A 57,304-nucleotide genomic window follows, 5' to 3' on the forward strand; every position below is an offset into this window, starting at 1 on the left:
TCGCATCCTGTCAGTCGCCGCGCAGTCCGCTCCACCATCGAAAGCTCCTTCGCCGTGTCGATGGTGATGAGGTAGTCGGTGCGGGGCCTCCCTCCGGTTTTGCTGCGGATACAGCAAAAGTCGGCGTCCTCCTCGAAACCGTAATCTTCGATCCGCTTACCGATCCATTCATGGAAGCGCATCTTCAGGCCAAGCCACCCGTGCAGGGCCCTTGCGTCGAACATCTGGACCCCTTCGTGATCCTGAGGGGCGAGGTTTTTAACAGATTGGTGAAAAAGGTCTGCGTCGGGCTATAAGAGAAAAGCGGACAAACTCGGTCGTAGAGAACTGCTGCTGCCTTCCGGCACCTCAGGTGCCCGGCGGGGGACAAAACGCGCTCCTTGCCTGAGAATGGCGACATTTTCTCACCACGGTTAGCTATTCAGGCGTGGGCAGGTTCAGCCCCGGATACTCGATCAAGGCGACGATCTCGGCCCGCCGCTGGAGCAAGCTCTGGCTGCCGTAGGTGCCGAACGTGAAGCCTTGCTTCGCATGTCCGACAAGCTGGGCGACCTCGTTCTCTGGAACCCTCGCTCGCTCCAGATAACCGACCACGTTCTTGCGGAAAGAATGAAACGCCTTGGTGCGGCTGGTGTATCCAAGCGCGATCTTGAAGCGGGAGAACTCCTTTCCGGCGTCCCCGCCGGGTTTATTGCCGGGGCCTTCGCCCGTGAACTTCGGCCAGATGCGCGCGTCAGCCGCCTTGCCTTGCACGCGCTTTGCCAGCCATGCCAGCCGGGGATGCAGCGGAACCTTGCGTATGCCGTTGTCGGTCTTCGCGGCAGTAATGTCGATGAACGTGACGCCCTCTTCCTTCCTGATTTGGCCACAGGTGAGTGACACAATCTCGTCCAGCCGCATGCCGGTAAAAAGGGCTACGATCATAACTTCCGTCAGGTCGGCACGGGCGGGAGGGGGAGAGAACAGGCGCTCCAGTTCCTCGGGCTCCCACGCCACATAGGGGTTCTTGTTCTTGCCGACCTTCAGCGACCTGCGGTGGCCTTCGAAGGGGTTGCGGCCGGTGCAATGTTCCCGCGCCTCGGCCCACTTCCAAAGAGCGCTAAGCGTGGCCATGTGGCGATTGACCGTAGCATCCGACAGACCCTTGTCGCGGCCCCCGAAGGTCCGCTGAAGCTCCTTCCATGGCATGGCCGGGGTTTCCCCCTTGGCCTTACCCGTGCGCGCCCAGTTAGAGTCTAACTGTCGCAGGGCGTCGGCGAAGGTTGAAGCGTCGGCGCGGGTGACGTCCCGCAACGGTCGCTCCCCGAAAAAGCTGGCGAACAGGTCGAAGGTGGCGACCTTCTGCTGCTCCGTGTTGGTTTCCCTCCGCCCTGGCTCGATCTTCCAAAGCCGCAGATGCTCCGCAGCCAGTTCCTTGAAGGTCGCTTGTAGCTCCTTACGGGGCTTCACCCTCTGCCCCATGTGTTCGGCCTTGGCGTCGTTCAGCGCCCAGACCTTGGCCTGCTCCTCGGGAGTGAAATCTCGCTCCTCAGCTTCGTCAGCCATCAGGTCCAAAGTCAGGTCGATGCTTTCCGTGAAGCTGTCGAACGCCAGCGGGTCAGGGCTGGGCAAGTGGGCGGCAAACGCGCCCTCCCGCGCAAGGGTGCGGTAGGTGGCGTAAAGGTGGCGGAGGGTGGCCTGCGGTGCCCCTGAGGGTGAAGAGCGGGCCGCCCATGCGGTCTTAAGCGAGACCTCCCACGCGGTGGCCTCCAGCTTTGCGGCGCGCTTATCGGTGGCCGCCAAGGTGCGGTAGAGATGTTCCTTTCCGCCATGTGCGGCGCGCAGCGCCTGCGGCACCCGCACCCGCGCCTCCCACTTGTTATGCCGTGCCTTCAACGCTGCCATTTTCGCCCTCGTTCACCCCGTGTGGGGCAGGTTTGTGGGGCAGGTCTGTAGGGCAAAGAACGGCAGAAATGCAAGGGTTTCAGTGTTTCCGGGGGCTCTGGAGACCCTTGTCTCCGTCTCCTGTCTCCCCGACCAACCCCTGAAAATCCACGATCCAGCTCTGCCTAGCAGAAGCTCGGCTAATGCTGCGCTGATGTTATTGCGCGGCCCATAGAAAAAGGGCGGACCGTCAGACGGCCCGCCCTTTCGAAAACCTCGCTGAAGCGAAGATTATTCGGCGTTCGCGGCGTTGCCAGCGACGTTCGCAGCGTTCGCAGCGTTGTCGGCAGCGTTAGCGGCGTTGTCAGCAGCGTTAGCGGCGTTCTCGACAACGTTCTCAACAACAGCGTTCGAAGCGTTCGCGGTTTCGTTAGCCGGCTTCTCACCGCAAGCGGCGAGGGCCATCAGGCCGGCCGAAGCGAAAACAACAGCGATCTTCTTCATTGTGTACGGCTCCCATAGCATATTGCCGCGTCGGACAGCGCCCCACGCGAGCGACCCGCATTAACGTGTGCGCTGCACAAATCAATGCTTTTCTGCGTCGGTGAAGCGACAGAATCACGCGACAAGACGTTCTCTACTATATAAGTTCATTTAACTGCTAGCGTTTCTGGCGCGTTCGCGATTTCGAAAAGTGCAACTGCCCAGGCGGCGACATTCTGCTGCAACTGTGCCTTGTCGATCTTGTCGAGCGTGTCGTCGGACGTATGATGGATGTCGAAATAGCGGGTGCCGTCCTGCTGAAGGTCCACCACCGGAACGCCGGCTTTGACGAGCGGTTCGATGTCGGCTCCTCCGCCCGCCGCGGAACGGCTCGCGGCAATGCCGAGCGGAGCCAGGCCGGTAGAGAGGCGGCGGGCCAGGGCGTCGTGCCCCTCCGGCAGCTTGAAGTCGATGCGCCACACCCGATCCGCGCCGAAGTCCGATTCCATCGCCATGGCGTGCGGCTCCTTGCCATGTGCATCGAAATAGGCACGGGCTCCGTTGCCGCCGACTTCTTCCGCGCCAGCCATCAGCAGCCGGATCGTCCGGCGCGGGGCGCCGGCTTTTCCGACCAGCAAAGCGGCGGCCGTGATGATGCCGCAACCTGAAGCATCGTCGATCGCGCCTGTGCCCTGATCCCAGCTGTCCAGATGACAGGCGGCCACCACGACGCCAGCCTCCGGGTCACTGCCGGGTATTTCCGCCAGGACGTTGCCCGATGGCTGGTCCTTGAGCATCCTGGACAAGAGCGTCAAGCGCAGCCGCACGGGCTTGCCGCGCGCCAATATGCGGGCCAGCTGCTCTGCATCGGGAATGCTGAGCGCCGCAGCCGGTATCGGTCGCACGCCATCAGCCCACATCTGCACGCCGCTATGAGGCTGGCGATGATGGTCCGTGCCGATCGAGCGGATCAGGATCGCGCTGGCGCCCTTCCGCGAAGCGACGCTTGGGCCCTGGCGACGCGTGGCTCCGAAATAACCGTAGGATGACCCGTCCTGCGTGGCTTGCATGGCGTGATCGACAAAGGCGATCTTGCCCTTGAGACTGGCTTCGGGAGCCGCTTCCAGGCTTGCCAGCGTCGGGAAATAGACCAGTTCGCCCTCTATCCCGCTGGACGGGGTGGAAGCGCTGTTGCCCAAACCGGCGACGACCAGATTCTGAGGGAAGGGCGAAAGGATGCGCGCCTCTTCACGGCCGCGTTGCCAGACGGGCATCAAATAAGGTTCGGCGCGGACATTCGTGAAGCCGAGCGCCGTCAGCCGCGCGATGGCCCATTCCCGCGCGCGGGCCTCCTGCGGCGTACCGGCGGGACGGGGCCCCACTTCGGTCGAGAGCCCCTCGACAAACTGCCAGGCGACCTCATCCTTCAGGCCCGCATCACGAATCATGGCCACATCGGTCGGTGCGGCGCCAAGCGGCAGGGCGGGGGTGACAATGCTGCCTAAAAGGAGGGCGGCGAGCGTACCCGATCGGATTTTCTGCATAAGTGGAGGCTTACCGGGCCATCGTCCATTTGCCAACGCGCTTGGGCTTCGCTAACCCGGCCCGGATTTTCACGTTCGTTCTTTTCGGAGCTGCTTCAAGCCATGTCCGCCTCGTCCCAATATGCCTTCGTCATGAAGAACATGACCAAGAGCTTCCCCGGCGCCCAGAAGCCGGTTCTGAGCAACATCAACCTGCAATTCTATCGCGGCGCCAAGATTGGCATCGTGGGCCCCAACGGCGCGGGCAAGTCGACGCTCATGAAAATCATGGGCGGCATCGACAAGGATTTCACGGGCGAGGCCTGGCCGGGCGAGAATATCACGGTCGGCTATCTGCCGCAGGAACCGCAGCTCGATCCCTCCAAGAATGTGCTGGAGAACGTCAAGGACGGCGCGCGCGAGATAGCGGACAAGATGGACCGCTTTAACGAGATCAGCATGATCATGGCCGACCCGCCCGAGGACGTCGACTTCGACGCCTTGATGGAGGAAATGGGCACGCTGCAGGAGCAGATCGATGCAGTCGACGGCTGGACGCTCGACAACCAGCTTGAAATCGCGATGGAGGCGCTGCGTTGCCCGCCGTCTGATTGGCCGGTCGACAGCCTTTCCGGCGGTGAAAAGCGCCGCATCGCGCTGACCCGCCTGCTGATCCAGAAGCCGGATATCCTGCTGCTCGACGAACCGACCAACCATCTGGATGCCGAAAGCGTCGAATGGCTGGAAAATCATCTGAAGGAATATGCGGGCGCGGTGCTGATGATCACCCACGACCGCTACTTCCTGGACAATGTGGTCGGCTGGATCCTTGAACTCGATCGCGGCAAATATTTCCCTTACGAGGGCAATTACTCGACGTATCTTGAGAAGAAGTCCCAGCGTCTGGAGCAGGAATCCCGTGAGGAGTCCGGCCGACAGAAGGCGATCAAGGACGAGCTCGAATGGATCAGGGCAGGCGTCAAGGGGCGCCAGACCAAGTCCAAGGCACGTATCAAGAAGTTCGAGGAACTGGTCGCGGCCCAGGAAAACCGCACGCCCGGCAAGGCACAGATCGTCATCCAGGTGCCCGAGCGCCTTGGCGGCAAGGTGATCGAGGCGAAGAATATCAGCAAGGCCTATGGCGACAAGCTCCTGTTCGAAGACCTGTCCTTCATGCTGCCGCCGGGCGGCATCGTCGGCGTGATCGGTCCGAACGGCGCGGGCAAGTCGACGCTGTTCAAGATCATCACCGGCCAGGAACAGCCCGATTCGGGCGAGATCGACATCGGCTCGACCGTGCGCCTTGGCTATGTCGACCAGAGCCGCGATCATCTGGACCCGTCGAAAAATGTCTGGGAAGAAGTGTCCGACGGCCTCGATTATGTGAAGGTCAACGGCCATGACATGTCGACGCGGGCATATGTCGGCGCCTTCAACTTCAAGGGGCAGGATCAGCAGAAGAATGTCGGCAAGCTGTCAGGCGGTGAGCGCAACCGCGTCCACATCGCCAAGATGCTGAAGAAGGGCGGCAACGTGCTGCTGCTCGACGAACCGACCAACGACCTCGACGTCGAAACGCTGGCCGCGCTGGAAGAAGCAATCGAGAATTTCGCGGGCTGCGCCGTCGTCATCAGCCACGATCGCTTCTTCCTCGATCGTCTGGCGACGCATATCCTTGCCTTCGAAGGCGACAGCCATGTCGAATGGTTCGAGGGCAATTTCGAAATGTATGAAGAGGACAAGCGGCGGCGCCTCGGCGATGCAGCGGACCGCCCGACACGCCTGGCCTACAAGAAGCTGACGCGCTGAGACATGGTGCATCGCCGATGCGATGATGCACTTGCAAAATATGCAACTTCGGCCGCCCTCTTCGCACTTGCGAGATGACGAGGTGGTCCGCATATAGGGGAGGCCTTTCAGGCATCCTCTCCTAAAACTTTCAGGCCGATCCTTCGGGGTCGGCCTTTTTTTGTCGCGGAACAATGAGGCGATGAGTGCAACCCATCCCTGGTGCGCTACTCCTCCATTCCTCCCGGGGTTATCGAAGGACGCGGGAGTAGCTCTCCATCATGCCCTCGATAAGCCAAGCACGAGCGGCTGTTACGGCCGCAAATCAGCAGCTATGCCGCTTCTCAAAAGACAGCAGCCCTTCAGCCGCAGCATCCTGGCTGTCGATCCGCTCAACGCGGGCGGCCGGCGGGCCTTGATGAGCAAGCGCTACGAACTGCTCGACGGCCTCTCGCGAACCTTCCACCAGCGCTTCGACGCTGCCGTCGCTGCGGTTGCGGACCCAGCCGGTAAGCCCAAGACTGAGGGCGGTTGCGACCGTCCAGTTTCGATAGAAGACGCCCTGCACCCGACCTGTGATCATCAAGTGCCGAGCGGTGATCGCCATCAGTGCACCCGCTTGATCCAGGTCTGGCCATCGCGGCTTTCGACCTTAAAATTCTTGATCGAGCGGACGAGGTCGGAAAGGCGTTTGAACCCATAATTCCGTGTGTCGAAGCTGGAACGATTGCCCGCGAGCTGTCCTACCTCGCTCAACCGGGCGAACCCCTGGTCATCCCGCTTCACCGCATTATAGGCATCGATCAGCAGCTTGAGCAGTTCGGGCGCGACCTCCGTGCCAGAGCCATTTGGCTCATCCGCCTCCTGCTCCTCTTCTTCGGGCGGAAGTTCGTCTTCGCGATTGCTGCTAAGCGCCGCAAGGTCGATAAAGCGGGTACAGGCGCTGCGGAAGGCCTGTGCCGTCTTGTCCGATCCAAAGCCATAGACCGGAATACCCTCTTGCCGAATACGCGTGACAAGGGGCGTGAAATCACTGTCGCTCGACATGAGGCCGAAACCGGTGACACGGCCCGACGCCATCAGGTCCATGGCGTCGATCGTCATCTTCATGTCGGTCGCATTCTTCCCCTTGGTGAGGTCGAACTGCTGCTGTGTTTCGATGGCCTGGGTGACGGCCTGATTGGCCCAGCCCTTCAATGTGGGCTTGTTCCAATTGCCGTAAGCGCGGCGGATATTGACGGTGCCCAATTCCGCCAGAACGGTCAGCACCGGGTCGAAATGGTCAGCCGAAACATTGTCCGCGTCGATCAGCAGGGCGACATTGCCTCTGGAGATCGGCGAGGACATCAGTTCTCCAGCGCTGCCGGGGCGAATTCGCCACTTTGCTCATCAAGCAGATGAAGCTGCCCATCCGCGATTGCGAAGAAGGATCCGATCAGCTTGAGCTCGCCTGCGCGCTCCTTGGCGCGGACGCAGGGGAAGGTGCGCAAATTGGCGAGGCTGACCTTCACGCCTTCCTGCTCCATGGCGCGCTCGGCGTTCCGGCTGCGGTCATCGCCGAAGCGTTCGACGACCTTGTCGCGCGCATCGTCCAGCAGTTCGATCCAGCTATGGATGAAGCCGCCCTCGCCCGGAGGAGCGTCCTTCAGGTCTTGGCTGAGCGCGGCCTTGCAGCCGCCGCACTTGCCGTGACCCATCACGACGATCTCGCCGACCTTCAGCACCTGAACAGCGAACTCCAGTGCCGCCGACACGCCATGACGGCCGGGATTGGTTTCGAAAGGGGGCACCAGTGCTGCCACATTGCGGACAACGAAGATTTCGCCCGGGCTTGTGTCGAAAATCTGTGCGGGATCGACGCGGCTGTCGGAGCAGGCGATGACCATCACGCGCGGGCTCTGGCCTTCGCTAAGCTCGCCCCATCGCTCGCGCTGCTGCGTCCAACCAGTGTCACGGAAGCGGCGATAGCCGGCGAGCATATCGGCAAAGTCTGTCATGCGACGGTCTGTGCCGAACAATGTTGGGACTGGCAAGAGTGAAGATGGGTCGCTATTTGGGGCGCATGAACGAGATCGCTCCCATCCCCGCGCCCATCTCGGCGCAGGGTCAGTCCGCCGAACGTCCAGCGCGCACGCGCAAGCCCGACTGGATCCGCGTGAAGGCGCCGACCAGCCCTGGCTATCACGACACGCGCAGGCTGATGCGGGAAAAGGGCCTGGCGACGGTTTGCGAAGAGGCCGCTTGCCCGAATATCGGGGAATGCTGGACCAAGAAGCATGCGACGGTCATGATTTTGGGCGACGTGTGCACCCGTGCCTGCGCCTTCTGCAATGTGAAGACCGGCATGCCGCGCAAGGTCGATCCCAATGAGCCGCAGAATCTGGCCGACGCTTGCGCGGAGATGGGACTGGAGCATATCGTCATCACCTCGGTGGACCGCGACGACCTTCCCGATGGCGGCGCGTTGCAGTTCGTGAAGGTGATCGAGGCGCTGCGTCGGACGACGCCGGACACCACGATCGAGATTCTGACGCCCGACTTCCGCAACAAGCATGAGCGGGCGGTCGAGATGATTGTCGCGGCGCGTCCCGACGTCTACAACCATAATCTAGAAACCGTGCCGCGCCTTTACCCGACAATCCGTCCGGGTGCCCGCTATTATGCGTCGCTGCGTCTGCTGGAGACGGTGAAGAAACTCGATCCATCCATCTTCACCAAATCGGGCATTATGCTCGGCCTGGGTGAGGAGAGGCTGGAAGTGCATCAGGTCATGGATGATATGCGCTCGGCCGACATCGACTTCCTGACGATGGGGCAATATCTGCAGCCGACGCCCAAGCACGCCAAGGTGATGGAGTTCGTCACCCCCGCCGCATTCAACGCCTATGCGGCGATCGCGCGGGCCAAGGGCTTCCTGCAGGTCGCGTCCAGCCCGCTGACCCGCTCAAGCTATCATGCGGGCAAGGACTTTGCCGAGATGCGCGCCGCGCGTGAGGCGCAGCTTGCCAAGGTCGCGCGGTAAGCCGATGCCCAAGCATAGCGAAACAAGGCCGCTTCCCTATACGCCGGAACAGATGTTCGATCTGGTGTCGGACGTGGCCAGCTATCCCGAGTTCCTGCCGTGGGTCAGTGCGATCCGCGTGCGGGCCGACAGCAAGACTGAGATGGTTGCCGACATGATCGTCGGGTTCAAGGGCATCAAAGAGAGCTTCACCTCCCGCGTGCACAAGGAACGGCCCGACCATGTGCGGGTGGATTATCTCGATGGGCCGCTCAAATATCTCTGCAACGAATGGCGCTTCCGCAGCGACGGGAAAGGCGGTGTTCTGGTCGACTTCGAGGTGGAGTTCGAATTCAAGAACCGGCTGTTCGAAATGCTTGCCGGCCAGATGTTCGACAAGGCGCTGCGCAAGATGATCGGCGCGTTCGAAACGCGCGCGGCAGAGCTTTATGGCGCAGGCGAGTCGGGCAGCAGCAATTCAAGCGCGCATAGCGCCGCCTGAAGTCGAACGCCGCCCCGGCCCGTATCTTCGAAATGATGCATGTCGGCGACGGCGGCATCCGGGCCGACCCCGCGCTCCGCACGGGCGAAGACGACCGTACCAACCGGCTTCTGCTCCGACCCACCTCCCGGACCGGCGATCCCTGTGATCGCCACGGCGACATTGGCATGGCTCTTCTGAAGCGCACCCTGGGCCATCGCCCATGCGGTCGCAATGGAAACGGCGCCAAATGTCTCGATCACGTCCTGCGACACTTTCAGAAGCTCTGACTTCATGTCATTGGAATAGGTAACGAACCCCGCCTCGAAGACCTCGGACGACCCGGCGATTTCCGTGAGGGCTGCCGAAACTAGGCCGCCTGTGCAGCTTTCCGCGACGGCGATCGTGCGCCCGGCACGGCGGTTGGCGATGATGACGCGCTCAGCCAGTTCGACAAGTTGCGGAGGGAGGATGCAATCAGGCATGGCGTCAGAATAGCGCGGGGAAGGAGAGGGTGGCAACAGCCTGTGCAGCTATGCCCTCGCCGCGGCCGGCAAAGCCCAGCCGCTCGGTGGTGGTTGCCTTCACGCTCACCCGGTCAAGGGGCAGCTTGAGCATGTCCGCGATGCGAGCGCGGATCGCGTCACGATGCGGGCCGATCTTGGGTGCTTCGCAGATGACCGTAAGATCAATATGTTCTACCGACGCGTCCCGTTTTGAGACATGTTCCGCTGCATATTCCAGAAAGCGGGAAGACGCAGCGCCGCGCCATTGCGGATCGGATGGTGGGAAGTGGCTGCCGATATCGCCCTCCGCCAGCGCCCCCAGCAGCGCGTCGACAACCGCGTGAAGCGCCACATCGGCATCGCTGTGTCCGGACAGGCCGCGACCATGCGGTATCTGGACGCCGCCCAGCCAAAGCTCCTCGCCGGCGACGAGGCGATGCACGTCATAGCCCATGCCGACGCGGGTGCTGCGGGTACCCGCAAGGCGCTGCTCGGCACGGAGGAAATCTGCAGCATAGGTCAATTTCTCAAGCCTTTCATCGCCGTCAACCAGCCGAACCTCACCCCCATGGGCGCGTAGGATCTGGGCGTCGTCCGTTGCTTCCCTGTCGCTGCTCCAGGCCCGATGAGCCGCCAAAATGGCCTTGAAGCGGAAAGCCTGCGGTGTTTGGACGCGCATCAGCGGCGCGCGATCGACCACGTCTCCTGCCCTCTCTTCGTCCCGCCTGACCAGCGTATCGGCGACTGGAAGGGCAGGTATGGCGCCCGCTGCGCCCGACAATGCCTCGATCAGCCGGTCGATGACGGAAGATGGCAGGAACGGCCGGGCGGCATCGTGGATGAGAACATGATCAGCCCCGCCCGTTGAGGCAAGCCGTTCCAGCCCCGCACGCACCGAGCCGCGCCGGCTGTCTGCGCCTCCAACGATGGCGGCGAGGGAGCGGTCGCCGAGCACGGACCGCGCGGTCGCCTCCTGCCCCGGAGCCACGACAAGAATGATGGTGCTGATGAGCGGATGCGCCGCGACGGCGTCCATCGCATGGGCGAGGACCGCCTTGCCGCCGATCAGCCTATATTGCTTGGGCAAGCCGCCGCCTGCACGGTTTCCTTGGCCCGCTGCGACAATCAGGGCGGCTATTTTCTCACCAGCTTTCACCATGGCGGGCCTGTATCGCAGGGCGCAGGGCATCGCCAGCCCCTTGCTTGCCGCGAGCCCCGATTTCGTCTAAGGGCTGCCTGTTTTTTAGGCAGTATTGGTGATGACGACGCTTTCCCCCATTTCCGTCGGTCCGGTGACGATCGACATGCCCGTCATTCTGGCGCCCATGACGGGCGTGACGGATATGCCGTTCCGCACATTGGTGCGGCGTTACGGCTCTGGCCTCAACGTGACGGAAATGATCGCCACGGCGGCGATGATCCGCGAAACGCGCCAGTCGCTGCAAAAGGCGGCCTGGCACCCGGTCGAAGAACCCGTCTCGATGCAGCTTGCCGGCTGCTCTCCCACCGAAATGGCGGAGGCGGCGAAGCTCAATGCCGATCGTGGCGCGGCGATCATCGACATCAATATGGGTTGCCCGGTTAAGAAGGTCGTCAATGGCGACGCGGGCAGCGCCCTCATGCGAGACCTGCCGCTCGCCGCTTCGCTGATCGAAGCGACAGTGAAAGCGGTGGACGTACCCGTCACGGTCAAGATGCGGATGGGCTGGGATCATGCCAGCCTCAACGCTCCCGAATTGGCCCGGATCGCCGAGGATCTGGGCGCGAAGATGATCACGGTCCACGGGCGTACCCGCTGCCAGATGTATAAGGGCACGGCTGACTGGGCCTTTGTCAGAAGCGTGAAACAGGCTGTGTCGCTGCCCGTCATTGTCAATGGCGACATCTGCTCCATCGACGATGCCGAGACAGCGCTGGAGCAGAGCGGGGCCGACGGGGTGATGATCGGCCGTGGGGCCTATGGCCGACCTTGGCTGATCGGACAGGTAATGCACTGGTTCCGGACGGGGCAGCGGATTGCCGACCCGTCGCTCGAGGAGCAATATGGAGTGATAACAGAGCATTATCGAGCGATGCTCGATCATTATGATCGGCTTACCGGCGTCAACATGGCGCGCAAGCATATCGGCTGGTACACGAAGGGCCTGCCCGGTTCAGCCGAGTTCCGCAACAGCGTGAACCAGCAGCCCGATGGCGATGTGGTGCTCGACATGCTCGCCCGGTTCTACGAGCCGCTGATTGCGCAGGAAGGCCCGGTCGAAACACGTCAGGCGGCATGACAGGCACGATGACCAGCATCCCGCCGCTTCGCTTGCAGCCGGATGGCCCCTCACTTGCCGATCTGATGACCGCACTGCCTGTGGCGACGCTGGTGGTCCAGCCGGACAACCGGATCGCCGACGCCAATATCATGGCGGAATCGCTGCTCAACATGGCTCGTTCAGCCATTGTCGGCAGCGATGTGTCTCGCACGGTCCGAGTCGCGGAAGTGGGTTCCCGGTTCGATCTGTGGCACAGCAATAAGCCGATCGCTGCCTACGACCTTCGCGTGCATGCAGGGCGCACCGCCGAGATGGAAGTGGACCTGATGATCGCCCCCATCATCGATCATGAAGGATGGCGCGTGGTTTCAATCCACACGCAAAGCCATGCCCGCAAGATCGGCCACAGGGGCACGGCCGGGGGAGCTCGCTCGGCGATCGGCGCCGCCGCCATCCTGGCGCATGAAATCAAAAATCCGCTGTCGGGGATCAGGGGAGCTGCCCAGCTTATAGAATCGGGCAATAACGGGCGGGATGTCGCGCTGACCCAGCTCATCTGCAATGAGGTCGATCGGATTGCGGCGTTGATCGACCGTATGCAGGATTTCACCACCGACCGCACACTCGAATGTCATAGCGGCAATATCTACCCGCTGATCGATCGCGCCGCCCATATCGCGGCTGCCGGATTTGCAAAAGATATTCATATAACAAAGAGCTACGATCCGTCGCTGCCATTTGCCAACATCAATGACGATGCGCTGGTGCAGGTGATGATCAACCTGCTCAAAAATGCTTCGGAGGCGCTGGAGCATACGCCCAATCCCCGCATCCGTGTCGAAACGGCCTTCCGACATGGCGTTTCCGTGCTGGTGGGCGGTGGCAAGGGAAGCGCGGTCCTGCCGATCGAGATCCTGGTGATCGACAACGGGCCTGGCGTCCCGGAACAGATTCTCGATCATCTTTTCAATCCCTTCATCACGAGCCGCCGGGACGGGCAGGGCCTTGGGCTGGCACTGGTGGACAAGCTGGTCAGGGACATGAACGGCTTCGTTCAATATTCGCGCAATCAGGAGACGCAGGAATCGACCTTCCGCATCCTGCTACCGCTGGGGATCGGGTGATGGCCGCCAGTGGAGCGATCCTTGTCGTCGATGATGATCCGGCGATCTGCGTCGTCGTCGGAGAAGCGCTGCGCCGGCAGGGCCACCGCGTAAAGACGGCAGGCTCGATCCGCGAACGGTCCGCGCTGCTGGAAAGCTTTTCGCCCGACATATTGATAACCGACGTCATGCTGCCCGACGGCGATGGCCTGGACGGCATCGCGGACATCCTGCAGGGCAGGCCGTCCCTCAACATCATCATCCTTTCGGCGCAGAACACCCTCAACACCGCCATTCGTGCGACGGAGAAGGGGGCGTTCGAATATCTTCCCAAACCCTTCGACCTCAACGAACTGACCCGCGCCGTAACGGATGCGCTTGGTTCGAAGTCGGGGCCGGAGCAGGAGACGGGCGAGGGCGATCTGCCGCATGACGGCTTGCCGCTGGTGGGCCGCTCTCCAGCGATGCAGGAGGTTTACCGGACAATCGCACGCGTGCTGTCCAACGATCTCAGCATCCTAGTGCTCGGCGAATCCGGGACCGGCAAGGAATTGGTGGCCGAGGCGATCCACTCCTTGGGACAGAGGCGCACCAAGCCCTTCATTCCGATCAACATGGCGGCGATCCCGCGCGAGCTGATTGAGGCAGAACTGTTCGGTTATGAAAAGGGCGCGTTCACCGGCGCTCATGCCCGTACGGCAGGTAAATTTGAGCAGGCGCAGGGCGGTACGCTGTTCCTCGATGAGATTGGCGACATGCCGATGGAGGCGCAGACGCGCCTGTTGCGTGTGCTTCAGTCGGGCGAGGTGACGACCGTGGGCGGCTCCAAATCCGTCAAGGTTGACGTCCGCATCATCGCCGCGACCAACAAGGATCTATCGCGCCTGATCGAAGAAAACCGCTTCCGTCAGGACCTTTATTACCGGCTGAACGTGGTTCCCATCGCCCTTCCGGCGCTGCGCGAGCGGAGGGAAGATGTGATGCTGCTCGCTCGTCACTTCCTCGACCGGGCCGCACAGGATGGGCTGCCGCGCAAATCCCTGTCCGACGATGCCGCGCGGCTGCTGATGGCCTATCATTGGCCCGGCAATGTGCGCGAGCTCCAGAATATGATGCAGCGCCTTGCCGTGCTCAGCCGCGAGAATGTCATCACGGCGGAGCTCCTCCGCAGCAGTTTGCCGCTTGAAGCCGTGCCGGCGGACTACGCCCTGCCCGCGGACATGCTGGGGCAGGCTGTTCGGGAATGGGCGCGACGCCAGCTCGGCGTTGGTCTTTCCCAGACCAACAGGACCTTGCATGACGACCTACTGGCATTGGTAGAGCCGATCCTGTTCCAGGAGGTGCTCGCGAGCGTCGATGGTAATCAGATCCGCGCAGCCGCGTTGCTCGGCATAAACCGGAATACCTTGCGCAAGAAGCTGACCGATTATGGCCTCGACCCGCTTCAACTGAGGGTAGGGACTGACTGAGAGACGAAGTGCGCGCACCGGGCGACAAGCAGGGATGCCAGTGCAAATACTGTGTTTGATCGGGCACTCCAATGTTGTAACAATGCCACTATGAACGGCACGACCACGCATCCCCGGCGGAGCCGAAACTGGAAGAGGCATTTTCCGCCTTTCCTGCGTCGGCGTCTGGCGGCTGTCGTGGAGATCGTGACGTTGCTCCTGTTTCTCGGGACGGCGGGCCTCACCTACTTCCTGCTGACCGGGCAGGGACAGTCCTACACATTGCTGACGCCGCCTATCGTGGCCCTGCTGCTCGTCGGCAATCTGGTGCCGGCGATTGCATTGCTGGTGCTGCTGGGCCGTCGAGTTGCGAAACGCCGCGCAGCGCAGTCGGCGATCGGCAGCGACGGGCAGCTTCACGTCCGGCTCGTCGCGATTTTTTCGATCGTCGCCAGCGTGCCGATGTTGCTGGTGGTAATCTTCGCCTCGCTGCTCTTCCAATATGGCGTACAATTCTGGTTCTCCGACAGCGCGCGCGGCATGCTTCAGAATGCAAGCGATCTGGCGCGCGGATATTATGAGCAGAATTTGCGTGAGGTAGGCGACGAAACGGTCACCATGGCGAGCGACCTGCGCGACTACCTGACACAGTCCAAGGTATCGAGCCCGCGCTTCGCCGAGGGCTATATCTATCAGGTCGTGACCCGGAAGCTCAACCGGTCAGCCATTATCGAGGTCGGAAAGGACGGGGTTTTCCGAACCGCCGCGACGGTCGATCCGGACAGCCGCCCCGCTTCTGAGATGCTCTCGCCCGACGTGGTGCGGCGGCTTGCCGCGGGAGAGAATGTGGTCGTTGCGACCAAGCCCAACCAGATCGAGGCGGTCACGCTGCTCTACCCCGAAGCAAAGGTGTATCTCTACGCGACGCGGGATTCCGGATCGACCGCGTTCAGCAATGTCGAGCGGGCGCAGAAGGTGCTGTCCGACTATGACATCTTCGCCGCACAATCGCGCGCGCTGCAACTGCGCTTCAACGTGATGCTGTTCGTGGGATCGCTGGCGCTGGTGGGCGTGGCGGTCTATATCGCGCTGGCGGTCGCAGACTGGATGGTCCGGCCGGTCAATGAACTGGTGACGGCGGCGCGGCGGATCACGGCCGGCGACCTGTCCGCCCGCGTGACGAGCCCACAAACCCGCGACGAGATCGGCACATTGGCGTCTGCCTTCAACCGTATGACCCAGCGGCTTGAAGCGCAGACCGGCGCACTCGTGGCCGCGAACAGCCAGTTGGACGAGCGGCGGGCTTTCATCGAAGCGATCCTGTCAGGCGTGTCCGCCGGCGTGCTGTCGGTTGACCGCGATGGCATCATCCTGCTGCTCAACAGTTCGGCTGCGGCTATCCTGGTCGATGAGGGGGACGATCCGGTCGGCCGGCACCTTACGGAAGTGTCTCCGGAATTGGCGGCACTGGTCGCTTCGGACGAAGATGCTGCGATCGTCCAGGTCCGGGCGCATGGCGACGTGCGCACGCTGGCGGTGAAGGTGTCGGAAGACGCTTACAGCCGCATCCTCACCTTCGATGACATCACCCAACAGCTCTCTGATCAGCGGCGTGCGGCATGGTCCGACGTTGCCCGCCGCATCGCGCATGAGATCAAGAACCCCCTGACCCCGATTCAGCTGGCAGCCGAGCGACTGCAGCGCCGTTATGCCGAAGAGGTGACGAGCGATAAGGCGACCTTCACGCGGCTGACGGGGACGATCGTCCGGCAGGTCGGCGACTTGCGGCGGATCGTGGATGAATTCTCCTCCTTCGCGCGTATGCCAAAGCCCGTGTTCCGGCGTGAGAGGATAGACGATATCGCGCGGCACGCCCTGTTCCTGCACGAAGTCGCGCATCCGGAAATCCGCTTTGGCTTCCAGTCCGAGGACCCAGATGTGGAGATGGTCTGCGACCGTCGCCAGCTCGGCCAGGCCTTGACGAACATCGTCAAAAATGCGGTGGAAGCCATCGAACCAAAAGACGTTTCAGAAGGGCAGGAGGCCCGCGGGCATGTTTCCATGGCGGTCCGCTGCGATGATGGCTGCCTGATAATCGACGTGCAGGATGACGGGATCGGCCTGCCCCCGGAACGCGAGCGCATCCTGGAACCTTATATGACCACGCGGTCGAAGGGGACGGGCCTCGGCCTCGCTATCGTGAAGAAGATCGTCGAGGAACATATGGGGGAAATCCGCTTCAGCGATGCCGAAGGCGGAGGGGCGCGGGTGACGCTGCGCTTTCCCGTGGCAGCGCTCGACAAACTTGAAGAGGGGCAGGTGATTTCCTTGCCCAAGGGAAAAGTGACGGCCAATGGCGCTTGATATTCTGATAGTCGATGACGAAGAAGATATTCGCGATCTGGTTGCGGGTGTGCTGGAGGATGAGGGCTTTTCCGCCCGCACCGCCGCGAACAGCGACAGCGCGATCGAGGCGCTGGATTCCCGCCGGCCTTCGCTGGTGCTGCTGGACGTGTGGCTTCAGGGGTCAAAGCTTGACGGCCTTGAACTGCTGGACGAGATCAAGCGGCGCGACCCAACCATTCCCGTGCTGATGATCTCAGGCCATGGCAATATCGACACGGCCGTCGCCGCCATTCGCAAGGGTGCTGCGGATTTCATCGAGAAACCGTTCGAGGCCGACCGGCTGCTCCATCTGGTGTCGCGGGCGACCGAAACGGAGCGGCTGCGACGGGAGAATCAGGTACTGCGCGCGCGCTTCGGCCAGGATGACGAACTGACGGGCACGTCTGCGGCGATCAATGCGGTGCGCGCCACCATCAAGAAGGTGGCGGGCACGGGGAGCCGGGTCCTCATTTCAGGACCGGCGGGCGTTGGCAAGGAAGTCGCGGCGCGCATGCTTCATAGCTGGAGCGGCCGGGCAGACGCGCCCTTCATCATCGTCGCTGCGGCGCGCATGGACCCCGACCGTGTCGAGGAAGAATTGTTCGGCATGGAGGACCCCAGCGGCCTTGTTCGCCCCGGTTATCTCGAACAGGCACATGGTGGCACGCTCTATCTGGACGAGATCGCCGACATGCCGCTTACCACGCAAGGCAAGATATTGCGCGTGCTGACCGACCAAAGCTTCACCCGCGTCGGCGGCCAGCGTCAGGTCAAGGTCGATGTGAGGGTCATTTCCTCGACCGCGCTCGATCTGGCAGCCGAGATCGAGGAGCGGCGCTTCCGCGAGGATCTGTTCTACCGCCTCAACGTCGTGCCGCTCATCATCCCCCCGCTCTCCGAACGGCGCGACGACATTCCGCCGCTGGTCGAGCATTACCTCGCGCGTTTCGCCGCCGACCGCCGCGTCCCATCGCCGGAGATCGCCAGTGACGCGATGGCCGCCCTGCAGGCCAATGAGTGGCCGGGCAATGTCCGCCAGTTGCGGAACGTGATCGAGCGAACGATGATCCTGGCCCCTGGCGAGCGGATCGGCCGGATCGAGTTGGACATGCTGCCTGCCGAACTGACCAGCAACGGCGGTGGCGAAGGCATGGGCCAATCCGCGATCATGGGCGCGCCCCTGCGCGAAGCCCGGGAAAGCTTCGAGCGTGAATATTTGCGCATCCAGATCCGCCGCTTTTCGGGCAACATATCGCGAACCGCGACCTTCATCGGTATGGAGCGGTCGGCCCTGCACCGGAAGCTCAAGCTGCTCGGTATTACCGATGGGAAGGACAATTGAGACGGGCTTGGTTCATATGCCCCAAAGTGGGCATGGACGGCTCTTCGCAATTGCGGTAGATTTCTCTCGCTTCCGATAGGCGGGAGCAGGCAAGACACTCTGCTTAAGGGTGCGAGAGCGGGTAACGTCCCGCCAATAAAGGACTGGTGAAGACCATGGCCGACAAAGTGAACAACCTTCAAGACATCTTCCTGAATAGCCTGCGCAAGAGCAAGACGCCGGTGACCATGTTCCTGGTCAAGGGCGTGAAGCTGCAGGGCATCATCACCTGGTTCGACAATTTTTCTGTGCTGTTGCGGCGGGATGGTCAGTCGCAGTTGGTATATAAGCATGCGATTTCGACTGTCATGCCGGCGCAATCCATGGATCTGGCGGAGTTGCGCAAGGCGAGCGACGGCAACGGCAAATCGAAACTGCTTCAGGAAATCTTCCTGAGCGCTGTGCGTAAGTCCGGCAGCCCTGTCACCATGTTCTTGGTAAACGGCGTTATGCTGCAGGGCGAAATCGCGGCGTTCGACCTGTTCTGCATGCTGCTGGAACGGGACGGCATGGTCCAGCTGGTCTACAAACATGCAATCTCGACGGTGCAACCGCTGCATGCGCTTGACCTCAGCGGCGAAGGCGAGGGCGAAGATTGATCGTTTATTTCTTCTCCCGTCCTGCTTCTGTTGAGGCGGGACGGGCGCCGGCGCGTTAACGCTCCATGGCTGTATTCAACCGGGATTCCGCTGACGAGGTGTCGCGCGGTGCGCGTGCCGTCATCGTGCGCGCAGACATGCACGGGCCGGAACGGCGCGGCAGCGACGCGCGGCTCGACGAAGCGAAGGGGCTCGCGCTCGCGATCGGCATAGATGTGCGCGCGGCGCAGGCGTTCCGGGTGCGCGATCGCAAGCCGGCGACGCTGTTCGGCAGCGGGCAGGTGGACCAAATCGCGACCCTCGCCAAGGCGGAGGAAGCCGAACTGGTCATTGTCGACAATGCCCTCAGTCCGGTTCAGCAAAGCAATCTGGAAAAGGCGACCGAGACGAAGGTTATCGACAGGACCGGCTTGATCCTGGAAATATTTGGCGAGCGGGCAGCCACCAACGAAGGACGGCTACAGGTCGAGCTGGCGCACCTAGATTATCAGGCAGGGCGGCTGGTGCGCAGTTGGACCCACCTTGAGCGGCAGCGGGGCGGCTTCGGTTTTCTGGGCGGTCCCGGTGAAACCCAGATCGAGGCGGACCGGCGGATGATCCGTGACCGCATGGCGAAGATCCGCCGTGAATTGGATCAGGTCACCAAGACACGCGGCCTCCATCGTGCCCGACGGCAGCGCGCCCCTTGGCCGGTGATCGCGCTCGTCGGCTATACCAATGCCGGCAAATCCACGCTCTTCAATCGGCTGACAGGTGCAGAGGTGATGGCGGAGGACCTGCTGTTCGCCACGCTTGATCCTACCATGCGCCAGATCGCCCTGCCGGGACTGGACAAGGCAATCCTGTCGGACACGGTCGGCTTTGTTTCGGACCTGCCGACCCAGCTCATCGCGGCATTCCGCGCTACCCTGGAAGAGGTGCTCTCCGCCGACCTGATCCTTCATGTCCGGGATATCGCTCATCCCGATAGCGAAGCTCAGCGCGATGATGTGCTCGACGTATTGAGCGAACTCGGCGTCGCAGGAGAGGGGGCCGAGCAGGCCCCGGAGGGCGACGAGCCACCGCCCGTGATCGAGGTGTGGAACAAGCTCGACCTGCTCGATCAAGAAACGGAAGCGCTGGTGCGGGAAAGCGCCGCGCGCCGGGATGATGTGGTGATCCTGTCGGCGCTGACAGGTGAGGGATCAAACGCCTTGCAGCGGGTCGTCAGTGAGCGGCTGACCGCCGGCTCACAACTGCATGAATTGAGGGTGCCCCTGTCGGACGGCGCAGCGATGGCGTGGTTGCACGAGCATGGAGAGGTTGTCTCCAGCCGGCCAGATGGCAGCGACATGCTGGTCCAGGCGAGACTTTCCAGTTCCGCGCTGGCGCGCTTCGCCAAGCGGGCGGGGCGCTGATCAGCCCTTCTTTTCCTGCGCCTTTGCCTGCTGCCACAGCGCCTCTTTTTCTTCGAGAGAGAAGGTCGGAAAAGCATCCTGGCCGATCGCCTCCATGGCCCGAAAGCGCCGTTCGAACTTAGCGTTGGCGGCGCGCAAGGCGGCCTCGGCATCGACCTTCAGGTGGCGCGCCAAGTTCACAACGGCGAAGAGCAGATCGCCGATTTCTTCTTCCTTCTCCGCAAATGTCGCTGCGGCGTTCACCTCGGCAATCTCTTCCTCAATCTTGGCGATCGCGCCACTCGGGTCGGGCCAGTCGAAGCCCGTTCGCGCCGCACGCTTCTGAAGCTTCTCCGCCCTCAGCAGAGCGGGAAGGGCGCTTGCGACCCCGGCCAGTGCGCTGGTGTCGTTGTCCTTTTGCGCGCGTTCCGCGGCCTTGATCGCCTCCCACTGTGCCGGTCCGCCGGTCCGTTCGTCGCCGCCGAAAACATGTGGATGGCGGCGGATCATCTTCTCGGTGATCCCTTCGATGACGTGCTGCAATGCAAAATGCCCTGCCTGCTCAGCCATTCTACTGTGAAAGACGACCTGGAGCAGAAGGTCGCCAAGTTCATCCCGAAGGCCGGCCATGTCGCCGCGCTGAATAGCGTCCGCGACTTCATAGGCTTCCTCGATCGTATAGGGCGCAATGGTGGAGAAATCCTGCGCTATGTCCCAAGGGCAGCCATTCTCCGGATCGCGCAACATCGCCATGATGTTCGCAAGTGGCATGATGTCGGCAGGGCTGGCTTTGGCTGGCATAGGGACCTTATAATCTGGGGACTGGAAGCGTTATCGACTGACATTGTTGTTCGATAATAAGGATTATGTTAAATCGAAACATCTCCTCAGTCTTCTACGATCAAACTGTGCCGCTGCGTTTCCCGCATGCGGATATAGACGATCAGCGAGATGGCAATCATCAGGCTGACATAGATGTAAAATGCCTCTTCGATCCCGGCCTGTTTGAACCACAAAGCGACAACTTCCGCCGTTCCGCCGAACAAGGTGTTGGCAAGCGCGTAAGGCAAAGCCACACCCAACGCGCGAATATGGGCCGGAAACAGTTCCGCCTTAACCACCGCATTGATCGATGTGTAACCGGTGACGATCACCAGCCCCACCATCACCAGGCAGCCGGCGACCATCGGGTCCTTGGCGGCTGCCAGCGTGGAGAAGATGGGATAAGTGAAGATCGCGCCCAATGCGCCGAACCCGATCATCAGCGGTTTGCGGCCGACCCGATCCGACAGCGCCCCGGCGAGCGGTTGCAAGAGCATGAAAATGAATAGAGTTATCCCGTTGATCTGGGACGCACTTACCCGGCTCAAGCCCGTCGTATTGACGAGGAATTTCTGCATGTAGATCGAATAGGCGTAGAAAGCGATCGTACCACCCGCCGTCAACAGCATGACGGTCAAAGTCTCGCGCGGGTGCCGCGTCACCAGTTCGACGAAGCCGGATCGCGGAGAACCCTCCGCCTGGGCCCGGGCGTAGCTTTGCGTCTCCGCTAAGCCGCGCCGCAACCAGAAGACGATCACGGCCAGCGCTCCGCCGATCAGGAAGGGAATGCGCCATCCCCAATCCTCCAGTTCCGCCTCGCTCAGCAACCCTTGCAGCACCAGCAGCACGCAAATGGCCGTCAATTGTCCCGCGATCAGCGTCACATATTGAAAGCTGGAGAAGAAGCCGCGCCGGCGGCGCCCCGCCATTTCGGACAGATAGGTCGCACTCGCCCCATATTCGCCGCCGAGCGACAGGCCCTGTATCAGCCGCGCACATACGAGCAGCAAAGGCGCCCCGATACCGATGCTTTGATAGGATGGGGCCAAGGCGATCAGGATCGAACCGGCGCACATCAAGCTGATCGACAGGGTGAGCCCGCTCTTGCGGCCATGGCGGTCGGCATAAATCCCCATGACCCACGCGCCGATCGGCCGCATCAAAAAGCCGACTGCGAAAATGCCGGCTGCACTCAGCAGTTGAGCTGTGCGATCCTCGCTCGGGAAGAAATGTTTCGCGAAATAGAGGGTGAATGCCGAATAGGCGTACCAGTCATACCATTCGACCAGATTGCCGGCAGACCCGCCGATAATGGCCTTGAGCCGCTGACGCTGATCGGGTGCTTCGTCCGGCAAGGTCATGGCGTCAGCACCATTTCGCCATTCTGCACGCCCCAGCTCTTCAGGCGTGACAGCATGTTCATCCCGATGACGTTCACGTCACCGAAGGCCGACGATACCACGATGTCGAGATCGCTCGAGCGGATGGGCCCGATCGTCAGCGTCGCGATGGTCGAACGCTGCGCCTGTATCTTGCCATTGGCCGTCAACATGCTGACGCCACGGCCAGGGTCGACATTAAGGCCAGCCTGCCGCGCCGAATCCACCGATAGCGCTGTGACGCTCGCGCCGCTGTCGATCAGAAAGCGGACAGGCGTTCCATTCACCATCCCTTCGACCCAATAATGGCCATCGGAATTGATTGGCACGCGCAACGCCTGGCCTTCGGTTCTCGCCACGGGCAGTTCGGGATGGGCATCGCCCCTGCCCTTGCGCGAGATGCTTGCTTCGTGTTCGCCCTGCATGCGGCTGGAGAAAAGGCCCGCTCTCTCCCCCGCCTTGAAGAGCATGAGCAGCACTGCAAAGATGAATATCCACAGCCCCGCCATCCGCAGAATGCCGCCCAGCGGACGGCGCCGGGCGATCAACGCCGATCCGACGAGGACGAGCGCCAGCACATACCAGATGCCGGACATCGCCTGATCGGTATCCATGCCGGTCAGCTTGCCCCCTGCTCTCGTCTCAGTTCCACCACCATGCCGTCATAGCCTGGCTCGACGCCCGGCGGCAGGCTGCGGCACAACGCCGCAAAGTCCATACTCTGGTCCATATGGGTCAATATGGTGCGCTGGGGCCGGACGATATCGACGGCATCCAGCGCCAGCGCCAGATGGGCATGGGTCGGATGAGGCTTTTCGCGCAGGGCATCCACCACCCAAATATCCAAGTCGTCATAGAGGGCCAGCATGTCCGGGGTCATTTCATGAAAATCAGTGGCATAGCCGATAGACAAGCCATCATGCATGAAGCGGAAGCCGGTCGAGTAGATCTCGCCATGAGGTTGATCGGTGCAGGCGATATCGATGTCCCCGATGCGCAGGCCGTCGGGAAGCGGATGCGCGTCGATGGTCGGATGATAGCCGTAACGCCCCTCGAACGCATAGGCGAACCGCTGCCGCAGATGACCGAGCGTTTGAGCGCGGGCATAGGCCGGGACCGGCGTACCACGATGATGGTAAAGCTGGCGGACGTCATCCAGCCCATGGCTGTGATCGGCATGATCATGCGTCCAGAGGATCGCATCGATCTGCACCACGTCCGCCGCGAGCAACTGTGCCCGCATGTCGGGAGAGGTGTCGATCAGTAGCCGGGTGGTTGCGCTTTCCACCAGGATGGAAGCGCGGGTGCGTCGGTTTTTCGGTTCTCCAGGATCGCAGGCGCCCCAGTCATTACCGATGCGCGGGACACCCGACGAGGTGCCGCTGCCCAATATGGTGAGCTTCAGGCTCATCCGACCTTGCTGAAGAGCGTGCGAAAATTCGCGGAGGTCGCCGCAGCCAGATGTTCCACGGTTTCGCCGCGTAGATCGGCAAGGAACCGCGCCGTGTCGGTCACGAAGGCGGGCTCGCACGGCTTCCCCCGGTGCGGCACGGGAGCGAGGAAGGGAGAGTCGGTTTCGACCAGCAGCTTGTCCAACGGCAGGCGGGCCGCAGTCGCCTGCAAATCCTTGGCATTCTTGAACGTCACGATGCCCGAAATGCTGATGTAGAAGCCAAGGCCCATCGCCGCATCGGCGAACGCTCCGCTCGCGGTGAAGCAATGTATGACGCCGGTATAGGCCCCCCTCTCCATCTCATCGCGCATGATCGCTAGGGTGTCGTCCTCGGCGTCGCGGGTGTGGACGATCAGGGGCAGGCCGCTCTCGCGCGATGCCGCGATATGAGCGCGGAAACTGCGCTGCTGCCGATCACGGTCGCTATGGTCGTAATAATAATCGAGGCCGGTTTCGCCGATCCCCACAACCCGCGGGTGCGCCGCGCGCTCGGCCAGTTTGGCCGTGTCGATATGCGGATGCTCGTCCGCCTCATGGGGATGGATGCCGACGGTAGCCCAGACGTCAGGCTCCCGCACGGCAGTCGCGAGCACCGCATCCCATTCGCTTTCCCGAGTGGCGATGTTGAGCATCAGGTCCACGCCAGCAGCACGCGCGCGTTCAAGAACCTTATGCTGTTCCTCAACCAACCCCTTGTAATTCAAATGGCAGTGGCTGTCGATCACCATGGCGTCAGGCGTCCGCCTCCGTCAGTTCGAGACGCGGGAACAGCGGCTTGGGCGGGCTGAGCAGGAAATTGGCCGCACGCAGCTTTTCGTACCAGTCCGTACCGATGACCGCATAGCCGCGCGATGCTTCCTCCACGCCCATCTGGTCGAGCAGAGCGGCAGCGCTCGCCGGAATGACGGGCTGGATCATGACGGCAAGACTAGCGATTGCGTCGTAGAGCGTCGCCAGCACGGCTTCCATGCGCGCCGGGTCGGTCTTGCGGAGCGCCCAGGGCGCCTGTGTGTCGATATAGGCGTTGCAGGCGAACACCGCACGCATCCACGCCTCGATCGCGGTCGAGGGGGCAAGGCGGGACATGGCGTTCTGAAAAGCATCGGCCGCGTCGGTCACAGTCTTGAGCAGTTCATTATCTTCTTCCTGCGCAGCGGGCTGCGGCAACCTGCCTTCGAGGTTTTTGGCAATGAAGCTGAGCGTCCTCTGGGCGAGATTACCAAAGCTGTTGGCGAGGTCGCTGTTCGACCGGCTGACGATCGCTTCCGCACTATAGCTGCCGTCATTGCCGAACGTGACTTCCGAAAGGAGGAAATAGCGCAGCTGGTCCACCCCGAAGCGCTCAGCCAATTCCATCGGATCGGCGACATTGCCGACGGATTTCGACATCTTCTCTCCCCGGTTCAGGAGGAAGCCGTGACCGAATATCCCGCGGGGCAGCGGCAGCTTCGCACTCATCAGGAAAGCAGGCCAGTAAACTGCATGAAAACGTACGATATCCTTACCGATGATGTGCGTGATATCACCGCCTTCCGCCCAATAGCGGGCCATCCGCTCCGGATCGTCGGGATAGCCGCAGCCGGTCAGATAATTGGTGAGCGCGTCGACCCAAACATACATGACATGTCCGTCGCTGCCGGGCACCTTGACGCCCCAGTCGAAGCTGGTGCGCGAGACGCTGAGGTCGCTGAGGCCGCTTTCCACGAAGCGCAATATTTCATTGCGCCGGCTGTCCGGCTGAATGAAGTCGGGCTGGCTGGCATAAAGGTCCAGCAGCCTCTGCTGATAATCGGAAAGGCGGAAGAACCAGCTTTCCTCGACCGTCCACTCGACGGGCGTTCCCTGCGGAGAAAGCTTCTTCCCCCCTTCCCCTTCGGTCAGTTCCTTCTCGTCGTAAAAGGCTTCGTCGCGGACCGAATACCAGCCTTCATAGCGGCCGAGATAGAGGTCGCCATTTGCTTCCATCGCCTGCCACAGGGCTTGGCTGGCGCGGTGATGGGCGGGCTCGCTGGTGCGGATGAAACGATCATAGCTGATGTTCAATCCGTTGTTCATCTCATTGAAATAAGATGACATTTCGTTCGCAAGCGCGCTCGGCTCGATGCCCCGGTCGCGCGCCGTTTGAGCCATTTTCAGCCCATGCTCGTCCGTGCCCGTCTGGAAAAAAACATCGCGTCCCATCATGCGCTGAAATCGCGCGATGGCATCAGTCGCGATCACTTCATAAGCATGCCCGATGTGAGGTCTGCCGTTCGGGTAACTGATGGCGGTGGTGATGGTGTAGGGCTGAGACATGCGCTTTCCCTAGCCATTGTTGCCTGCGACGGGAAGCCGCTTTTCAGGTGGGCGGCGCGAGCGCCGCGACATGCCCGGCCAGTTCAAAGACCACCGCTCCCGGCTCCAGCGAGAGGATGACGGCGCCGCTCGCAATTTGCCGCGCAGCCTCCCAATGGTCGAGCGCCTTACCCAATGCGCTGCCCTGCCGTTGGCGAGCGAGGTTGGCGATGAAAGCGGGGGCGCGCTCCAGAAACGCTTCGTAGCGGGGCCGCGCGGTCTTCAGGGCCAGCGCCTTGGAAAGTGCCAGCCGCCTCTCGTTGGACGCGTCTCCATCGGCCGCGATAGCCGCAAGCGTGCTTTCCATATCGGCGATATTCAGACCAGCATAATGCAGCGCCTTGCCCGGCGACCCCTCGCCTGCGCGGATGAGCGCCTGCAACTCATCGTCTGTAAGGTCGCCCTGTTGGCCGGTGAGGATCAAGCGCATCGGGCCATCGTCCAGCGGGTCGAAGCGCAAGGTGCGGCAGCGCGAGCGGATGGTCGGCAGCAAACGGCCGGGCGCGTGGCTGACCAGCAGAAACAGCATGTCCGCGGGCGGTTCTTCGAGATTTTTCAGCAGGGCGTTTGCCGCACCTCGCTCCAGATCGTCCGCGCTGTCAATGACGACCACTCGCCGCTGGGAGAGCGACGGGGCGGACTGGATCAGCCGCTGAAGGCCACGGATCTGATCGACGCTGATATTGCGCGCGGTGCCGCTGTCCTTTTCCAGGCAAAAAAGGTCCGCATAGTCGGGATGCGCATCCGCTTCGAACAGCCGGCGAACGGGATGATCCTGCGGCACGGCCAGGCCCTCGTCCGAGAGCGGCGGTCCTGCCGCCTCAGCCAGCAGCCGCAGTGCCATGGCGCGGGCGAAGCTCGCCTTCCCGATGCCGCGCGGGCCAGCCAATATCCAGCCATGATGCAGCCGTCCGCCACGGGCCGCGCTCAATAAGAGTTCCGCCTGCCGGTCATGACCCAGAAGCGACGTCATGGCAGCAGGTCTTCCAAGGCCCCAACGAGCCGTGCGGTAACTACGTCCGCTTCGCCGGAAGCATCGATCGTGCGAACCCGATCGGGCTCCTGTTTCGCAAAGCGCGCGAAGGCATCAGCCACCCGCTGATGAAAGCCGCTGTCCCGGCCGCCGATCCGGTCGGCGCCATTGACGTCACGCGATCGGGCGCGCGCGCTCGCCTCCGCCTCCGGCAGCGTCAGCAGGAATGTGCGGTCGGGGAGGAAGCCGGCGCTGCCGATGCGGTGAAGGGTCAGGATATCGGCATCGGTCAGGTCGCCCATACCCTGATAGGCTCGGCTGCTGTCGAGAAAACGGTCGGACAATACCCAAGCGCCGCGTTCTACCGCCGGCCGCACGGTCTTTTCGATATGATCAGCCCGCGCGGCGGCGAAGAGCAGCGCTTCGGCACGGGGGCTCCAACGGTCCGCCTCGCCCGTCAGCAGCAGGGCGCGGATCGCTTCCGCCCCATCGCTGCCGCCCGGTTCCCGCGTTTCGACCACATCCAGGCCGCGTCCACGCAACAGCGCGGCAAGGGCCCGCAACTGGGTCGACTTGCCGGCACCCTCGCCACCCTCCAACGATATGAAGCGCCCCCGCGTCACCCGAAGAACGACTTCAACCCGTTCCAGAGCCGCCCGAACATGCCGGCTTCGCTCACGTCTGCGCCAGCGACGAGCGGCAGTATCTGCGGCGGCGTATCCGGGGTGGAGATGATGAGCTGCGCAATCTTCTGTCCCTTGGCGATGGGAGCCTTGATCGGGCCGGTATAAGCGACCTTCACTGAGATGTTTCCGGAGGCCGTGCGGGGCAGCGTGACCGCCATATTCTGCGGCGCGATCAGCGGCACGGTGGTCGCGCTGCCCAGTTGAACCTCGGCCGTCTCGACGGTCTGGTCCTTCTTGAACAAGGGCTGAGACTTCCAGGCCCTGAACCCCCAGTCCATGAAGCGGACGGATTCGGCGATGCGTCCGTTAAAGCTCTGCAGGCCGGCGACGACCATCACGAGGCGGCGTCCATCCTGCTCGGCAGAGCCGGTGAAGCCGAACCCGGCTTCCTCGGTGTGGCCGGTCTTCAGGCCGTCGGCGCCCGCGATCTTGCCCAGGATCGGGTTGCGGTTGCCCTGCTCGATATCCGCGCCGCCCATCGTCTTGCCCCAGGTGAAGGAGCGGGTGGCGTAGAAGCGCTTGTAGAGGTCCGGCGTCTCCTCGACCGTCGCTTCGGCGAGCTTGGCGAGGTCCTCTGCCGTCACATAGGTGACACCCTCATCGGGCCAGCCATTGCTGTTGCCGAAATGACTATTCTTCAGGCCAAGTCGCTCCGCTTCCTGGTTCATCAGGGCGACGAAGGCTTGCTCAGTGCCGGCGATGCCCTCGGCCAGCACGACACAAGCGTCATTGCCGGACAGGGTGACGATGCCGTGCAGCAGATTTTCGACCGAAACCTGTTCGTTCACGGACAGGAACATGGTCGAACCCGCCTGCGGGCCGTGCCACTGCCGCCACGTCTCAGGCCGAACCGTGAATTTGGTGTCGAGCTTCAGATCGCCCTTCTGGATCAGGCGGAAAGCGACGTGGGCGGTCATCATCTTCGCCATCGAGGCGGGCGGCATCCGCGTCTGCCCGCCCTTGTCATAGAGGACCGCGCCTGACGACAGATCCTTCATGTAAGCGATCGGCGCTTCGCTGGTATAGGGTGGGGCAGCCGCCGTCAGGGGCTGCGACAGCAATCCGACGAACAGGAGAGCGGCGATCGACTTTTTCATGCAGGTCTGCCTTCGCAACAGATGGATTCTTTATGCCTGGGGATGTTCAATAGCCATGATGCGGCCGTTCTCAAAGCCCTCTACTGCTTCACCGCGTCCGCGAGCAGGCCGACCGAAAGCGCGTAGAAATTGGAGCAGTTATAATCGAGGATCGCGCGATAATTGCTGGTCAGCAGATAGGCGGTCTTGCCTGGGCCGTCGGGCTCCAGCAGGGTCGCCATTACCCGATCCGCCGGCCACTGGCCGCCGCTGGGGACGATTCCCATGCGGCGCCACTCGGCCATGCTCAGCCAGCGGCTGTGCCGATTGAACACTCTTGGACAGCGTGCGGGCGTGCTGCGGGCCGCGATGGCGGTGCGGTCCAGCCCGGCGGGCACCGACACCGCTACGCCCCAAGGCTGGCCGCGCCGCCAACCGGCATGAACGAAATAATTGGCGATCGAGGCAAGCGCATCCGCCTCGCTGCTCCAGATATTGACCTGCCCGTCGCCGTCGCCATCCTTTCCGAGCCGCAGATAGACGCTCGGAAGGAATTGCGGATAGCCCGTCGCGCCCGCCCAGCTGCCCACCAGCCGGCTGCGCGGCACGCCATTGTCCAGCATCTTCAGCGTTGCGAGGAGCTCCGGCTCGAACAATGTCCGCCGCCGCCCCTCATAGGACAGGGTGGCCAGCGACCGGATCAGGTCGAAATCGCCGGTGTAGGAACCATAATTGGTTTCATGGCCATAGATGGCGACCATGATCTCCTCCGGCACACCCGTCTCCGCTTCGATCCGGGAGAGGCGCGCGCGATTGGCAGCATAGGCCGTCCTGCCCCTGCTGATGCGAGCGGCATCGACGTGCTGGCGCCGATATGGTTCGAAATTCGGGATGGGCGAATAGGCGCCGCCGCCCGGCTGCGATTGATCCAGTTGCACGACCCGCGGATTGGGGGTGAGGCCGGGAAAGACGGAATTGAGCGTCGTGTCGCGGATACCCATCGCCCGCGCCTTGGGACGCAGAGATTCCAGATAGGTTTGAAAGGCCCGATCCTCCTGCGCCAGTCCGCTGCTCGCCGTCAGGCTGCCGGTCGCAACGACGGCAAGTCCCAGAAACAACGAGAATATGGAAGAACGCATTGATGAATCTCCTTACGGCTTTTGTTGCACAGCCACCCCGCGGCGTGAATCCCCTTAATTGCAGCACGTCCTTCAGTGGCGATGAAGGGAAGGAATGATTTAACGCTTGGCTTGGCCGCAAGGTTCGCTAGGAAGCGGAGCAACGGACAGGTGGCCGAGTGGTTTAAGGCAGCGGTCTTGAAAACCGCCGTGGGTTCACGCTCACCGTGGGTTCGAATCCCACCCTGTCCGCCATCACCAACAATAGCCGTTGCAATTAATCCGCGTTAGGGCGGATCGACAGTTCGCATGCTATCATCATCTCACCTTGTCGGAGTGAGTGCGATGCCAGCTGATACCGATGTCCGTTATCTGTTCCGGCGCGCCAGAGAGGAAGCGGCGAAGGTTGATGCCGCGGTCGAGCGGCGCGCCTCAGCGGCGGAAATCGCTGCGCATCGCGAATTGGCGCTGCGCTACAAGATCAGGGCGCTTGCGGTTACTTCGCCCGAGCAGCTTCTCTATGAAGCGATGGATAAGGATGTGAGCAGAGGAGATCATCTGCTCGGAGGAGACGGCCACCGCGCCAGCTAAAGTTAAAGCGCCCCCGAGCAAGGGACAGCCGGGGGCGCGATTTGTCTGCTGTCGGGCATCCAAATCAGGCCAACATTAGCACGTCGTCATGGCCCCGACAATCTACCCACGCCCAGAGCGCGGGCATTCCGTAACGTCAGACACAAGCGCCTGATATCGGGATCGACAGGGCCGCAGCAATGCGGCCCTGCGTAAGATCAACGGCAGGTCAGCTCAAAGCCCCGTGACAATGCTTGTACTTCTCCCCCGAACCACAGGGGCACGGCGCGTTGCGGCTGATGTCCAGATTAGCGTATTCGTTCGGTTGCCCGGCGATGACCGGCGGCCGAGCAATCGTGGTGGTGATCCCACCGACCGAATCGGCGCTGTTATCCTCACCTGAAAATGGATCGATATGCGTCGTGATGAAATCAGGCAGCACCGGCAGATCGAACTCCGGAAGCGGCTCTTCCATACGGAACTGCACGCGGGCGATCGACCTCGTCACATCCTCCCGAATATTATTCAGCATGCGCTCGAACAGGGCGAACGCTTCCTGCTTATATTCGTTGATCGGCGTCTTTTGCGCATAGGCGCGCAGATGAACCACCTGACGCAGCGCGTCGAGCGTTGAGAGATGCTCCTTCCAATGGTGATCCAGGCTCTGGAGCAGGATGCTCTTCTCGATCATGTGCCAGTTTTCGGGCTCAAGCTCCTTGACCTTCTCGGCCACCGCCTCATCAGACAGCGTCGACAGCCGTTCCTCGATCATCTCCGGGTCAACTGAATCTTCAGCGAGCCATGCGTCGAAATCCGGCTCCAGGTTCAGAATGTCGGCGACGCGCTCCTTGAGCCGCTGCATGTCCCACTGCTCGGGATAGGTGCCAGGCGGGCATGAGGCACCGACCAGGTCATTGACCGTCTCGTGCCGCATGTCCGCGACGACATCGTCCACCGTATCAGCATCCATGATGTCGCTGCGCTGCTCGTAAATGACCTTGCGCTGGTCGTTCATCACGTCGTCATATTCGACGACTTGCTTGCGAATGTCATAGTTGCGCGCTTCGACCTTCTTCTGCGCGGTCTCGATCGCCTTGCTCAGCCATTTGGAGGGCGGCAGCGCCTCGCCATCCTCCAGGTTGGAGCGGATCATCTTCGCGAACATGGTGTCGGGACCGAAGATGCGCATCAGGTCATCGTCAAGGCTGAGATAGAAGCGCGACAGGCCCGGATCGCCCTGACGGCCGGAGCGGCCGCGCAGCTGGTTGTCGATACGGCGGCTTTCGTGCCGTTCCGTGCCGAGCACGAAAAGGCCGCCGGCCGCGAGCACTTCCTGCTTCTCCGCCTCGATCTCGGCGTCGATACGGGCGATGGCAGCGTCGCGCTCAGGCCCCTCGGGCATATCGCGCAGTTCGTCTTCCACCCGGAATTCAAGGTTGCCGCCGAGCTTGATGTCGGTGCCGCGGCCGGCCATGTTGGTGGCGATCGTCACCGCGCCCTTGCGGCCCGCCTGCGCGACGATATGCGCTTCGCTTTCGTGGAAGCGCGCGTTCAGGACGGCGTGCTTCACCCCTTCCTGGGTCAGGAATTCGGACAGCATCTCCGACTTTTCGATGGACACCGTACCAACGAGAACAGGTTGGCCCTTTTCGGCATGGACCTTGATGGTCTTGGCGATGCCCCGGAACTTGTCTTCCAAATTCTTGTAGAAGCTGTCTTCCTCATCGACACGCTGCACCGGTCGGTTGGTCGGGATGGTGACGACGTTCATCTTGTAGATTTCGTAGAATTCGGTCGCTTCGGTCGCGGCCGTACCGGTCATTCCGCCAAGCTTCGGATACATGCGGAAATAATTCTGGAAGGTGATGGAGGCGAGCGTCTGGTTCTCCGGCTCGATATTCACCGCTTCCTTGGCTTCCACCGCCTGATGCAGGCCATCCGACCAGCGGCGGCCGTCCATCATGCGGCCGGTAAACTCGTCGATGATGATGACCTTGCCGTCCTTGACGATATAATCGATGTCGCGGCGGAACATGACATTCGCGCGCAGCGCCTGATTAACGTGGTGGACGACGGCGGTGTTCTCGAAATCATAGAGGTTGGCGCCTTCCAGCAGGTTCGCCTCCTCCAGCATGCGCTCGATCTTCTCGGTGCCGTCCTCGGTCAGGGTGACGGTGCGCTGCTTTTCGTCCTTCTCATAATCGCTCTCGTCCAGCCGCTTCACGATGGCATCGACGGAGACATAGAGTTCCGACTTATCGTCGGTCGGCCCCGAGATGATCAGCGGCGTGCGCGCCTCGTCGATCAGGATGGAGTCCACCTCGTCGACGATGGCGAAGTTGAACGGCCGCTGCACCATCGATGCGCGGTCATATTTCATATTGTCGCGTAGGTAATCAAAGCCGAGTTCATTGTTCGTGGCGTAGGTGATGTCGGCGTTATAGGCCTCGCGCCGCTGGTCTTCAGAGAGGTTGGGCACGATGACGCCGGTGGTGAGCCCAAGGAAGCGGTAGACCTGCCCCATCCACTCGCAGTCGCGGCTGGCAAGATAGTCGTTGACAGTGACGACGTGGACGCCCTTCCCTTCCAGCGCGTTCAGGTAGGTGGCAAGGGTCGCCACCAGCGTCTTGCCTTCACCCGTGCGCATTTCGGCGATTTCGCCCCGGTGAAGCACGATGCCGCCGACCATCTGCACGTCATAATGGCGCTGCCCCAGCGTTCGCTTGGCCGCTTCACGGACCGTCGCGAATGCCTCCGGAAGCAGGTCGTCCAGCGTCTCCCCTGCAGCCAGCCGCTCCCGGAACTTCCTAGTCTGCGCCTGAAGTTCCGGATCGGTCATCGCCGAAATAGTGGGCTCGAAAGACGCAATCTGTTCGACGGTCTTGCCCAGCGACTTCACGTAGCGGTCGTTGGAGGAGCCGAATATGGACTTGGCGAGTGCGCCGAACATGCAAGTTCCTGACAAAAGGGGAACGCGCACCCTTTCAGGCGACGCGCACAGATATGCGCCGCGATTTAGGAGGCGCACGTCCTTTAGTCAATCAGAGCAGCCATCCGATGAGCGCGTAATGAACGGCACAATCCCGGGCAGTAGAGCGCATCCCAGATTGACGCTTAGGCATATTGCGCTAATCGACGAGCATGACCGATCGCTCACCCCTCGCCCCCGCCGCTTTCCCCGAACTTCCGCCCATTGCAGGCGTGACGCTGCGGGTGGCGCGGGCACGATATAAGAATTGGGACAGGTGCGACCTCACCTATGCCGAGTTGGCGGAAGGGACGGCAGTCGCCGGCGTCACCACGCAGAGCAAATGCCCATCACCCGAGGTGGAATGGTGCCGTGACGCCATTCCGCTCGGCGCCGCGCGCGCGCTGGTGGTCAACGCCGGCAACGCGAACGCCTTCACCGGCCGGCGCGGCCGGGCAGCGGTCGAAGCCATCGCGGCCAAGGTCGCCAATCATCTGACATGCCAGCCTTCGGATATCTTCATATCCTCGACCGGGGTGATCGGCGTTCCTCTGCCGGTGGACAAGGCCGAGGCCGGGCTGGAAGCGGCATTCACCGCAGAGCCCTGCGGGTGGGAGGATGCGGCGGCGACGATCGGCACGACAGACACCTATCCGAAGGGCGCACGCGTTTCCGCCATGATCGGCGAGACACGAGTCGAACTGGTCGGGATCATCAAGGGGTCGGGCATGATCGCACCCGACATGGCCACGATGCTCGGCTATATCTTCACCGACGCCGCGATCGACCATAAGCTGCTCCAGCAGCTGCTCTCCGCCGCGAACCGGCGGACCTTCTCCTGCATTACGGTCGATAGCGACACATCGACCAGCGACACGGTGCTGGCCTTCGCCACCGGGCAGGCGGGCAATGCGGTGCTGGCGAGCATGGACGACGCGGGCGCGGACGCTTTTGCAGCGGCGCTGCACGATATTTGCCTCCAACTCGCCCATCTGGTCGTGCGCGATGGCGAGGGTGCTACCAAGTTCGTGGAGATTGCTGTCGAGGGAGCCGATAGCGACCAGAGCGCGCATCGCATCGCCATGTCGATCGCCAATTCGCCGCTGGTCAAGACGGCGATCGCGGGCGAAGACGCCAATTGGGGGCGCGTCGTCGCCGCGATCGGCAAGGCAGGCGAGCCAGCGGACCGCGACAAGCTGTCCATCCGCTTCGGCGCTACGCAGGTCGCCACCGGCGGCCTCGCGGTGGAGGGTTATGATGAGGCGCCGGTCGCTGCTCACCTGAAGGGGCAGGACATCGCCATCGGCGTCGATCTGGGCCTTGGTGAAGGCAGGGCCACAGTCTGGACCTGCGACCTGACGCATGGCTACATCTCCATCAATGCGGACTATCGGAGCTGATGCCGACCGAACTGCATGAACCCGTGGTCGCGCTGATGCGTGAGGTGGGGCGGGACATCGTCATGCCCCGCTACCAGAACCTCGCCAACCATGAGATCAACGAAAAGTCGGCGGCCGACGATCTGGTCACGATCGCTGACAAGGAAAGCGAAATTCGCCTTGCTGAAGGCCTGTCGGCCATCCTGCCTGAAGCCGGCATCATCGGCGAGGAGGCATGCGCCGCCGATCCGGCGATCCTGGAGCGGGCAGGCACTGGCTTGAACTGGATCATCGATCCCATCGACGGGACCGGAAATTTCGCCGCCGGACGGCCGCCCTTCGGCATCATGGTTGCGCTCGCCGACGCTGGCGCGATCCTGGCGGGGTGGATATTGGACCCGCTCACTGGCCGGTTGTGCCATGCGATATTGGGCGCGGGCAGCCATATCGATGGCCAGCAGGTGCATGCGCGTGAGAGCGAGCAAGACCTGCCCATCGCGGCCCTTGCGGTCTATTTCATGACCGAAGAAGAGCGCGCCGATATTCAGCGTCGTTCTGCCGGAAATTTTCAGTTGGTCGACATTCCCCGCTGTGCCGCCGAACAATATCCGCGCCTTGTGCTGGGTCAGAATGACATATCGGTCTTTGCGCGCACCCTGCCCTGGGATCACGCCGCCGGGACGCTCTTCCTGAATGAAGCGGGTGGTTGCTGTCAGCGACTGGACGGGTCGCCTTACGTCGTGGGCGATTTGCAGCGCGGGCTGCTCGGCGCATCATCGCCGCGCCTGTGGGATGTCGCGGCGGAAAAGCTGTTCCGCTGACAGGCCGGACCGGGGATCGGAAACGCCGCCCGCCCGGTCCAGTGTCGTTTCACCTTACAGAACGCTCTCGATCCAGCCCTTGAGCGCGCTCTTGGGCGCAGCGCCGACCTTGGTCGCAGCGGCCTCGCCATTCTTGAACAGGATCATCGTCGGGATTCCGCGCACGCCATAACGACCGGGCGCATCGGGATTTTCGTCGATGTTGATCTTGGCGATGACCACCTTGTCAGCCAGTTCTTCCGAGATTTCCTCAAGAGCCGGGCCGATCATCTTGCAAGGGCCGCACCATTCGGCCCAGAAATCGACCAGCACGGGCTTGTCCGCCTCTACGACGTCCTGCTGAAAGCTCTGGTCCGTGACTGCCTTGGTAGCCATATATTTGTCTCCTTCAATTGGAGGGTTATCTAGGGCCGCATCGCATCGGGCTCAACGGCCGGACCAGGTAAATTCTCCTGTTCAGTCCCATAGCCCGGCTTGTGCGCCGCAAGAAGTTCGGCCGGCAGCGTGATCAGCCGCGGCGCGGAAGTGTAAAGCAGCGCGGCCTCGATGACCCGTCCGGGGAAGATGACCGCGAGGGCAGCGTGATAGGCGGCCATCTGGCGCAGGTGAGCGACGGGAACGTCTGCAAAGGTCAGCGGCGTCATCCGCCCGGTCTTGAAATCGACGATCTGGACCCGGTCGGCATTCACCAACAGGCGGTCGACGGTTCCTGCGACCACCGACTCTCCGACGACCGCGGCAATGGGCGCTTCGGCGAGTGCATCGGGACCGAACAGGTCGGCGAACTGGGGAGCCTCTATGACGCGCAGCGCCTGGTCGATGACCTCGTTTCGTCGCGCGCCGTCTTCCACGCCCTGCTGCCGAAGCCAGAGATCGGCCCGGCCGCGACGGCTCTCCGCCGGCACGTCAGCGAGGCGCTCGAACAAGATGTGGAGCCAACGCCCGCGCTCTGCCGCGTCCCTCATCGCGGGGGTAGGAGGCGGATGCGGTACGTCGTCCTCGACCGGTGCTGAGGGGGCGAGCGGGCGGGGCGGCCGCGCTTCGGCGGGAGCAGGCTTGCGCAGCCAATTGGGTTCGGCAAACGGTGTCCGCTGCTCGGCCCCGCCTTGCTGCGCCGCCATTTTGGGGGGCAGTATCTCCGTTCCCTGCCAACGGCGGCGTGCGCCCCAGAGCGGATCGGCTTCCCACTCGGCACCCAGTGAGACCAGCGCGCCCTCGACCGCCGCATACCAGCTTTGCGGCTTGACCTCCCCCTTTGCGCGGGGGCCAAGGGAGCCCGCGACGATCAGCTTTTCCTCCGCCCGGGTCAGCGCGACATAGAGCAGCCGCCAATGCTCCTCCCGTTCGATGGCGCTGGCCTCCTCGGCGACCTTGCCGATCGGACCTGTGCGTTCGGCCTTTCGCGGCGCGATGATGGGCAGACCGCTCCATTCCAGCCCATCCATGCGGCTACCCGCGTCGGGATCAAGGCAGGCGTCAGCCAGGATGACGACTGGCGCCTGCAGCCCCTTGGCACCGTGGACGGTCAGCAAGCGAAGCGAGTCGCCCTTCGCCGCCGCGTCGCGCACGATCTCCACCTCGCCCCGGTCGAACCAATCGATAAAGCGCTGCAGCGACGGGTGATCATCGCTTTCGAACGCGAGTGCGGCGTTCAGCAGTTCCTCGATCGGATCGGCGGCCTCGGTGCCCAGCCTCTCGATCAGCCGGCGCCGACCCTCCATCGGCCCGGACAAGATGGATTCCAGATAGCGATAAGGCGTCGTCAGATCCGCCTGGCCCAGCAGCGACCGCAGCGGTTGCAGCAGCTCTTCATCCAGCGTCTGCCCGAGATGCTGCCACAGCCCGACCCGGCGCCCCAGCAGGCGCTGCATCAGTTCCTCCTGCGTCCAGCCGATCAATGGCGACACCAGCAGCGAGGCAAGGTTCAACTCATCATCGGGCTGCACCGCGAAGCGCAAGGCGGAGAGAAGATCCCGGACTGCGAGCGGCGCGTTCAGGCGAAGCCGGTCGATGCCCGCGACGGCGACCTGCTCCTCATAGAGGCGGGCCACGATCAGCCGGGCGAGTTCGCTGCGGCGGCGGACGAGGATCATGATGTCGCCCGCCGTAACCGGCCTGCCCCGGCTTTCCAGCGTCACCCCATCGTCGATCCACTGCTTGATCTGCCGCGCGATATTCTGCGCGAGCACGCGCTCCTGATCGGCCACCCAATCCTCCTCGCCTTCCGCTTCATCGGAGAGGCCGGCGATGACGGGTTTCCACAGCAGCACTTCGCCGGGGAAGCGATTGGCGCTGACGTGGCGCACTTCCACCGGATCGAGCCCGAGGCTCTCGGCGCGCAGGGTCGCGATGGTGCGATCGACCACCTCCAGCACCGCAGGCGTCGAGCGGAAGCTGCGATCGAGAGACAGGTCGTGGAATGGGTGCTCCGCATTCCGGGCATCCCGCTCGAAGAGGATCTGGGCGGCGGCGAAATTTTGCGGGCTGGTGCCCTGGAAGCCGAAGATCGCCTGTTTGAAGTCACCGACCGTGAAGATGGTCCGAACCTTCTCGCCAATCTCCCGCTCGGCTGTGAAGAATTCTTCGGCGATGGCCCTGACGATGCGCCATTGGTCGGCGTTCGTGTCCTGTGCTTCGTCGACCAAAATATGGTCGATGCGCTGGTCGAGCTTGTAGCGGATCCATTCGGCGATCCCGGGCTGCGACAGCAATTTGGCGGTCGATGCGATCAGGTCGTCAAAGTCGACCACGCCCGCCAGCTGTTTCGCCTCTGCATAGGCGCGAGCATAGGCGCGGCCAGCCTCAAGCGCCTTGGCGAGCAGGCAGGCATAGTCCGCCCGCAGCTGAAGATCGATCAGTTCGGCACAGCGGCTATGGAGGCGCGTAGCCGCGTCGAGATAGCCGTCGACGGGCGGCACCCACCCCTTGGCAGAGATCAGGTCGCCGTCCTTCTTGGCCCAGGCCCCGTGCAGGTCGCGCAAGCCTGCCGCCCGCTGCGCTGCTTCCAGGCCACGCCACCGCGCTATCAGATCGCAGCGGTCAAGCGCACGGCCAGTTCCCCAATCGGCGTTGGCCTGCGCGATCCACGCCAATGTCCGATGATCGAAACTATCATCACTGCACGCTGCGGCGAGATGGGCGGCAATATCGCCCTCGGGCAATTCCAGCTGAGCGAACAGCCAGGGGCCGACATCCTCTGGAAGTGCGTTCAGCGCTTCGAGCCGCGCGGCGCAGCGCAGCAGGAAATTCTCGGCACCCCCCTCTCCCAGCCTCAGACTAAGCGCCTGAAGCCCATGCATGAGGGCTTCGTCCTGCTGCTCCTGCGCACGCACCACCAGATCGGCGAGCGTCTGCCGGGCGAGCGTGCCCTGCTCGCGTTGATCGAGCGGCCGGAAGCCCGGCGACAGATCGGCTTCGAGCGGAAAGGCGGTCAGGAGCTGCTGGCAGAAGCCATGGATGGTCTGGATGCGCAGGCCCCCGCCTGTCGATTCGAGCACCTCGGCGAACAGACGACGCGCACGCGCACGCGCCTCTGGCCCCGCATCTTCGCCCAGCGCCTCCAAATCCTGGAAAAGGTCCGTCTCCTCCATTTGCACCCAGGCGGCGAGCCGCTCATGGATACGGTCCGCCATTTCCGCGGCCCCCGCCTTGGTGAAGGTCAGGCACAGGATATTTTCCGGACGCACGCCTTGCAGGAGCAGGCGAAAAACCCGCGCGGTCAGCACATGGGTCTTGCCCGTGCCAGCTGACGCCGACAGCCAGACATGCGCATCGGGGGCGGCCGCCTGCGCCTGCGCGCCTGCCAGCGGTTGCAAGGCCCTGGTCTTGTCACCCATCGCGGCCATACCATTCCTCCAGCCGCATCAGTTGGTCATAATCACCATAGTTGGCGACCTCCGGATTGACCTGCGCATCGAAGGGCGCCGATCCGGTGAGGAAAGATGCCGCAACCTCCTCAAACCGCGCATGGACATGCGAGGTGAAGTCCGCCGTAATGATCTTCTTTCGGGCACCCATCGGATCGACCGGGCTCTCGCGATAGCCGAACGCGTCGCCGCTCTTGGCGAGCGACCAATATTCGAAGCTTCCGGCAACGCATTTGTCCGGGATACCGGCGAATCCGCCATGCTCGGCGATCAATCCCAAAAGCCCGAGCTGAAGCGCAAATCCTGCCCGAACCTGCCGCGCGCTCGGCGGCTTGCCGGTCTTATAGTCCACTATGCCGATGCTTCCGTCCGGCATCCTGTCCAGCCTATCCGCCTTGCCGGTGAGTGTGACTCCTGCAATCTCCGCGCGCCCTTCGCTTTCGACCGCCAATATGCTGCGCCCGGACGCCAAGTCAGCCGTGACCTGCTCCGCGATCCAGCGCACGGCTTCCATCAGGCGCGGCTGCCAGAGCGCCTTCAGCAGCGGATGCACTTCCGGGCGTTCGAACATCGCCAGCGCGCGCGCTTCCAGATCGGCCGGGTCGTAAGCTCCGGCTTCGGCCCAATGTTGGAGAATCTCGTGCACCGCCGTCCCACGCCAAGCCGGGCCAGCGTCCGCGTCGACGGGATCGAGCCGCGCGAGGCGGAGGATGCGGCGGGCGTAAAAAGCATAGGGGTCAGCCTTGAGACGATCGACGTCAGTGACCGGGATAACGCGCGGCCGAACCGCAACGGGCGGAACAGGTGCAGGTCGGCTGGAAGGCCGATGGGCAGCAGGATGGTCGAGCGCACGCGCCATCGCGGCGTAACGGTCGGCCGTTTTCCATTGCGGCCCCGCCATCGCCTTCAGCCGCAGCCAGAAGCGTGAGGCGACCGCTGGCCCACCCGAACCGCGCCGCGCGCGCGTGATCAACACCTGGGGAGCACCCAGGGCGCTCGCAAAGTCATGCGCGGCAAGGCCGATGCGGCTTTCGAGCCCCGGCAGACCCAATTCGCGCCTGATCCGTGGGGCGAGCCATGGATCAGGCGCGGGAAGGCCGGGCCAGCTCCCTTCGTTGAGGCCACCCAGGATCATCAGGTCGGCCTGAACCAGCCGCGCCTCGATCAGGCCGAGGATCGACACGCGCGGGTGGCCACCCTGCGGCGGACGGACTGAAACACCGCCCAGCAGATGGTCGAGCAGCGCCGGCAGAGCGCGGATATCCGCCTGGCGCGGGCCATCTTCCGCCGCTGCTTCCATGTCCGCGAACAGGTCGCCGGCGGCATGGCCCTGATAGCCCGCCCAGACGGCATCAAGCGACAGTCGCCCGGCTTGTTCGCGAATGGCGGCAAGCTGCGCGGCGAGTGACGGCGCCTCGACAAAGGCTTGCTCCAGCGGCGCCAACAGGGCGCGCGCTTGCGGCCACCATTCCCGCACGCGGGCGCGCAACGCTCGTTGGCGATCCTCCCCGTCCCTCTCGGCGAGCAGCAGGTCGATGCCGATAAGCCCCGCCTGCGGGCGCGGGCCGCGCAGGAGCAGGTCGAGCGCGCGCACGCCGTCGAGCCATGGCAGGCGCATATCGCCGCGCATGACCAGCGGATGCTTGAGCAAGGTGAGCAGAGCGACCGGAGCAAAGCGCTCGGCCACAGCCTCCGCCATCGCGATCAGCAAGGTACCCGAGGGCATGCGCGACAGCACCAAACCCGCCGAATCGTCGGCTTCTATCCCCCAGCGCTTCAGGTGAGCGGACACGCGGACGGCGAGCTGACGATCCGGCGTCACCAGCGCCGCGGTCCTGCCAGGCGCTTCGATCGCTTCACGCAGAGCGATAGCGATCGACTGCGCCTCCTCCGCCGAGGTGGCGACCTCCAGCGCTTCCACGCCCGCCAGCGAGCGATCCGCCGTCTTCAGGTCGCGCCAGCGGCTGGTGAGGCGCGGCGGCAGCATGGCGTTCGAGATGTTGCGCCCCCGCACCGCCCGCGCGTCATGCTCGCTGCCCCAGCGCCACTGAGCGACGTCGTCCCGCGTCGCGCTCATGCGGTGGAGCAGCAGCTTCAGCGCATATTGCGGGTGTGTTTCATGGCCGGCGGGAGCGCGCCCGGTCACAGGATCGGGCTCGAACGGACCGATCGCGTCCCAGGCCTCTTCATCCATTTCATGGTCGAGGCCGGCGAAGACGACCGCGCCCTTGGCCAGCACCGATATGCGCCGCAAGAGCGCGGCCACGGCCGGAGCCGTGGTGGAAACACCTGCCGCGATCACGAAATCGGCGGCAGGCGGCTCCTTCGCCCAGCGCGTGGCAACCCGATCGAGCAGCCGGTTGCGCCGATCGGCCAGATCGATGCAGTTCAGTCGCGCGAGTTCCTGCGGCCAACGCTCCAGCAACACGGAAAAGAGCTGGAGCGAGCTTTGCCAGTGCCGGGAAAGTTCATCCGACAGCGTCAGATCGGCCAGGGCGGAGACGGATAGCCGCTCGACCTGAATTTGGTCGAGCACCGTGCCCAAAGCATGTCCAAGCTGCAACGCCTGTCCCGCATCCATTGGCTGGCGGGACGCTTCCTGAACCAAGCGGGCAAGGATCATCTGCCGCCGTATGGGAGCGATGGCCGGAGGAACCGAGTCACCATCGCCTAATGGATCGAGGGCACCGCCGACCTGCTCGCCCGAATCCGGATCGCCGATCGTCACCAGCCGGGGCAGCAGCAAGCCCCCATCGGACTTCCGGACAAAGGCTTCGCTGACCGCGCGGACGGCGCGATTGCTGGGAAGCAGGATCATTCCCCGCGCCAACCCCGTCGGACTGCTGCCATGCTGCGCGAGGATGCCGGCTACCAGCGCGTCAGAAAAGGCGCGGTGCGCGGGGATATTATAGAGAGCGGGCCGGGTGCGATCACCCATGGGCCAGCATCGACTCCACAACCGGGATCGCCTGCGGCGTGCCCACGTCGAACCAGAGTCCCTGATGCGACACGCCATAGAGGCGCCCCGCCTCTATCGCCCGGTTCCAGAAGATGTTGGTCGAAAATACGTCCGATGGCGGATCGACCAGCAGCCGGGGTGACATGATCTGGACCCCGGTGAAAACGAAGGGCGCGACATGCGACGTCTTGCGCCGGCTCAACCTGCCCTGCGCATCCATATGGAAATCGCCCGGCCCCTTGTGGCAGTTCGCACGGGCGAGCGGCACCAGCAGCAGCAGCGCATCCATGCGCTCCGCGTCCCAGATCTTCCGCATCATGCTCAGCGTTTCCTGCGGGCCATCGATCCAGAGATTGTCGCTGTTCGCGCAGAAGAAGGGGGCGTCGCCAAGCTGCTGGCGGGCGTGGATCAGGCCGCCGCCTGTCTCCAGCAATTTCTTCCGCTCGTCGGAGATTGCCACGGTCATGCCGTTGCAGTGCGAGCGCAGGTGCGCCTCCACCGTGTCGGCAAGATAGTGGACGTTAACGACGACCTTGGTGATGCCACCTGCCGCCAGCCGATCCAGCGCATGGTCCATCAGTGGCTTGCCGGCGACCTTGACCAGCGGCTTGGGACGGGTGGCCGTGAGCGGGCGCATTCGCTTGCCCAGTCCTGCGGCCATCAGCATCGCAGTGTCGATCATGCGGCGACGATGTCCTGCAGGGCGTCGTGACGCTTGTCGGCGGGAATGTTCGTGGCGAACCAGTCGGCGACCGGCGCAAGCGCCGGATGGGCGAGGTCGCGCTCCAGCAAGTCCCACATTCTCGGCAGGAAGGATAAATAGCGCGGCTTCCCGTCGCGCTTCCAGAGCCGCGTGAAGATACCGATGATCTTCGCATTGCGCTGCGCGCCGAGCACGGCATAGGTTGCGTCGAAGTCGGCCGGCGGGCGGGCGATGGATCGATAATGGGCCAGCATCGCCGCTTCGAGAGCCGGCGGCACGTCGCGGCGCGCATCCTGCAACAGCGACACTAGATCATAGGCCGGGTGCCCCGCCAGCGCGTCCTGAAAGTCGAGCAAGCCCAACCCGTGCGAAACCGCCTCGTCCACCAGCATGATATTTTCGGCATGATAGTCGCGCAGCACCGTCACAACCGGGCTGGCCGACCGTTCCACGATCGGCAGCACCGCGTCCCATGCCCGGACATAGGCCGCCTCATCCACGCTGAGGTCGATAGCGGGGCAATACCATTCGGTCACCAGTCCCGCCTCGCGTTGGTAAACATCCCGGTCATAGGCCGGCACGTCGGCGGCGGGCAGGCGATGCAGCGCCGCCAGCAGATCGACCGCGCGGGTATAGACCTCGACCTCGGCCGCAGGCGAGGCTTCCAGATGCTCCTTGACGCGCAGGTCGCCAAAATCCTCCAGCAGCACCAGTCCTTCCGCGAGATCCTGCGCGAAGATGCGGGGGGCGGCAAAGCCCTGGCCGACCAGATGTTCGGCGATGGCGATAAAGGGCCGGGGATCCTCATGCGGCGGCGGCGCGTCCATCAGCACGGCGCGGCGCGCGCCATCCAGCACGCGGAAGTAGCGGCGAAAGGAGGCGTCGCCGGCCAGCGGGACGATCGCCGCATGTTCCCATCCCGCTCGTGCGAGGAATGCAGGAGCAGCGGCGGGCGGGATCATATCTGTGACCATCGCTCCGTCCAAGCGTCCGGCACGCGTGCTGTCAAGCGTCGTGCGCCGTCCTCCACCATGTCGATGTGGAGTTGCAGCGCTTCGGGCCATGCGCGCTCACCCAAACGGTCGGGCCACTCGATGATCAGCAGGCTGTCCATCAGATAATCATCCAGCGCGAGTTCCTCGACTTCCTCTGGCCCTTCAAGGCGATAGAGATCGACATGGGCCACGGGCAGCCGGACATCGGGGATGTCATAGGGCTGGACGATGGCGAAGCTTGGGCTGGGCGCTTCTTCCTCCAGCCCGAGCCCCTCCAATATGCCGCGAGCAAGGGTCGTCTTGCCCGCACCCAATCCGCCTTCCAGCGCAATCACGTCGCCGATCCGCACCACCCCCGCGATTCGGCGGCCAAGTTCGAGCATTGCCGCTTCGCCGCGAAGCTCGGTCAGCGCATCAGCCACGGGGCAACTCGATCACGATCATCGTTCCCTGCCCCGGCTCGGATACCAGCTCCAGCGTGCCGCCATGCGCCTCTACCAATTGTTTCGCGAGCGGCAGCCCGATGCCGGCCTTGCCGCCGTTGCGCGCCTGTTCCGCGCGGGCAGAGGGATTGAAGATCGTAGCTTGCCTGCCCGCGCTGATGCCAGGACCATTATCGGAGACGACGAGGCGCGCATTGTCGGGTCCGCCGTCGCCGTGGAGCAGGACGCGCCCGCCGCGGCTGCAATAGCGCACCGCATTTTCGAGCAGATGATCCAGCACCTGTCCAATCCGGCGCCTGTCACCCTGGATCGAGCCCAATGTGTTCTGAAGCGACATGGCAAGATCGATCCCCTTCGCCGCCGCGTCACCCCTGATCCGCGCGGCGCTGTCACGCGCTTCGGCCGCCAAGTCGACCGTCGACCTGTCGATCGGCAGCATGCCCGCCTCGCCTTGTGTCAGGTCGAGGACATTGTCGATCAGCATCGAGAGCCGGTTCGTGCTTTGCAGGATGCCGTCGACATATTCCTGGGCAGAACTGCTCATTTCACCGGCATAGCCAGCGCTCATCATCTCGGCAAAGCCGGCGATAGTGGTGAGCGGGGTGCGCAGTTCGTAACTCATATTGGTGACGAAGGCCGTCTTCACCTTGTCCGCCTGCTCCAACGCGTCGTTGCGATCGCGCAGCACCTGTTCGACACGGCGGCTGTCGGTTACGTCCAGCATGGTGAAGAGTGCATTGCCGTCCGGCAACGGAATGGCCGCGAATTCGAAAATGCGGCCATCCGCGAAGCCGACATGGCCGACGCGCTGCTTGCGCTCCACCGTCGCGGCGCGCACCAGCTCGCGAACGAGATTGGCCTGCTGCGGCTTGGCAAGGCGTGATTGGACCGCCCGCATGAGTTCATCGATGCGGGGATGTTTTGCGAGCAGGTCCTCGGACACATCCCAGATCGAGCGGAACCGGCTGTTCCACAGATGCAGCCGCCCGTCCGACGAGAACACGCCGATCGACTCGAACAGATTGTCGAAGGTCGCCGTCCGGACCCGCAGCAGCGTGTCGCGGGCGCTCGACAGTTGCACCTGCTCCGTCCGATCCTCGAAGATCAACAGCAGACCGCCGTCCGGCAAGGGCTGCGCATAGACACGCAAGTGCGTGCCATCTGCGAGCAGCCAATTTTCCTCGCGAGGGTCGGCGGACAGGAACCAGTCGCGCCGTTCGGCACGCCAGGCGGGGAAGTCGCGATGCTCGGGCAGGCGCCGTGCTTCCCGCATCCGGTCCAGCACGCGTTCGAAGGCGGGATGATCCGCCAGATGATCCTGATCCAGCCCGAACAGGCTCATGAAGGGCTGGTTCCAGAAGCGGAGCGCGCGATCCGATCCAAACCTCGCGACGCCAGCGGAAAGCCGGTCGAGCAGATCGCGCTGTGCTGCCTCCAGCCGGCGATGCTCGACGCGCGCCTGCTCAAGCTCATTCTGGTCCATGGCGAAGCCGGCGACTCCTGCGTCACCCAGCGGCACATCGACGACGCGCATGGTCCGGCGCTCGCCGTCGATGGTGGCGGGCACCATTCGTTCGACCGGCCTGCCCTCCTCCAGCGCCTGGCCCGCCGCCGCCTGCGGCGTCAGGCCGCCGACCGTCTCGACGAGTTCGGTGGCGTTGGAGATCACTTCGCGCGGGCTGTCACCATCGACCGCACGAACATAGGCGCTGTTCACAAGGGCCAGGCGCATGTCGGGGGTCCGGTGCCACATCGGAAAAGGCGCGGCCTCGACCAAGCCGGCTAGCGCCTCCAGCGCTTCGCGCAACTGTTCGACATTGCCCTTGAGCGTCTGGATTTCCGCCTGGCTGTCCGTTGCGTCGAAAATCCACAGCACCACGCCGCCGCTTTCCGCCAGAATGGGGCCGGCGGGCGCGCCCCTCACCAGCAGCAGCCGCGTGGAGCCGGTCCCGCGCACCGCCAGCGCGAAGCTGCGGCCGGCGCGCTGCGCTGCGGCGACTTCCTGTGCCAGCGCAGCAGCATCTTCGGCGTCAAGCCCGCCATCGGGCGCCGTCAGTTCGGAGAGGAAGGTGGGAACCCGATCCTTGCCCAGCCATTTGGCGAGCCGGTCGGCCGCCTCCATCCGCCCATCTGGATGGATGACGATCGGAGCAGCGGGTGCGGACGCCAACAAGGCCGAGAGCCGGTCCAGCTTGCCCTGCGCCTGCATGCCCTCGCGGCGTCGGCGCTGGCCGCTCGACAATGCCCAAACCGCCGCGGCCAGCCAGCCGGCCAGCACGACGCCCAGAATGACGGCGGCAAGTGGGCTCAGTGCGGTCATTGCGCCCTACTTCACCCTCATCGCCAGTGCTTGCCCCTCGGTCCGTTCTTCAGCGGACTAGACCAAGTCGGCCAAAGGGTGAAGCGGCCAAATACAAAGAATTATTCCGGGCAAGACAGGATCGCATCGGCCCGAATGAAAAAGGGAGGCACCGCGCCTCCCTTCCCCTGCCCTTAGTAGCGGTAATGATCCGGCTTGAACGGCCCTTCAGCCGAAACGCCTATATAGGCGGCCTGCTTCGGGGTCAGCTTGGAAAGCTTGACCCCCAGCTTTTCGAGGTGAAGCGCGGCAACCTTCTCGTCCAGATGCTTGGGCAGCACATAGACTTCATTCTTATACTGATCCGACTTGGTCCACAGTTCGATCTGCGCCAGCACCTGGTTGGTGAAGCTGGACGACATGACGAAGCTCGGATGACCGGTGGCGCAGCCGAGATTCACCAGACGGCCCTTGGCCAGGACGATAATCTTCTTGCCATCGGGGAATTCGACCTCGTCGACCTGCGGCTTGATCTCGGTCCACTTCATGTTACTGAGGCCGGCAATCTCGATCTCGCTGTCAAAATGACCGATGTTCGACACGATCGCCATATTCTTCATCGCGCGCATGTGATCGACGGTGATGACGGCTTCGTTGCCGGTCGCGGTCACGAAGATGTCGGCGCGCGGCGCGGCCTCTTCCATCGTCACGACCTCATAGCCTTCCATCGCGGCTTGGAGCGCGCAGATCGGATCGACCTCGGTAACCAGCACGCGGGCGCCGCCGTTGCGCAGCGAAGCGGCCGAACCCTTGCCGACGTCCCCGAAGCCCGCGACGCAGGCGACCTTGCCGGCCAGCATGACGTCGGTGGCGCGGCGGATGGCGTCGACCAGCGATTCCTTGCAGCCATAGAGATTGTCGAACTTCGACTTGGTGACGCTGTCGTTGACGTTGATCGCCGGGAAGGGAAGCTTGCCCTTCTTCGCCAGTTCATAAAGGCGGTGAACGCCGGTGGTGGTCTCTTCCGAAACGCCCTTGATGGCGGCGACGGTCGTGGTGAGGTAGCCCGGACGTTCGGCCAGGAAGCGCTTCAGCGTCGCGACGAAGATTTCCTCTTCCTCGTTACCGGGCGTGAAAAGCTCTTCCCCCGCCTCGACGCGCGCGCCCCACAGCGCGAACATGGTTGCATCGCCGCCATCGTCCAAGATCATGTTGCAGGTCGTATCACCCCAATCGAAGATGCGGATGACATAATCCCAATATTCTTCCAGCGTCTCGCCCTTCACAGCGAAGACGGGAATGCCGCGCTGCGCGATGGCGGCGGCCGCGTGATCCTGCGTCGAGAAGATGTTGCACGAGGCCCAGCGGATTTCCGCGCCCAGTTCCGCCAGCGTCTCGATCAGCACGGCGGTCTGGATCGTCATGTGCAGTGAACCGGTGATGCGCGCGCCCTTGAGCGGCTGCGACGCGCCGAATTCGGCGCGCAGGGCCATGAGGCCCGGCATCTCGGTTTCGGCGATCTCGATTTCCTTGCGGCCGAAAGCGGCGAGGCTGATGTCGCGGATCACATAATCCTGCGCCTGAGCGGCGGGTGCGGTAGCCACGAGCGTGTCTCCATTGGTCTAGAATGTGCCGGAGCCGCTCGCGAAGAGGCGAAACGGCGGCGATGGGTGCGCTATTACCAACCGCCGCCGGTCATGGCAACTCGATATAAAGTTTCCTTTATGTGTCAGTTGCCCGGCGTCCGGGCGGCCACTTCGACACCATCCACAACGGCTTCCTTGCTCTTGCCCGCCAGCGCCATCACGACATCGCATCGCGGGCCGGACAGGTGCGGCGTGATGCCCGCAGCGTCGGCAAGCTCCAGGATCGCGGCGCGGCTTTCCGGCAGCGCGTTGGCAGCATCCGCGATCGAACTGAGGTCGCGGCAGGCCAATCCATCCGCCCCCGCTCCATAGAGATTGGCGAGGCCCGTCACATAATCATCATAGGCGCCCAGCGCTCCAACGGGTCCTACCGCCACGCGAAAATGCTCCCGCAGTTCGTCGTTGACCTGCGTCAGCGCGCTCCGCTTCTCCCGCACGAAGCGGTTGTAACTTGCCAGAAAATCATGCCCCGTAGAACGGCACCGCAGCGCCGACACCATCAGCATCATATCGAAGTCGCGGATTTGCGCGGCTTCCACTTCCGTCGTCTTCCAGCAGGTCGCGGCACTCGCCGGCGCGAGCGACATCGTCGCGGCGAGCGCCGCTGCGATCAATTTCTTCATGAGTTGAACCCCCGTCCAATTGCCCGAGGGTTAAACTGCGCTCGCCAAGGTTGCCGCATCCTCTACAGCGAGGATTAATCGGATCTTACCTCATTCGGTTCAGTTACCATGCAGAAATTAACGGCCGGTTGAGCCGATATTTACCTTACCGGAATGATCGCTCCGCGCATATCTTTTCAAGCAGAACCCGCCCCGCTGACAAGATGGGACGCATCGACTCCGACAGCGGCATAAGCCGCAGACCATTTTCGCGCCGCAGGAACATCGAACAAAAGCTGTTCCGTACAGGGAGCCGGGAACCAGCTTTCGCCGACCATTTCCTGGTCCAGCTGTCCCGCACCCCAGCCGGCATAACCCAGCGCCACCAGATAACGGCTGGGTCCGGTGCCATCCGCGATGGCCTTCAATATCTCGACCGAGCCGGAAAGGCCCCAGCCTTCGCCGACCTCAACCATGTCATGACCTTTCCAATCCAACGAGTGGAGGACGAAGCCCCGCCGCGGTTCGACCGGGCCGCCGCGAAGCACCGGACCATCGGGAACAGAGCCGGGATCGATGTCGAAGCTTTCAAGCAGATCATGCAGGCCGACCCCGTCGATCTCGTCGCTGACGGCGATCCCCAAGGCGCCATTTTCGTCGTGCACGCACATGGCGATGACCGAATGATCGAAACGCAAATCCTCCATGCCCGGCAAGGCAAGCAGGAACTGACCGGCGTACGAGCGCGCTTTATCCATAGCGTGAATATACGCGCCTTGACGCCTTTGCCAATGGCGGGCTGTCGCTCGGACAAGGCGGCGCGACAGATTCACCGGCTCTTGACAGAAAGGAGCGAAGGGACAACCTGCCGGCCATCCAAGGTCAGGAGACAAGATATGACGATTTCCAAGGGCGATCGCTTGCCCAGCACCACTTTCACGACGATGACCGCCAATGGCCCGGAGCAGGTTGCATCCGACGATTATTTCGCCGGGCGCACCGTCGCTCTCTTCTCCGTACCGGGTGCCTTCACCCCGACCTGTTCGGCGCGCCACTTGCCGGGCTTCATCGACAAGGCTGAGGAGCTGAAGGCCAAGGGCGTGGATGAAATCGCGTGCACAGCCGTCAATGACGCTTTTGTCCTCGGAGCATGGAGCCAGTCCGCTGGCGCGGACAACAAAGTGACGATGCTGGCGGACGGCAATGGCGATTTCGCGAAGGCGGTGGGCCTCACCATGGACGGCAGCAAGTTTGGCATGGGTCCGCGGGGTCAGCGGTTCTCCATGATCGTCAAGGATGGTGTGGTGAGCGAACTGAATGTCGAGGCGCCGGGCGACTTCAACGTCTCTTCCGCTGATTACATGCTCCGCCAACTTTAATATCTCGCAGATGCGCGCCCTCTGAAGAGCCGCGCGCATCTTCCTTCCGTCACATAAGTGCGGTAGCAAGGGTCGATGACAAAAAGCATCGGCAGCGCGATCGTCGGGCAACTCGACCAACTCTACCACACTTCCATCGACAATCTGCGTGAGGCGATGCGTGCCTATGCCCGCGACGGCAGCGTGCCGCCGCCGGAGGCGCGAATCGACCGCCGTTTCTGCTATCCTGAACTGCGGATCACCCATAGCGTCGAAACCGACGCGCCGCCGCCGGGCCGCTCCTTCGCGCGGCTGTCGAAGCCAGGGCAATATGTAACGACCGTCACCCGGCCGGCCATGTTCGGCGATTATCTGGCCGAGCAGATCGACCTGCTCGTCCGTGACTATGGCGTGAGTGTCGAAACGGGGATCAGCGATCAGCTCATCCCCTTTCCCTATGTGCTCGATGGACTCGACATCAGCGCTCTCGACGGCACGCCTCCAACCGAACTTGCACGCCATTTCCCGGCTACCGAACTGGCAGAAATCGGGGATGAGATCGCCGACGGCCTCTTCACGCCGGACGCGCAGGGGGAGCGGCCGCTGGCCCTGTTCGACGGCTTGCGCACAGACTTTTCGCTGGCCCGGCTGAAACATTATACCGGCACGCCGCCCGAACATGTGCAGCGCTACATTCTCTTCACCAACTATCATCGCTATGTCGATGAGTTCGTCGCCTGGGCCTGTTCCGAACTGCAAAGGCCGGGCACGCGGTTTACCGCCCTTTCGGGAGCGGGGGGCGTCTACGTAACACGGGAGACGGCCGACCCCGCGCGCATGATCGCCGACAGTGCGTGGCGCAAGCACCAGATGCCGGGATATCATCTGATCGGGCCTGACCGCAGCGGCATCACCCTGGTCAACATCGGGGTGGGACCGGCCAACGCCAAGACGATCTGCGACCATCTGGCGGTCCTGCGGCCGGAGGCATGGCTGATGATCGGCCATTGCGGCGGCCTGCGACCCAGCCAGCGGATCGGCGACTATGTGCTTGCCCACGCCTATCTGCGCGACGACAAGGTTCTGGACGACATGCTGCCGCCGGAGATCCCGGTTCCCGCCATCGCCGAAGTGCAGGTCGCACTCGCCAAGGCGGCGGAAGCCGTGCTTGGCGGCAGTGGCCCGGAGGATTTCAAGCGGCGCCTGCGTACCGGGACCGTGGTGACCACCGACGATCGCAATTGGGAACTGCGCTATTCCAGTTCGGCGCTGCGTTTCAGCCTCTCGCGCGCCGTCGGCATCGATATGGAATCGGCGACCATCGCGGCACAGGGCTACCGCTTCCGCGTGCCCTATGGAACCCTGCTATGCGTATCCGACAAGCCCATCCATGGCGAACTCAAGCTGCCGGGACAGGCTAACCGCTTCTATGAGGAGGCTATAGCGGGTCATTTACGCGTTGGCCTCATGACCTGCGAACTGCTGCGGGAAGAAGGTCCCAAGCTGCACAGCCGCAAACTCCGGGCCTTCAACGAACCGCCTTTCCGTTAAGTGTGGATCAGGGGCTCAGGAACTCCACCATCGCTCGCCCCAGTTCCTTGCGCGTCACGGCGTTCATATGGTTTCCCGGAATCTCGATATAGTGCCCGTTGGGCAGCACATCGGCCAGTTCCTGCGCCACGCCATTGTCGCGATCGTCCGCCCCGCAGATGACTGCGGTCGGTTCATTAAAGCCGGCAATCACCTCTTGCGGGGTATCGACGAACGTGTTCAGGATGTGGAGCATCGCCACGGGATCGCCCTTGGTGGTCTTGAGGAAGGCTTCCGTCATCCATTCCGATGTGCCGCGCTCGAATGTGCCAAGATTGGTCAGCACATTGCGATAATAGCCCCCGTTGTCGAGCGTCTGGACAAGTCCGCGCAGCCCCATTCCCGCCAGGATGACCCTCCGCGGCGTAGCGCCCCGCGCCAGCATTCGCGTCGTCGTCCGAGCACCCAGCGAATAGCCGCCTAAATCATAGTCGGTCAGGCCCAGCTGCTCGATCAGCGCCAGCCCATCCTCCGTCAGCGCATCGGGCGGGTAGGCCGCGGCGTCATGAGGCTTGCCGCTCTCTCCGTGCCCACGCAGGTCGGGCATGATCAGGCGGAAGCCCGCCTCCACCAGCAGCGCCGCATGCCCATAGCGTATCCAGTTGGTCCAGGCGTTGGAGAAATAGCCGTGGATGAGCACCAGATCGCGGCCTTCGCCCACGATATGCACGGCGATTGGCAATCCGCCCAGACCCTTGATCTCCAGCTTTTCGATCGGCAGGTCGGTCACGGGTCACTCCTCGGGAAGATTGCGCTTTGCCGATATGGCCTCCGGACGGCCGTGTCGAGTGGCGCCAAGCCAGACGACGCTCAAGGCGCTGCCAAGTTGTGCTGCGGTGAGGTCCTTCTGCGGATCCCACATGTCGCCCTGCTGCCCATTATACCAGTCGGCGGTCTGGCCCGCCGCTAGCACCGAGAGCAGCCATTCGAATATCTCGTAGAGCGAGCCCACAAGCCCTACCGCGGCAAAGGCGAAGGTCAAGCTCCATCCAACGCGCATGCTGCCCCAGCGCCGCGCGGCTTCACTTAGCGGTGCTGTCAGCAGAAGGCCGAACGCGAAGTGAACCATCCGGTCATAGCCGTTGCGGCGCCAGCCGAACCGCTCCGAAAGGCCGTGCCCGAAGACAGTCCGGGCCCAATCATCATAGGGCACATAAGAGTAGATATAGCGCCCGCCCAGCGTGTGCAGCAGCAGGAAGAGCAGCACGCATGCCACCGCGCCGTTCGACAGCGGCCAGCGGCGCAACAGCCAGGGCGCCGACAACGCAAACGCTACGGTGGGGCCATGCTGCAGGGGCGCGAGTTCGGGATAAGGCTGGGCGATATTGGCCAGGCCAACCATCGCGAGCAGTAGGAGGATCATCCGGCGCTGCGCGACTGGAACGGCGTTCCAGATCGCCACGACGCCGGAGATCATGGGAAGGACTTAGCCCTTCTTCAGGTGGCGGCGGCCCAGCAGTTCTGCGATCTGAACGGCGTTAAGCGCCGCACCCTTGCGCAGATTGTCGCTGACGCACCAGAGGTTCAGACCGTTGTCGATCGTCGAATCCTCACGGACGCGGCTGACGAAGGTGGCATAATCGCCGACGCACTCGACAGGGGTGACGTACCCGCCATCCTCGCGCTTGTCGACCAGCATGACGCCCGGCGCTTCACGCAGGATGTCCTGCGCTTCCTTGGCCGAAATCTCGTTTTCGAACTCGATGTTCAGCGCTTCGGAATGGCCGACGAACACCGGCACGCGGACGCAGGTGGCCGTGACCTTCACCTTGGGATCGAGGATCTTCTTGGTTTCCGCAACCATCTTCCACTCCTCCTTGGTGGAGCCATCCTCCAAGAAGACGTCGATGTGCGGGATCACGTTGAAGGCGATCTGCTTGGTGAACTTCTTGGGCTCGGCCGGATCGCCCACGAAGATGTTGCGCGACTGTTCGAACAACTCGTCCATCCCCTGCTTGCCGGCGCCGGACACCGACTGATAGGTGGCGACGACGACCCGCTTGATCTTCGCGGCGTCGTGCAGGGGCTTGAGCGCCACGACCATCTGCGCGGTCGAGCAGTTGGGATTGGCGATGATGTTCTTCTTGCGGTAGCCGTCGATCGCGTCCGGGTTCACCTCGGGCACGATCAGCGGAACGTCGGGGTCCATGCGGTAAAGCGAGCTGTTGTCGATCACCACGCAGCCGGCTGCAGCCGCCTTGGGCGCATATTCAGCCGTCGGGCCGGAGCCCGCGGCGAACAGTGCGATGTCCCAGCCGGAAAAGTCGAAATGCTCGATATTCTTGCATTTGAGCGTCTTGCCCGTGTCACCGAAATCAATTTCGGTGCCCTGCGACCGGGGCGAAGCAACCGCCGCGATCTCGTCAATAGGGAACTCGCGCTCGGCGAGAATGGTCAGCATTTCGCGGCCCACATTGCCCGTGGCACCGACGACGACGACCTTGTAACCCATGACTAAAGACTCCACTCCATGCAAAATTGCGGAGTGCGCGCCATAGCGTCCCTTGGGCAATTGTCCAGCATGAAGCGGCTTGGGGGCGGGAAAGCGAGGGTTTGCTATCGAGGGGTAGCCGCAGCTGTATCGTGCCGCTGCAGGAAATCCTCGATCGTCCGCCAGAGATGCACGCTGATGCCCGGCCCGCCGACGCGGTGCGTCTGCCCTGGATAGACCATCATCTCGAAGGGCACCCCGCTTGTCTGCATGCGCGCCATCAGTGCCGTGGAATTGTCGAACACCACATTGTCGTCCGACATGCCGTGGATCAGCAGCAGCGGGTCCTTGACCCTATCCGCCTCGTCGAGGGCGCGGGACGCCGGATAGGCGCTGGGCTTGTCCTGCGGCTGCCCGAGATAGCGTTCGGTATAATGAGTGTCGTACAATTCCCATTTGGTCACCGGAGCCCCGGCGATCGCGGCGGCGAAGGTGCCGGGCGCTTTCTCCAGCAGCTTCAGCGACAGATATCCGCCATAGGACCAGCCATAAGTGGCGATGCGATCCGGGTCCACATAGGGTTGCGCCTTCAGCCACTCGACCCCCTTCAACTGATCCTCCACCTCCACCGTGCCCATCGCGCGATAGAGCTGATCCTCGAACGCCTTGCCGCGATCAGGCGTGCCGCGATTATCCAGCGCGAAGACGATCCAGCCGCGATCGACCAGATATTGATAGATGGGCGAACTCCAGGCGTTCACGACCTGCCGCCCCGCCCCCGGTCCGCCATAATGGAGCATGAACACCGGATAGCGCTTTCCTGCCTCCAGCGGCGGCGTCATGATCCTAGTATAGAGCGTCGATCCGTCGTTCGCCTTTATCGTGCCGAAGCTCGTCTTGGCATGGCTGGCAAGATAGGGCGCATAGGGATGATCCGCCCTGATCGCATTTTCCGAAAGCCATTGCAGCTGCTTGCCCGAACTGTCGGCCAGATAAATCTGCTTGGGCTGATCAACATTGCTGCGCGACACCACGATGCGGCTCGCGGCGCTGTCCATCACCGCCTCGTTCCACCAGCCGTCGCGGGTCAGCTGCGTTAGCGCCCCCGCCTTGCCCAGGGAGGCGGCATAGAGCTGCTGTTCGAGCGGCGTCTCCCGGTTGCCGGTGAAATAGACCAGTCCCTTGCTCTCATCGATGCCGACAATTTCGCGAACCTCCCAGGCGCCGCCCGTCAAGGCGGTCCAACTGCTTCCGCGCACATGATAAAGATGTCCGTGACCAGATTTTTCGGACCACCAGAGGAAGCTGCCATCCTTCAGCGGCCGGAAATTGTTGCTGAGGTTGATCCAGCTTTTCGCGCGTTCCGTGAGGATGACCTTTGCCTTGCCCGTCGCAGGATCAACCGCGAGCAGGTCCAGCCGCTTCTGATCCCGGCTTTGCCGCTGCACATAAAGCGTGCGCCCGTCCTGCGACCAGTCGACCCGCGCGAGATAAATGTCGGTTTCCGGCCCCAGGTCAACCTTTACCGAAGTGCTGCCGCTGGTAGTCAGCACATAGAGCTCTACCAGTGCATTGGGGGTGCCGGCTGCAGGATAGCGCTGCTGATAGACCTTGGTGCCTTCGCCGCCGATCGAGGTGCGCGTCACGACCCCGACCGGGCTCTCATCCACCCGTGCGACCGCAATCCGCTTGTCGTCTGGCGACCACCAATAGCCGGTTCGTCGGTCCATTTCCTCCTGCGCGACAAATTCCGCCACGCCCCAACTGACCGTCTCGCTTGCCCCGTGCGTCAGTTGACGCTCCGGGCCACCCGTTGGCTGGACGAAGAAGTTACCCCTGCGGACGAACGACACGAAGCCGCCCAGCGGGCTGACCGCTGCGTTCAGCTCTCCATCCGAAGTATTTGTGAGCCTGGTGACCTTTCCATCGAGCGTCGCAAGATACAGGTCGCCGTCGACCGGCACCAAAATCGCGCGCCCATCGGGCGACCAGTCATAGCTCACGATGCCGCTACTCCCCGCGATGGAGCGATCACGTTCCCGCTGCATCTTCTCGGCTTCGGATAGCTCAGCGCCGCTGCCGGTCCTGCGCGAATCCACCAACATGCGTTCAGCGCCCGTTGCGCTGTCGATCGCCCAGAGATCGAGCCGTTCCCTTTCATCGGGCCTCGGCTTCAGAAGCGTGACCAGACGGCCATCCGGCGACAGCTTCAGCGCGCGCGGCTGCGGCCCCGAAAGGTCGGGATTGGCGAACACCCGCTCCAGGGTGAGCTTTTGCTGCGCCTGGGCAAGACCAGCCGACAGCAGAAGCGCGCCGACGGCGGCGCCATTTTTAAGGATCGGCGACATATCTTCCCTTCGTTCAGGCGCACAAGAGCGCTGAGATGGCATGGAGAAGGTCTATCCCTCACCAGCTGAAAAGATCAATGTCGGGAAACTATATTTCCTCGGTGCCATGACGCTTTGGTCATGGTGGGCGCGACAGGGATTGAACCTGTGACCCCACCCGTGTGAAGGGTGTGCTCTACCGCTGAGCTACGCGCCCCCTGAAAGGAGGAGGCGGCCATTGGCATCCGCCGCGCCGGCTGTCAAGCGCCCGCCACCCATGATCCTGAGAAAATGGCTGTTCGACCGTA

Annotated in this window: 49 protein-coding genes and 2 tRNA genes; 16 read left to right on the plus strand and 35 right to left on the minus strand. The window is 63.0% G+C overall.

Annotation, left to right across the window (positions count from 1 at the left end; genetic code table 11):
• From L858_RS19930 to L858_RS0110740, 4 genes are all read right to left on the minus strand, one after another.
• Positions 1-224: antA/AntB antirepressor family protein (locus L858_RS19930; protein WP_022683152.1), on the minus strand; the 224-nt coding region annotated here is incomplete at its 3' end.
• 193 nt (positions 225-417) lie between these two features.
• A complete protein-coding gene (locus tag L858_RS0110730; protein ID WP_193742863.1) occupies positions 418-1,836 on the minus strand; it encodes a tyrosine-type recombinase/integrase in 1,419 nt (472 codons plus the stop codon).
• A 318-nt stretch (positions 1,837-2,154) separates the two neighbouring features.
• The gene (locus tag L858_RS0110735) at positions 2,155-2,367 is read right to left on the minus strand and encodes a hypothetical protein (protein ID WP_013846652.1); all 213 of its coding nucleotides are present in this window, start codon (positions 2,365-2,367) and stop codon (positions 2,155-2,157) included.
• A 146-nt stretch (positions 2,368-2,513) separates the two neighbouring features.
• Positions 2,514-3,890 carry a M28 family peptidase gene (locus L858_RS0110740; protein ID WP_022683154.1) on the minus strand — a complete coding sequence of 459 codons (1,377 nt, stop codon included), beginning with the start codon at positions 3,888-3,890 and terminating at the stop codon, positions 2,514-2,516.
• 102 nt (positions 3,891-3,992) lie between these two features.
• Between L858_RS0110740 and ettA the strand changes: the two genes are divergently transcribed.
• Complete coding sequence (ettA, locus tag L858_RS0110745; protein ID WP_022683155.1) at positions 3,993-5,678, plus strand: energy-dependent translational throttle protein EttA; 1,686 nt, start codon at positions 3,993-3,995, stop codon at positions 5,676-5,678.
• A 304-nt stretch (positions 5,679-5,982) separates the two neighbouring features.
• Here ettA and L858_RS0110750 read toward each other — a convergent pair whose 3' ends face one another.
• Genes L858_RS0110750 through L858_RS0110760 form a run of 3 tightly spaced genes read right to left on the minus strand, consistent with a single transcriptional unit; the run spans position 5,983 to position 7,654 of the window.
• Complete coding sequence (locus L858_RS0110750) at positions 5,983-6,264, minus strand: acylphosphatase (RefSeq protein ID WP_022683156.1); 282 nt, start codon at positions 6,262-6,264, stop codon at positions 5,983-5,985.
• A complete protein-coding gene (locus L858_RS0110755) occupies positions 6,264-7,004 on the minus strand; it encodes an NYN domain-containing protein (RefSeq protein WP_022683157.1) in 741 nt (246 codons plus the stop codon). Before L858_RS0110755 ends, L858_RS0110750 begins: the two co-directional genes overlap by 1 nt.
• A complete protein-coding gene (locus tag L858_RS0110760) occupies positions 7,004-7,654 on the minus strand; it encodes a carbonic anhydrase (RefSeq protein ID WP_028056027.1) in 651 nt (216 codons plus the stop codon). The genes L858_RS0110755 and L858_RS0110760 overlap by 1 nt, the downstream gene beginning before the upstream one ends.
• 20 nt (positions 7,655-7,674) lie before the next feature.
• Between L858_RS0110760 and lipA the strand changes: the two genes are divergently transcribed.
• Positions 7,675-8,679, plus strand: a complete 1,005-nt coding sequence (gene lipA / locus L858_RS0110765; protein WP_028056028.1) for a lipoyl synthase — start codon at positions 7,675-7,677, stop codon at positions 8,677-8,679.
• A 4-nt stretch (positions 8,680-8,683) separates the two neighbouring features.
• On the plus strand, positions 8,684-9,160 hold the full coding sequence (locus L858_RS0110770; RefSeq protein ID WP_022683160.1) for a type II toxin-antitoxin system RatA family toxin: 477 nt from the start codon (positions 8,684-8,686) through the stop codon (positions 9,158-9,160).
• Here L858_RS0110770 and L858_RS0110775 read toward each other — a convergent pair.
• Both L858_RS0110775 and L858_RS0110780 read right to left on the minus strand, forming a co-directional pair.
• Entirely contained in the window at positions 9,106-9,624 is a 519-nt protein-coding gene (locus L858_RS0110775; RefSeq protein ID WP_022683161.1) for a CinA family protein, read from the minus strand. The genes L858_RS0110770 and L858_RS0110775 overlap by 55 nt on opposite strands.
• Positions 9,625-9,628: 4 nt before the next feature.
• Positions 9,629-10,834 (minus strand): bifunctional 2-C-methyl-D-erythritol 4-phosphate cytidylyltransferase/2-C-methyl-D-erythritol 2,4-cyclodiphosphate synthase, encoded by a 1,206-nt coding sequence (locus tag L858_RS0110780; protein ID WP_238564955.1) that lies wholly within the window; start codon positions 10,832-10,834, stop codon positions 9,629-9,631.
• A gap of 70 nt (positions 10,835-10,904) precedes the next feature.
• On the opposite strand from L858_RS0110780, the gene dusB reads away from it, so the two are divergent.
• The 7 genes from dusB to hflX all read left to right on the plus strand — a co-directional run bounded on the left by dusB (position 10,905) and on the right by hflX (position 20,219).
• Positions 10,905-11,924 (plus strand): tRNA dihydrouridine synthase DusB, encoded by a 1,020-nt coding sequence (gene dusB / locus L858_RS0110785; protein ID WP_022683163.1) that lies wholly within the window; start codon positions 10,905-10,907, stop codon positions 11,922-11,924.
• Complete coding sequence (locus L858_RS0110790) at positions 11,921-13,030, plus strand: two-component system sensor histidine kinase NtrB (RefSeq protein WP_022683164.1); 1,110 nt, start codon at positions 11,921-11,923, stop codon at positions 13,028-13,030. The genes dusB and L858_RS0110790 overlap by 4 nt, the downstream gene beginning before the upstream one ends.
• Complete coding sequence (gene ntrC / locus L858_RS0110795; RefSeq protein ID WP_022683165.1) at positions 13,030-14,478, plus strand: nitrogen regulation protein NR(I); 1,449 nt, start codon at positions 13,030-13,032, stop codon at positions 14,476-14,478. Before L858_RS0110790 ends, ntrC begins: the two co-directional genes overlap by 1 nt.
• A gap of 90 nt (positions 14,479-14,568) precedes the next feature.
• Positions 14,569-16,821 carry a HAMP domain-containing histidine kinase gene (locus tag L858_RS0110800; RefSeq protein ID WP_022683166.1) on the plus strand — a complete coding sequence of 751 codons (2,253 nt, stop codon included), beginning with the start codon at positions 14,569-14,571 and terminating at the stop codon, positions 16,819-16,821.
• Positions 16,811-18,184 carry a nitrogen assimilation response regulator NtrX gene (gene ntrX, locus L858_RS0110805; RefSeq protein ID WP_022683167.1) on the plus strand — a complete coding sequence of 458 codons (1,374 nt, stop codon included), beginning with the start codon at positions 16,811-16,813 and terminating at the stop codon, positions 18,182-18,184. Before L858_RS0110800 ends, ntrX begins: the two co-directional genes overlap by 11 nt.
• Positions 18,185-18,339: 155 nt before the next feature.
• Positions 18,340-18,822, plus strand: a complete 483-nt coding sequence (gene hfq, locus L858_RS0110810) for an RNA chaperone Hfq (protein WP_022683168.1) — start codon at positions 18,340-18,342, stop codon at positions 18,820-18,822.
• Between the two features lie 65 nt (positions 18,823-18,887).
• Positions 18,888-20,219: a GTPase HflX gene (hflX, locus tag L858_RS0110815; RefSeq protein WP_022683169.1), complete on the plus strand. Its 1,332-nt coding sequence runs from the start codon at positions 18,888-18,890 to the stop codon at positions 20,217-20,219.
• Here the strand turns inward: hflX and mazG are convergent, their stop codons facing one another.
• The 10 genes from mazG to L858_RS0110865 all read right to left on the minus strand — a co-directional run bounded on the left by mazG (position 20,220) and on the right by L858_RS0110865 (position 30,060).
• Positions 20,220-20,999: a nucleoside triphosphate pyrophosphohydrolase gene (gene mazG, locus L858_RS0110820; RefSeq protein ID WP_022683170.1), complete on the minus strand. Its 780-nt coding sequence runs from the start codon at positions 20,997-20,999 to the stop codon at positions 20,220-20,222.
• A gap of 86 nt (positions 21,000-21,085) precedes the next feature.
• On the minus strand, positions 21,086-22,381 hold the full coding sequence (locus L858_RS0110825) for an MFS transporter (protein ID WP_022683171.1): 1,296 nt from the start codon (positions 22,379-22,381) through the stop codon (positions 21,086-21,088).
• Positions 22,378-23,013, minus strand: coding sequence for a retropepsin-like aspartic protease family protein (locus L858_RS0110830; RefSeq protein ID WP_022683172.1), 636 nt, complete (start codon positions 23,011-23,013; stop codon positions 22,378-22,380). Before L858_RS0110830 ends, L858_RS0110825 begins: the two co-directional genes overlap by 4 nt.
• 5 nt (positions 23,014-23,018) lie before the next feature.
• Entirely contained in the window at positions 23,019-23,810 is a 792-nt protein-coding gene (locus tag L858_RS0110835; protein WP_022683173.1) for an MBL fold metallo-hydrolase, read from the minus strand.
• A complete protein-coding gene (locus L858_RS0110840; protein ID WP_022683174.1) occupies positions 23,807-24,580 on the minus strand; it encodes a TatD family hydrolase in 774 nt (257 codons plus the stop codon). The genes L858_RS0110835 and L858_RS0110840 overlap by 4 nt, the downstream gene beginning before the upstream one ends.
• A 4-nt stretch (positions 24,581-24,584) precedes the next feature.
• Positions 24,585-26,147 carry a methionine--tRNA ligase gene (gene metG / locus L858_RS0110845; RefSeq protein WP_022683175.1) on the minus strand — a complete coding sequence of 521 codons (1,563 nt, stop codon included), beginning with the start codon at positions 26,145-26,147 and terminating at the stop codon, positions 24,585-24,587.
• Between the two features lie 43 nt (positions 26,148-26,190).
• Entirely contained in the window at positions 26,191-27,159 is a 969-nt protein-coding gene (locus L858_RS0110850) for an AAA family ATPase (RefSeq protein ID WP_022683176.1), read from the minus strand.
• On the minus strand, positions 27,156-27,782 hold the full coding sequence (gene tmk / locus L858_RS0110855) for a dTMP kinase (RefSeq protein WP_022683177.1): 627 nt from the start codon (positions 27,780-27,782) through the stop codon (positions 27,156-27,158). Before tmk ends, L858_RS0110850 begins: the two co-directional genes overlap by 4 nt.
• Positions 27,779-28,942 carry a D-alanyl-D-alanine carboxypeptidase family protein gene (locus L858_RS0110860; protein ID WP_022683178.1) on the minus strand — a complete coding sequence of 388 codons (1,164 nt, stop codon included), beginning with the start codon at positions 28,940-28,942 and terminating at the stop codon, positions 27,779-27,781. The genes tmk and L858_RS0110860 overlap by 4 nt, the downstream gene beginning before the upstream one ends.
• 80 nt (positions 28,943-29,022) lie before the next feature.
• Positions 29,023-30,060 (minus strand): lytic murein transglycosylase, encoded by a 1,038-nt coding sequence (locus L858_RS0110865; protein WP_022683179.1) that lies wholly within the window; start codon positions 30,058-30,060, stop codon positions 29,023-29,025.
• 144 nt (positions 30,061-30,204) lie between these two features.
• Between L858_RS0110865 and L858_RS0110870 the strand changes: the two genes are divergently transcribed.
• Positions 30,205-30,294, plus strand: a tRNA-Ser gene (locus tag L858_RS0110870).
• A gap of 90 nt (positions 30,295-30,384) precedes the next feature.
• Entirely contained in the window at positions 30,385-30,630 is a 246-nt protein-coding gene (locus L858_RS19935; protein WP_022683180.1) for a hypothetical protein, read from the plus strand.
• Between the two features lie 208 nt (positions 30,631-30,838).
• Here the strand turns inward: L858_RS19935 and secA are convergent, their stop codons facing one another.
• Positions 30,839-33,559: a preprotein translocase subunit SecA gene (gene secA / locus L858_RS0110880; protein ID WP_022683181.1), complete on the minus strand. Its 2,721-nt coding sequence runs from the start codon at positions 33,557-33,559 to the stop codon at positions 30,839-30,841.
• Between the two features lie 191 nt (positions 33,560-33,750).
• Here secA and argJ point away from each other — a divergent pair, with 191 nt between their 5' ends.
• On the plus strand, positions 33,751-34,977 hold the full coding sequence (gene argJ / locus L858_RS0110885) for a bifunctional glutamate N-acetyltransferase/amino-acid acetyltransferase ArgJ (RefSeq protein ID WP_022683182.1): 1,227 nt from the start codon (positions 33,751-33,753) through the stop codon (positions 34,975-34,977).
• Entirely contained in the window at positions 34,977-35,777 is an 801-nt protein-coding gene (locus tag L858_RS0110890; RefSeq protein ID WP_022683183.1) for an inositol monophosphatase family protein, read from the plus strand. Before argJ ends, L858_RS0110890 begins: the two co-directional genes overlap by 1 nt.
• Positions 35,778-35,831: 54 nt before the next feature.
• Here L858_RS0110890 and trxA read toward each other — a convergent pair whose 3' ends face one another.
• The 10 genes from trxA to L858_RS0110940 all read right to left on the minus strand — a co-directional run bounded on the left by trxA (position 35,832) and on the right by L858_RS0110940 (position 50,048).
• Complete coding sequence (gene trxA / locus L858_RS0110895) at positions 35,832-36,152, minus strand: thioredoxin TrxA (protein WP_022683184.1); 321 nt, start codon at positions 36,150-36,152, stop codon at positions 35,832-35,834.
• A 29-nt stretch (positions 36,153-36,181) separates the two neighbouring features.
• Positions 36,182-39,622 carry a double-strand break repair helicase AddA gene (gene addA / locus L858_RS0110900; RefSeq protein WP_022683185.1) on the minus strand — a complete coding sequence of 1,147 codons (3,441 nt, stop codon included), beginning with the start codon at positions 39,620-39,622 and terminating at the stop codon, positions 36,182-36,184.
• Positions 39,606-42,581: a double-strand break repair protein AddB gene (gene addB / locus L858_RS0110905; protein WP_022683186.1), complete on the minus strand. Its 2,976-nt coding sequence runs from the start codon at positions 42,579-42,581 to the stop codon at positions 39,606-39,608. The genes addA and addB overlap by 17 nt, the downstream gene beginning before the upstream one ends.
• On the minus strand, positions 42,574-43,284 hold the full coding sequence (locus tag L858_RS0110910) for a nucleotidyltransferase family protein (RefSeq protein ID WP_022683187.1): 711 nt from the start codon (positions 43,282-43,284) through the stop codon (positions 42,574-42,576). Before L858_RS0110910 ends, addB begins: the two co-directional genes overlap by 8 nt.
• Positions 43,281-44,267, minus strand: a complete 987-nt coding sequence (locus L858_RS0110915) for an aminoglycoside phosphotransferase family protein (RefSeq protein WP_022683188.1) — start codon at positions 44,265-44,267, stop codon at positions 43,281-43,283. The genes L858_RS0110910 and L858_RS0110915 overlap by 4 nt, the downstream gene beginning before the upstream one ends.
• The gene (gene tsaE / locus L858_RS0110920; protein ID WP_022683189.1) at positions 44,264-44,722 is read right to left on the minus strand and encodes a tRNA (adenosine(37)-N6)-threonylcarbamoyltransferase complex ATPase subunit type 1 TsaE; all 459 of its coding nucleotides are present in this window, start codon (positions 44,720-44,722) and stop codon (positions 44,264-44,266) included. The genes L858_RS0110915 and tsaE overlap by 4 nt, the downstream gene beginning before the upstream one ends.
• Positions 44,715-47,063 carry a sensor histidine kinase gene (locus L858_RS0110925; protein WP_022683190.1) on the minus strand — a complete coding sequence of 783 codons (2,349 nt, stop codon included), beginning with the start codon at positions 47,061-47,063 and terminating at the stop codon, positions 44,715-44,717. Before L858_RS0110925 ends, tsaE begins: the two co-directional genes overlap by 8 nt.
• Before the next feature lie 173 nt (positions 47,064-47,236).
• Positions 47,237-48,646, minus strand: coding sequence for an adenosylhomocysteinase (ahcY, locus tag L858_RS0110930; RefSeq protein ID WP_022683191.1), 1,410 nt, complete (start codon positions 48,644-48,646; stop codon positions 47,237-47,239).
• A 125-nt stretch (positions 48,647-48,771) separates the two neighbouring features.
• Positions 48,772-49,311 (minus strand): hypothetical protein, encoded by a 540-nt coding sequence (locus L858_RS0110935; RefSeq protein WP_022683192.1) that lies wholly within the window; start codon positions 49,309-49,311, stop codon positions 48,772-48,774.
• Positions 49,312-49,487: 176 nt separating this feature from the next.
• Positions 49,488-50,048 (minus strand): YqgE/AlgH family protein, encoded by a 561-nt coding sequence (locus tag L858_RS0110940; RefSeq protein WP_022683193.1) that lies wholly within the window; start codon positions 50,046-50,048, stop codon positions 49,488-49,490.
• Positions 50,049-50,186: 138 nt separating this feature from the next.
• Here L858_RS0110940 and L858_RS0110945 point away from each other — a divergent pair, with 138 nt between their 5' ends.
• Entirely contained in the window at positions 50,187-50,669 is a 483-nt protein-coding gene (locus tag L858_RS0110945; protein ID WP_022683194.1) for a peroxiredoxin, read from the plus strand.
• Positions 50,670-50,744: 75 nt separating this feature from the next.
• Positions 50,745-52,199 carry an AMP nucleosidase gene (locus L858_RS0110950; RefSeq protein WP_022683195.1) on the plus strand — a complete coding sequence of 485 codons (1,455 nt, stop codon included), beginning with the start codon at positions 50,745-50,747 and terminating at the stop codon, positions 52,197-52,199.
• Positions 52,200-52,206: 7 nt separating this feature from the next.
• On the opposite strand, the gene L858_RS0110955 is transcribed toward L858_RS0110950, so the two are convergent.
• The 5 genes from L858_RS0110955 to L858_RS0110975 form a co-directional block, all read right to left on the minus strand.
• On the minus strand, positions 52,207-52,968 hold the full coding sequence (locus tag L858_RS0110955) for an alpha/beta fold hydrolase (protein WP_022683196.1): 762 nt from the start codon (positions 52,966-52,968) through the stop codon (positions 52,207-52,209).
• Between the two features lie 3 nt (positions 52,969-52,971).
• Entirely contained in the window at positions 52,972-53,655 is a 684-nt protein-coding gene (locus tag L858_RS0110960; protein ID WP_022683197.1) for a DUF2238 domain-containing protein, read from the minus strand.
• A 9-nt stretch (positions 53,656-53,664) separates the two neighbouring features.
• A complete protein-coding gene (locus L858_RS0110965; RefSeq protein ID WP_022683198.1) occupies positions 53,665-54,690 on the minus strand; it encodes an aspartate-semialdehyde dehydrogenase in 1,026 nt (341 codons plus the stop codon).
• 104 nt (positions 54,691-54,794) lie between these two features.
• The gene (locus tag L858_RS0110970; protein ID WP_022683199.1) at positions 54,795-57,017 is read right to left on the minus strand and encodes an alpha/beta fold hydrolase; all 2,223 of its coding nucleotides are present in this window, start codon (positions 57,015-57,017) and stop codon (positions 54,795-54,797) included.
• Between the two features lie 121 nt (positions 57,018-57,138).
• Positions 57,139-57,213, minus strand: a tRNA-Val gene (locus L858_RS0110975).
• Positions 57,214-57,304: the final 91 nt, after the last annotated feature.

Source organism: Sphingobium bisphenolivorans, from assembly GCF_000412635.1.
GTDB classification, from domain to species: Bacteria; Pseudomonadota; Alphaproteobacteria; order Sphingomonadales; family Sphingomonadaceae; genus Sphingobium; species Sphingobium bisphenolivorans.

Bases quoted from the DNA above. Each gene is read 5' to 3' on its own strand.
- mazG (WP_022683170.1), bottom strand. From the start codon at position 20,999: ATGCCAGCCAAAGCCAGCCCTGCCGACATCATGCCACTTGCGAACATC.
- dusB (WP_022683163.1), top strand. From the start codon at position 10,905: ATGACGACGCTTTCCCCCATTTCCGTCGGTCCGGTGACGATCGACATG.
- L858_RS0110750 (WP_022683156.1), bottom strand. From the start codon at position 6,264: ATGGCGATCACCGCTCGGCACTTGATGATCACAGGTCGGGTGCAGGGC.
- L858_RS0110850 (WP_022683176.1), bottom strand. From the start codon at position 27,159: ATGACGTCGCTTCTGGGTCATGACCGGCAGGCGGAACTCTTATTGAGC.
- L858_RS0110945 (WP_022683194.1), top strand. From the start codon at position 50,187: ATGACGATTTCCAAGGGCGATCGCTTGCCCAGCACCACTTTCACGACG.
- lipA (WP_028056028.1), top strand. From the start codon at position 7,675: ATGTTGGGACTGGCAAGAGTGAAGATGGGTCGCTATTTGGGGCGCATG.
- L858_RS0110970 (WP_022683199.1), bottom strand. From the start codon at position 57,017: ATGTCGCCGATCCTTAAAAATGGCGCCGCCGTCGGCGCGCTTCTGCTG.
- L858_RS0110860 (WP_022683178.1), bottom strand. From the start codon at position 28,942: ATGAAAAAGTCGATCGCCGCTCTCCTGTTCGTCGGATTGCTGTCGCAG.
- L858_RS0110950 (WP_022683195.1), top strand. From the start codon at position 50,745: ATGACAAAAAGCATCGGCAGCGCGATCGTCGGGCAACTCGACCAACTC.
- ntrX (WP_022683167.1), top strand. From the start codon at position 16,811: ATGGCGCTTGATATTCTGATAGTCGATGACGAAGAAGATATTCGCGAT.
- L858_RS0110840 (WP_022683174.1), bottom strand. From the start codon at position 24,580: ATGGTGATCGACAGCCACTGCCATTTGAATTACAAGGGGTTGGTTGAG.
- L858_RS0110960 (WP_022683197.1), bottom strand. From the start codon at position 53,655: ATGATCTCCGGCGTCGTGGCGATCTGGAACGCCGTTCCAGTCGCGCAG.
- L858_RS0110965 (WP_022683198.1), bottom strand. From the start codon at position 54,690: ATGGGTTACAAGGTCGTCGTCGTCGGTGCCACGGGCAATGTGGGCCGC.
- addB (WP_022683186.1), bottom strand. From the start codon at position 42,581: ATGGGTGATCGCACCCGGCCCGCTCTCTATAATATCCCCGCGCACCGC.
- metG (WP_022683175.1), bottom strand. From the start codon at position 26,147: ATGTCTCAGCCCTACACCATCACCACCGCCATCAGTTACCCGAACGGC.
- L858_RS0110780 (WP_238564955.1), bottom strand. From the start codon at position 10,834: ATGCCCTGCGCCCTGCGATACAGGCCCGCCATGGTGAAAGCTGGTGAG.
- L858_RS0110830 (WP_022683172.1), bottom strand. From the start codon at position 23,013: ATGGATACCGATCAGGCGATGTCCGGCATCTGGTATGTGCTGGCGCTC.
- addA (WP_022683185.1), bottom strand. From the start codon at position 39,622: ATGGCCGCGATGGGTGACAAGACCAGGGCCTTGCAACCGCTGGCAGGC.
- ntrC (WP_022683165.1), top strand. From the start codon at position 13,030: ATGGCCGCCAGTGGAGCGATCCTTGTCGTCGATGATGATCCGGCGATC.
- L858_RS0110790 (WP_022683164.1), top strand. From the start codon at position 11,921: ATGACAGGCACGATGACCAGCATCCCGCCGCTTCGCTTGCAGCCGGAT.
- L858_RS0110825 (WP_022683171.1), bottom strand. From the start codon at position 22,381: ATGACCTTGCCGGACGAAGCACCCGATCAGCGTCAGCGGCTCAAGGCC.
- L858_RS0110775 (WP_022683161.1), bottom strand. From the start codon at position 9,624: ATGCCTGATTGCATCCTCCCTCCGCAACTTGTCGAACTGGCTGAGCGC.
- argJ (WP_022683182.1), top strand. From the start codon at position 33,751: ATGACCGATCGCTCACCCCTCGCCCCCGCCGCTTTCCCCGAACTTCCG.
- L858_RS0110800 (WP_022683166.1), top strand. From the start codon at position 14,569: ATGAACGGCACGACCACGCATCCCCGGCGGAGCCGAAACTGGAAGAGG.
- L858_RS0110760 (WP_028056027.1), bottom strand. From the start codon at position 7,654: ATGACAGACTTTGCCGATATGCTCGCCGGCTATCGCCGCTTCCGTGAC.
- trxA (WP_022683184.1), bottom strand. From the start codon at position 36,152: ATGGCTACCAAGGCAGTCACGGACCAGAGCTTTCAGCAGGACGTCGTA.
- secA (WP_022683181.1), bottom strand. From the start codon at position 33,559: ATGTTCGGCGCACTCGCCAAGTCCATATTCGGCTCCTCCAACGACCGC.
- L858_RS0110890 (WP_022683183.1), top strand. From the start codon at position 34,977: ATGCCGACCGAACTGCATGAACCCGTGGTCGCGCTGATGCGTGAGGTG.
- L858_RS0110865 (WP_022683179.1), bottom strand. From the start codon at position 30,060: ATGCGTTCTTCCATATTCTCGTTGTTTCTGGGACTTGCCGTCGTTGCG.
- hfq (WP_022683168.1), top strand. From the start codon at position 18,340: ATGGCCGACAAAGTGAACAACCTTCAAGACATCTTCCTGAATAGCCTG.
- hflX (WP_022683169.1), top strand. From the start codon at position 18,888: ATGGCTGTATTCAACCGGGATTCCGCTGACGAGGTGTCGCGCGGTGCG.
- L858_RS0110915 (WP_022683188.1), bottom strand. From the start codon at position 44,267: ATGATCCCGCCCGCCGCTGCTCCTGCATTCCTCGCACGAGCGGGATGG.
- L858_RS0110770 (WP_022683160.1), top strand. From the start codon at position 8,684: ATGCCCAAGCATAGCGAAACAAGGCCGCTTCCCTATACGCCGGAACAG.
- L858_RS0110835 (WP_022683173.1), bottom strand. From the start codon at position 23,810: ATGAGCCTGAAGCTCACCATATTGGGCAGCGGCACCTCGTCGGGTGTC.
- L858_RS0110910 (WP_022683187.1), bottom strand. From the start codon at position 43,284: ATGATCGACACTGCGATGCTGATGGCCGCAGGACTGGGCAAGCGAATG.
- L858_RS0110755 (WP_022683157.1), bottom strand. From the start codon at position 7,004: ATGTCCTCGCCGATCTCCAGAGGCAATGTCGCCCTGCTGATCGACGCG.
- L858_RS0110935 (WP_022683192.1), bottom strand. From the start codon at position 49,311: ATGAAGAAATTGATCGCAGCGGCGCTCGCCGCGACGATGTCGCTCGCG.
- L858_RS0110940 (WP_022683193.1), bottom strand. From the start codon at position 50,048: ATGGATAAAGCGCGCTCGTACGCCGGTCAGTTCCTGCTTGCCTTGCCG.
- L858_RS0110740 (WP_022683154.1), bottom strand. From the start codon at position 3,890: ATGCAGAAAATCCGATCGGGTACGCTCGCCGCCCTCCTTTTAGGCAGC.
- L858_RS19935 (WP_022683180.1), top strand. From the start codon at position 30,385: ATGCCAGCTGATACCGATGTCCGTTATCTGTTCCGGCGCGCCAGAGAG.
- ettA (WP_022683155.1), top strand. From the start codon at position 3,993: ATGTCCGCCTCGTCCCAATATGCCTTCGTCATGAAGAACATGACCAAG.
- L858_RS0110735 (WP_013846652.1), bottom strand. From the start codon at position 2,367: ATGAAGAAGATCGCTGTTGTTTTCGCTTCGGCCGGCCTGATGGCCCTC.
- L858_RS0110925 (WP_022683190.1), bottom strand. From the start codon at position 47,063: ATGACCGCACTGAGCCCACTTGCCGCCGTCATTCTGGGCGTCGTGCTG.